The sequence below is a fragment of the Streptantibioticus parmotrematis genome, from assembly GCF_019890615.1.
Classification (GTDB): Bacteria; Actinomycetota; Actinomycetes; order Streptomycetales; family Streptomycetaceae; genus Streptantibioticus_D; species Streptantibioticus_D parmotrematis.
The window spans coordinates 393836-451506 of the sequence record NZ_JAINVZ010000001.1; the positions used below are offsets into that span (position 1 = coordinate 393836).

Here is a 57671-nt window from a genome sequence, read left to right on the forward strand (position 1 = left end):
CGTGCCGACCGCTCCGGCGCCCGCGTTGTTGACGACCGCGTCCAGGTGACCGTGCTCGGCGATCACCTCGTCCAGGCAGGCGGTGATCGCATCGCGGTCGGTCACGTCGAGTCGTTTGACGTGGACGCGCTCGGCGACGCCCGCGGCGGTCGCGGCCTCACGCAGCGCGCCGGACCGGGCCGGATCGCGCAGGGTGGCGACGACCGTCCAGCCCGCCTGCGCGGCGGCGACCGCGGCGGCCAGGCCGATGCCGGTGGAGGTGCCGGTGATCAGGACGACCTTGGGGGTGGGGGAGGCGGAGGAAGGCATGGCGTTGCTCATTTCTGGTGAGAGGCGCGAGGACGGTTTCACATCTGTGCGTGCACACACACCGTACGACTTCCGTGCGCGCACACGCAACCCGCTACAGTGGTCGGCATGGCACGCACGGACCTCACCCTGGGAGAGCTCACCGCCCGCGACCACGCCTTCTACGGGCTGGTGTGGGCCAGTACGACCCTGACCGCGCGCGTCGACCGCGCCCTGGCGCGCGCCCACGACCTGCCCCTGTCGTGGTTCGAGGTCATGCTCTGGCTCAGCGTCCAGGTCGAGCCGGTCGCCGCCTCCGACCTGGGGGAGAAGACCCTGCTCAGCCGCAGTCAGGTCTCCCGGGTCGTCGACGCCCTCCAGGCCCGCGGGCTGGTCGAGCGCATGCCGTCGCCGACTGACGCGCGCTCGGTGCGGGTCGGGCTGACCCAGGCGGGGCGTCGGGCGTTCGCCGAGGCCGACGCGACCCGGCGCGAGACGCTGGCGGAGGTCTTCGACGACCGCCTCGACGACGCGGACATCGAGGCGCTGGGAACGGTGTGGGACAAGCTCAAGGCGTCAGCACCGCCCGACGCGCCCACCTGCGGGGCTTCGCCCGCGGGCTGAGGCGCGGTCGCGCTTTCGCGAGCTTGGCGTTCGTGGGGGTTGGCGTTCGTGGCGCTTGGTGTTCGCGGCGCCTGGCGTTCGCGGCGCCTGGTGGTTCGCGCGTTCGCGACGCCCGGTAGCCTTGCCCGATTTTCCTTCCACCTCCTTCCACCTCCACGGACGTGATCCATGGCTCCCGCTTCCCCGACCTGCTGGGCCGACCTGGCCGCGCGCCGGGCCGAAGGCGTCGAATTCCGCAGGGTGTGGCGCAGCGCGCCGGGCTCCACCCTGCTCCATCTGGCGATACACGGCGGCGGTATCGAACCGGGGACCACGGAACTCGCCGACGCCGCCGCCGGTCGGGCCGACCACTTCTACTCGCTGGAGGCGTTGCGCAGCACCGGCAACGCCGCGCTGCACCTGACCTCGACGCGCTTCGACGAGCCGAAGGCGCTGGCCATGGTCCGCGAAGCCGAGCACGTCGTGTCTTGGCACGGCGCCGGTGGCGAGGCGCCCGTCACCTACCTCGGCGGCCGTGACGAGGCACTGCGCGACGCGATCGGGCAGGCCCTGTCGGCAGCGGGCTTCGCCGTCGCCCTCGCGGGGTCCGACATCGACGCGAGCAACCCCCGCAACATCTGCAACCGCAACGCGCGCGGTGGCGGCGTCCAGTTGGAGATCAGTACGGCGCAGCGCAAGGCGTTCTTCGCGCGCGGCGATCTCTCGCGCGCCAACAGGGGCAGGAGGACAGCCGAGTTCAGCGCCTACGTGACCGCTGTGACGAGTGTCCTTCCGGGCGGGGGAACGCCCGGCGGGAGGTGAGAGGGCTGCCGGACGCTCCCGCCCGCAGCCCTCTCACCCCGGCAGGCGTGCCGCAGGCTCCTCCGGCTCTCCGGGCCGCGCCGTGGACCAGGCCTCCAGATCGACCGCACCCTCCCACAGGGCCAGCCCGACGCCGAGCACACAACCCACCAGGACGCCCACGCCGTGGTTGTTGGTGATCGCGCACAGCACGATCCCGGCGAGCGGCACCAGCAGGGCCAGTTTGCGCAGCGCGGCGTCGGGGCCGCGCAGGGCATAGACGACGGCCAGGGCGCCGACCAGGCCGCAGATGGCCACCGAGTTGCCGGCGCCGTGCTTGCTCCAGCTCGCCAGGCTGACGGCCTGCGCGGCGACCCCGCTCACCAGGTAGACGAGGAGCATGCGCACCGACCCGAACAGCCGCTCGGCCACCGGGGCCACGGCGATCAGGGCGGCCAGGTTGAACAGGATCTGGATCCAGCCCGACGACTCGACCAGCAGCGCGCTCGGCGCCCGCCACCACGGCCCGTCGGGGACCCGCTCCAGGTGGTGCAGGACGGCGGGCGCGATGGTCTGCACGACGGCCATCGCCGCCATGAGGACCACCAGGACCGAGGCGACGACCGGCAGCGGGCGCTGCCAGATCCGGCGGACCAGTTGGGGGCCGGCGACCTGCTCGGTGGGCGCCGTCGCCGCCACCAGGACGCGCATGCCCGGGACGACGACGGCCGCGGCGCAGGCGTAGAGAAGCACAGTTCCCGTACTCATGCTCATGGTCCCAGCCTGCCAGAAGCGATGGCCGGACCACAGATGTCACCGAACTCGGCGCGTCCCCAGTCGTGTTGCGGGCCGAGGGCGCCCTCGGCCCGCGTCCTTGCGACGCGGTCAGAGTCCGACGTCGCGGCTGCTGAGGTCCGCCAGCGACTCGCGCCGGACCAGCAGCCGGGAACGACCGCCGTGGACGGCGACCACGGGCGGCCGGCCGACCAGGTTGTAGGCCGACGCCATCGACAGGTGGTACGCGCCCGCCGCCGGTACGGCGATCAGATCGCCGGGGCGGGTGTCGGCCGGGAGCCGGACGTCGCCCGCGATCACGTCGCCCGCCTCGCAGTGCCGGCCCACCACGGTGGCCGTCATCGTCCGGTCGCCGCAGGCGCGGCCGACGAGCCGCGGCGCGTACCTGACCCCGTACAGCGCGGGCCTGGGGTTGTCGCTCATCCCGCCGTCGACCGCGACGAAGACATGTCTGCCGTTGTGCTTGACCGCCAGTACGCGGTACAGCACCACGCCCGCGGGGCCCGCGATCGCGCGGCCGGGCTCCACCGTCAGGCGGGGCGCGGGCAGACCGGCGGCGGAGCAGCTGCGGTGCACCTCCACGCCCAGCCGGGACGCCAACACCGCGATGTCCAGCGGCCGTTCCCCCGGGCGGTAGGCGATGGAGTGCCCGCCGCCCATGTTCAGCTCGGGCAGGCTGACACCGTGCTGCTCCCTGATGCGGGCCATCAACCCCACCACCCGGCGGGCCGCCAGTGGATACGGCTTGACCGAGTCGATCTGCGAACCCAGGTGGCAGTGGAGACCGGTCAGCAGCAGCCGGGGCTGGCCCAGGATGCGTGCCGCGGCGTGCGACGCCGAGCCGTCCGCGATGGGCACGCCGAACTTCTGGTCGGCGGTGCCGGTGCGGACCGCGGCGTGGCCGCCCGCCCCGATGCCCGGTGTGACACGCAGCAGCACCTTCTGGCGGCTGCCCGACGGCACCTCGGCGGCCAGCCGGGCGATCTCGCTCGTGCTGTCCACGACGATCCGGCCCACCCCGAGCCGTAGCGCCGCACGCAGGTCACCGGGGCTCTTGGCGTTGCCGTGCATGATGACGCGCTCCGGCGGGAAGCCGCTGGTGACGGCGAGTTCGAGCTCCCCGGCCGAACACACGTCCAGCGACAGCCCCTCCTCGTCGATCCAGCGCACCATCGCCCGGCACAGGAACGCCTTTGCCGCGTAGGCGACCTCCGCGCCCCGGAACACGGCGCGGTAGCGCCGACAGCGGGCCCGCACTTCGGCCTCGTCGAGGACGTAGGAGGGCGTGCCGAACTGCTCGGCCATCTCGGCGAGTTCGACGCCGCCCACGCTGAGGCCGCCGTGCGGCGTCGGACGAGCGGAGGCGGGCCACAGGGCCGACTCCGCGTCGTTCAGCCGCCCTTCGGCGCGGGGTTCCACCAACTGCACACTCATCGCCACTTCCTCCTCAGCCGATCCACAGCGCGACGGCGTCGATCAGCGCCGCGGCCCCCGTGACGCGGATGACACCGACCATGCGGGGATCCCAGTCCCGCCAGAACGCGTGCGCGTCGCCGGTCGCCGCGGTGGTCGGCGGCGCGGAGAACCGCGGGTCGACGACGACCTCCGACACGCCGAGCGGTTCGGTCAGGGCGCGCAGCGCGGGCTCGGCGAGCGTGACGCACGCCTGCGCGGAGCCGAGGGTGTCGGCGAGCCGCTCGCGCGTCGTGAAGCCGACCGCGGTTCGGCCGCCCAGCGGCGTGCGGAACAGACGGGCGGTGCAACCGGCGGGCCCCGGCCGGACGGGCACGTACAGTCGCCCGGCCGGGACGCGTTCCGAGGGCTCCGGGTCGTCGTCGCACAGGTGCTCGGTCATGGGATTTCTCCTCGCGGAAGGTCGTCGGCGCGAGCCGTCAGGCGCGGCCCGAGCGCACTACTGACGCTATTCCCGCTGGTCCGGAGGGTGCGCCGAGCCCTGACGCGACGTTGACGCCATGAGCTGAGGCTTTGACGCGAAGGCCACGGCGCCGGGGCGCCGCCGCTGGTCAGGAATCCGGGCGCGACTCCCGGAGCAGACCGAGCGGCACCGGCCCCCGATGGAGCACTGCGGAACGTCACCCACGGCAGCAGCGGCTCGTCCGGCCCGATGTCCCGCAGCCCTGGCCCGCGCGCAGGTCCTTCACCGCATAACGTGCCGTCACCGCCGAGCGCCCGCAACGCCGTTCCGTGGGGTGTATGTCCTATTCTCGCCGATGTGTCGGTGAGCGAGGGCAATGGGCGCGGCGGGATCGGCCGGGAGGGCGGTGGCCTCGGTGGGCGGAGGACGCGCGGTCCCGGTGGCGGCGGGGCCGACCGGATCCTTCCGGCGGACCGTGGCTTCGCGGGCCACCGGGCGACCTCCATCGAGCTGCTCTTCGACCTGGTCTTCGTCTTCGCGTTCTCCCAGATCTCGTCCTTCCTGGTCCACCGCCAGAGCACGGCCCAACTGGGCCAGGGCCTGGTCATCCTCACCCTGCTGTGGTGGGTGTGGGCCGCGTACGCCGCGCTGGGCAACCAGGCGCGGGGCGACACGGCCGTGGTCAAGATGGGCTTCACCGCCGGGATGGCGGCCATGTTCATCACGGCGCTGGCGATCCGCGAGGCATGGAGCGACGCGCCGGGCGGCCTGTACGCGCCGCTGGTGTTCGTGTACGGCATCATCGCCAACCGCGTCGTCTACTGCCTCCTCGCCTTCCACATCGCCGACGACGACCCCCAACTCCTCGCCTACGTAAGGCGTTCGGCGGTGCGCATGGCGGTCACCAGTGCGGCCCTGCTGGTCGGCGCGGAGCGGGCGGGCACCTCGCAGCTCGTGCTGTGGACGCTGGCCGCGGTGGCGGACTGGCTGATGCCGCGGCTCGTTCCGGCGGATCGCGGGTGGCCGGTACCGAACGCCGCGCACTTCGCGGAACGGCACGGACTGATCCTCATCATCGCCATCGGGGAGCTGATGATCTCAGTGGGCGACGGCGTCTCGGTCAACCAGGAGGGCCGGCATGTCGCGCTGAGCCTGCCCGTGATCGAGACCGGCGTGTACTGCATCGTGCTGGCGGTGTGCCTGTGGTGGCTCTACTTCGACTTCGTCGGACCGCCGGCCGCCCGGCGGCTGAGTGTGCTGCACGGCAGCGACCGCACGCGCTTCGCCCGCAGGGCCTACGGGCTGCTCCACTTCCTCCTGATCGCCGGAGTGGTCTACATCGCCCTCGGCCTGGAGGAGGTCATCGACGTGCTCCAGCGCACCCCCGACCACCCCGACCTGCACGCCCCGCTGCCGTGGAGCGCCCTGGTCGCGCTGTACGGGGGTACGTGCGCGTACCTGGCGGCGGGGCCCGCCATCCAGCGCCTGAGCACCCGGGCCCCCTCCGTACTCCAACTGGGGGCCGCCGTGCTGTGCCTGGCGTTCCTGCCGGTGGCCCACGAGGTGAGCGCGCTCGCGGCGCTGGCCTTCGTGGCGGGCCTGCTGGTCGTCCTGGTCAGCACGGAGGGCCTGCGCCGGGCACACGCGGGTCTCGAGTGGTGGTGACGACGCGGCCGCGGCGCTCAGCCCGCCATGGCAACGGAGTTGGGCGCCTGGCCGGGCGGTCCGTGCCGACAAGACGGACCGCCCGGCCGTGCCCCCGCGGGATCCGAGCCCGGGCCCCGCGAGTCGAAGGCCGCCGGAGACACGAGGCGGCGGGGTTGCGGGACGCTCGGGACGCGAGACGGCGGGGCCGCCTCAGGACACGGTACGCGCGGCCGCCTCGTCGCGCCGCCGCAGCTCCTTCTTGTCCGGCTTGCCCGCGTCCGTGAGCGGAAGGGCGTCCACGAACGTCACCCGCTCCGGTTCGTACATCGCGCCGCGCTCGGCACGCACCCAGGCCCGCAGGCCGTCGGCGTCGAGGTCGGCGCCCGGCACACGGACCACGGCGGCGTGCACGCGTTCCATGTGGTCGGCGTCCCGGACCCCGAAGACGGCGCTCTGCCGCACCTGCGGATGGGCGTTGATCAGGTCCTCCAACTCCGTGGTGTACACGTGCCCGCCGACCACCACGATCATGTCCTTGATCCGGTCGACGATCGTCAGGTAGCCCTCGTCGTCCAGGTAGCCGACGTCCCCGGTGTGCAGCCAGCCGTCCCGCAGGACCTCGGCGGTCAGCTCGGGCTGCTTCCAGTAACCCGCCATGATCTGCGACGAACGCACGCAGATCTCACCGTGCTCGCCGGTCGGCAGGTCGCGTCCGGACGGGTCGCGGATGGCGACCTCGACGCCTTCCAGTACCCGCCCGGCCGTACGCAGCCGCTCCGGTCGGTCCGGGTCGTGCTCGTCGGCGGGCAGCACACTGATGCCACCGGCCTCGTTCTGCCCGTAGAACTGCATCAGCACCGGCCCGAACCTGCGCACCGCGTCGACGATCCGGGTGGGCGACGCCTGGCAGCCGCCGTAGACCACGCTGACGAGGCTGGAGGTGTCGGTGGCCGCCGCGTCGGGGTGGTCCATCAACTGGTAGAGCAGCGGCGGCAGAAGGAACAGGTGGGTGATGCGCTCGCGCTCGATCGTCGCCAGTGCCGAGGCGGCGTCGAAGTCCTCCAGCAACACCACGACGCCACCGGACTGGAGGGTGGTGTCGGCGAGATAGCCCGCCGCGTGCGCGAGCGTGGTGCACACCAGCTGCCGGTGCTGCCCCTCACGGTCCTCACCGAGCCGACCGCGCCAGCCGTTCATGTGCGCGAAGGTGGTGCAGATGCCCTTGGGATGGCCGGTCGTGCCGCCGGTGTGGCGGATGATGCAGATGTCGTCCTGCTCGGCGATACCGGCCAGCGGTTCGGCGGACTGCTGCGACGCCAGCTCCAGCAGGTCCGTCCCGTTCTTCGCGGTGCCCAGCACGAGCACGTCGGCGACCGGCGCCTGCTGCGTCACCTCGGCCGCGCGCTCCGCGTACCGCGGGTCGACGATCAGCGCCCGCGTCTCCACGTCACGCACGATGGCGGCCTGGACGTCCGCCGACAGCTTGTTGTAGAGGTGGTTGACCCGGCATCCCACGAGGTTCGCCGCGTAGCGGGCCGCGATGGTCTCCGGCAGGTTCCCGCACAGCAGCGTCACGGTGTCACCGCGTCCGAGGCCCCTGGCCCGCAGCGCACGGGCCATCCGGTGGACCAGATCACGGAACTCACCCGCGGTGACCCGCCGCCCCTCGTGGACCAGCGCCTCCCGCCCCGGGTCGGCCTCCAGGGCGTCGAGAGTCTCCTCCACGTAGGTGCGGAAATCGTCGGCGGCATCGGACATCGGGGGGCTCCTGCCTCGGTCGATAGATTGCCTCGGGCAATCGAACACGATGCCTGTGGCTGCTCTGTGACGACAAATGGCTTCGTCGCCACCCGACGGAAGGAAGAAAGGATCAAGCCACCCCTTACCGGCCCGCGGAAATGATGTACAGGCCATGGAAGGCGCCACTCCGCCCGCCTCGGGCTGTCCCGGACGCGGCGCAGGGCCGCACGGAAACTGTCTGGTTCCGGGTCCGAACGCAGGTCACCCGGCTGAGCGACCGGTTTTCCTTGGGTGTGACGAGGCTCGACCTGAAGCCCGTGCCGCGGCCGTCGAGGGCGGGTCGGGCCCCGGTCCAGGGCCGAGGCGGCGGGCTCCGGCGAGCCGACCGGATGCGGCTGAGGGACACGGCCGTTGCCGATACGGTGGGCGTGCGCGGGAAGCGGTGGGCCGACCCGTGGCCGACGGACCGGTACGAGAAGTGGGGGGCGGCACATGGTGGACCCTGCATCGCTGACGGCGATCACCACGGTGCTCGGGGCAGTGGGCGGTGGGCTGGCCAACGAGGCCGGGAAGGCCGCGTGGGAATCGGCGGGCGTCCTGATCCGCCGCATCGCGGGCCGGGAGGTGCAGGCACCCACCGACGCCGACCAGCGCGTGGCCGTCGCCCGCGTCGTCCACGACGGCATCCGCCGCGAGCCCGCGCTCGCCGGCGCCTGGCAGGTCTTCGCCAGCGGCGTCCCCCGCAGCGTCCCCGGCGCGGCCGCACCCCAACTGCTGCCGCTCGCCGACCGGTTCTTCACCGACCGCCGCGACCCCCTCAAGACGCTGGACCAGGAGTACGGCCGCGAGTTCGACGGCAGCCCCCGCGCGATACTGCTGCACGGGCCCTCGGGCATCGGCACCAGCGCGCTCGCCGTCCAGTGGGGATGGCGGGAGCCACGCCGCTTCCCCGACGGCAGACTGTACGCGGACCTGCGCGGCCTCTCACCGGACACCGCGTCCGACGCCGCCACCGTGCTCGCCCACTTCCTGCGCAAACTGGGTGTCGCCGACGCCGAGATCCCCCCGACGACGGCCGACCGCGCCGACCGCTTCCGCGCCGAAGTCGCCGAACGGCGGCTGCTGGTCGTCCTCGACCACGCCCACTCCGCGGCACAGGTCAAGCCGCTCCTGACCGCCGCGCCGGGAGTGTTCACCGTCGTGGTGGCCCGCAGGCCCCTCGCCGGACTGGACCTGCTCGCCGTACCGCTCGGGCCGCTGACCGAACGCGACGCGCTGCGCCTGCTGACCGGCGTCGCGGGCAAGCCCGCCGTCACGGCCGCCCGCCCGGTGCTTCCCTCGGCGCTCGCGCGCTGCGCGGGTTCGCCCTTCGCCCTCCGGGCGCTGGCACCCCGGCTGGCCGAACTGCCCCCGACAGCCCAGCAGTTCGCAACGGCGGGGGAGCCCGTCGCGGACGACGCCGACCGCGATCCGGTACGGGACGCCGTTCACGACCTCTACCGCGGCCTTCCGCCCGAGGCCGCCCGCGCCTACCGGCTGCTCGCGGTACGGCCCTGGCCGTGGATCACCGCCGGGCCGGCGGGCGCGGCGCTGAACGTTCCGGAGGCCGAGGCCGCCGACCTCCTGGCGCGACTCGCCGGACACCGGCTACTGGACACCACCGACGGCGTTCGCTACGCCTACCGGCCCAGTGTGCGGCGGCACGCCGAAGGCCTCGCCCTGCGCGAGGAGGGCATCGCGGCCTGCGCCGGAGCCGTCCGCAGGATGACGGCGTGGCTGCTGGGGTTCGCCGTCACCGCGGACCGCTCGGCCCACCCCGACCGCTGGTGGCTCGGACCGCTCTACACCTCCCTGCCACCGGGGCCGTACGGCGACGACCAGAGCGCCGCGCTCACCGCTCTGGTCGACGAGCTCGACGTCCTGGTCGAAGCGGTGCGCGCGGCGGACGAGTTGGAGGACCCGGCCACCGCCTGGCAGCTGTGCGAAGCCATGTGGGCCGCCCAGTTGCGGGCCGGTCGCCACGACCAGGTCATGCCCGCGCTCCGCGTCGGGGCCCGGGCCGCCGACCGCCTCGACCCGGACTCGCGCGTCGCCGGGCGCCTGCACACCCAGCTCGCTCTGGCCCTGATGGAGCGTCGGGAGTACGGCGACGCGTCCGCTGAACTGCGCACCGCGGCCCGGGCGGAGCGCGTCGCGGGCCATCTGCGCGGACAGGCGACGGCGTTGGAGACCCTCGGCCTGCTGCGGTTACGGCAGTGGCGCCACGAACAGGCCCTCGGCCTCTTCGAGGAAGCGGCCGACACCCTCGACGGCGTCGGCCCGGACGACGAGGGCCACGCGGACCTGCCCCGGGCCAGGGCCCTGCTGCGACGCCACCGCGGCCGCGCCCTGCGCGGTCTCGGCCGCCGCCGGGAAGCGCGTGACCTGGGCCGGGAAGCGCTGGAGTACTTCCGCGGCGACGGCCACGACCCGTACAACGCCGGACGGACGCTGACCGATCTCGCCGAGATCGAACTCGACGCCCAGGACTACGCGGCGGCCGTCCCCCTCCTCGACGAGGCGATCGCCACCCTCGCCGCCCAACGCGCCGGCTACCACGTCGCCCGCCTCAAGGCTCTGCGCGCGGCTTGCGTCAGCGCCGGAGGCTGACGGTGCTGTGCGCGGCGTGCGTCAGCGCGGGGGGCTGACCGACACGGTGTGCGCGGCCGAGCCCGTCACGACGACGAGCCCGGTCGCCACCAGCTCCCGCGCCGTACGGCCTTCGGCCCGGGCGCCGTGCAGCGCGGACACCCACGCGGTGGGATCGCCGCCGCCCGGCTCCCCGGTGAGCCGGAGCGTCACGCCGTCGCGGGTACGCACCACACACTCGGTGGGACCGGTCACGTACGCCGCGACCGAGCAGTGCGGAAACCGCGCCAGCGTCCGCACCGCCCAGGCCTCCGGGCCCTCCAACCGGGGGTCGTCACCGGGGCCCTGACGGTGAATCACATCCGCGTGGGAAAGCACTCCGGGGTCGAGGGTGTCCTCGTGGACCGCCGTGTGCACGTACCCGGACGCGCCGTCGGGCTCGTGGCGCGGATCGGCGTACCGGGTCACCGAGACCCCGTTCGCCGCCACCCGCGTCACCACCCGCACCGGGGCGGTGCACACACGCGGTTCGTACGGCGGCAACGGCAGCGGGTCCAGCAGCGCGGGCCCGGTGGGTTCGTCGAGTCCGGCCAGCTCGTAGAAGGCGCGGCGCAGGAGTGCCGCCGACTCGCCCGGCGCCGACGTGGTGAACTCGGCCGGCCCACGCAACGGCCGATGGGAGGCGATCACCGTGGCCAGCTGCTTCTCCAGCGGCCCGTACGCGTCGAGCCGCGGTGCCTCACGGACGAACGCCGCCACGGGGGAGTCCTCGTCGAGCGTGTGGTGTGAAGCGGTCCCGACCAGCACCGGCGTGCCGAGCGCCGCCGCGTAGTACGAGACGCTGCCGAAGTCGCCGATCACCACGTCGGCGGCGATCACGGCCTGACGCCAGCCTTCGAGCGGGTCCACCAGCGCCAGACCGGCACGCCGCGCCCGGTCCGTCCACGCGCGGACCTGGCCCGGCCCGTGCCCCTGCCAGATGTTGGGATGCAGGACGGCGGCCAACCGGTACTCGTCCAGGGGGAGTTCGGAGACCAGGCGGGGGAGGAGCGCGGGCAGCAGGTCCTCGGCACCGCCGTCGCCGAAGAGCGAATCAGGGTTCCAGGTCGAGTTGAGCACCACCAGGCGCTGACCGTCGTGGACCCCGAGCGCCCGGCGGAAGCGGTCCCGGTGGCAACGCGCGGCGAGCATGCGGTCGAAGCACGGGTCCCCGGCGAGGACAGCGGCGGGAGCGGCCTCGGGACAGGCCGCACGCAGGCGGTCCAGCTGCTCGGGATGGGAGAGGACGAACGCGTCCGCCACCGGGTCGCCTTCGGGGGTGAGCAACCAGTCAGGCGAAAGCCCGAAGACCGGCTTCCGGCTTCCGGCTTCCGGCTTCCGGCTTCCGGCTTCCGGCTTCCGGCTTCCGGCTTCCGGCTTCCGGCTTCCGGCTTCCGGCTTCCGGCTTCCGGCTTCCGGCTTCCGGCGTTGCCAGCCTTTTATTATATCCAATTCCGTGCGAAAGCACCGCCAACTTCCCTCGTAGGGAATGGAGTTGGCCTCCGAGGCTCGCCGAGATCGCCAGGTCCACCGGTGTGTCCAGCGCCTGCTCCCACGGAAGAACCGGCACTCCGACGGCGGCGAGCAATTCCCCGACACCGCCCTGGAAGGGCGAGGACCCCGTGCACGTCGCGAGCAGCTGAACGCGGAAGTCGTCGCGGAACAACGGCAGTACGTCCAGAAGGCGCGTCGCCGACGTGACGTTGTGCACCACGAAAAGAACGCGTCGGCACAGGCCCCGCGTGGCCCACCGCACCGCCTCGTCCCCGACCGGCACCCGGAGCCACCCGAACCCGGCTCGGGTCACGGACGCCTCCTCGTGCCGGTGGACTCATCGCGCGGTGTCGGTGAGTTCATCGCGCGTTCGGCCGATCACCCTAGCGCACCGTGCCGTCACCGCCGGGGTGACCGCCTACCAGGTCACCGGCAGCCGTACCGGTCCGCGCGCCGCATGGCCCTCGCGCCACGCGATGTCGGCGTCCGGCACGGCCAGTCGCAGTCCGGGGAAGCGGCGCACCAGTCCCCACAGGGCTTCCTGCAACACCACCCGCGCGAGCGGGGCCCCGAGGCAGCGGTGCATGCCGTGGCCGAACGCCAGGTGCGAGGGCGCCGGCCGGGTCACGTCCACCGCGTCGGGCCGGTCGACGCCCGCCGCCCGGCGGTTGGGCGTCGCCAGGGCCGCCATCACGACCTCCCCGGCGCGGACCGTCACACCGCCGATCACCACGTCCTCGGTGGCGAGCCGCGGCAGCGCCCCGGGCACGGTGGGCGCGTACCGCAGCAGTTCCTCCACGGCGTCGGGCACCCGGTCGGGCTCGGCCACCAGCAGGTCCCACTGCTCGCGCTCCCGCAGCAACACCAGCAGGTTCACGCATATCTGCTGTGCGGTGGTCTCCAGGCCCGCGCCCAGCAGGAAGACCGCGAGGCCGACCAGTTCCTCCGGGGTGAGCCGTTCGCCCTCCTCGCAGACCGCGGCCAGCGCGCTCAGCAGGTCGTCGCCGGGCTCACGACGCTTGCGTTCCAGCAACGAGACGAGGTAGCCGACCATCCGCCCACGCCGCTGTGCGACCTCCTGGGCCGAGTACGCGGAGACGTTCAGCAGCGTCTCCGTTCCGCCGAAGAACTCCTGGCGGTCCGCGTACGGCACGCCGATCCACTGGCACACCGCCATCACCGGCAGCGGGGTCGCCAGCAACGGCACCAGGTCGGCGGGCGCCCCGGTCCCGGCCACCTCGTCGAGCAGCGCACCGACCCGGTCGCGCGCGAAGGGCCGCACGTCCTCGACCCGCCGGGTGGTGAACGCGGACGCCACCAGCCTGCGCAGCCTGGCGTGGTCCGCGCCGTCGGCCGCCGCCATGCCACCGGACACCTGCGGGATCTCGAAGACCTGTGCCGACGGATCCGCGACGTAGGCGGCCCGACTGAACCGGGGATCGGCCAGCATCGCGCGCACGTCCTCCGGCCGGCTGAGCAGCCAGGCGGTGACCCCGGTCGGCGTGGTGATCCGGGCGACCGGCTGCGCGCCCGCGATCCGCGCCAGGGCGGGGGCCGGGTCCGGGCCGCTCATGTCCGCGAAGGGGAAGTCGTGCACGGCCTGCGGCACCGTCTGCGTTGCGGTCATCAAGAGGCCCTCTTCGCTGCTGTCGCCGGTCTACGGGAACGGGCTGCCGCGGTCGGTCGTCACCGCGTGGCCCGGTCGGCCAGTCTCGCCCGCCCCTCTCGACTCCGGCTCACCCCACGCCTGATCGCCCCTTCCCAGGTCGCGACGGCCCTCGCCGAACCCCTCGCGCCGGGCTCCACCGCCCCTCCGACCCCGTTCCATCCCGGCCCACGAGGCTCGAACCCCTAGGCGATGCAAGAGCCGTGTCTCCAGGGGGAGTTCTCAGCATGACCGATGTCCAGGGCGCCCGTACCGACGTCCACGGCGACGGGGAGCCGTCGCGGCCGCTGACCGCGGCCCAGGCCGGGGTCTGGTTCGCCCAGCAGGTCGACCCGGCCAACCCGATCTACAACACCGCGGACTGGCTGGAGATCCACGGCCCCGTCGACCCGGTGCTCTTCGACCGCGCGGTGCGGATGACGTACGAGGAGGCCGACGCGCTGCACGTGCGCTTCGTGGAGACCGACGCGGGACCACGGCAACTCACGGCATACGACGCCGACGTCCCCCTGCCCGTGATCGACGTGAGCGGCGAGCCGGATCCCGTCGCGGCGGCCGAGGCGTGGATGCGGGCCGACATGGCGACCCCGGTCGGGCTGACCGACGGGCCGCTCTTCGCCTTCGCCCTCTTCCGGGCCGGTGACGCCCACTGGCTGTGGTACCAGCGCGGCCACCACATCGTGATGGACGGCTACGGCGGCGCCCTGTTCGTACGGCGCGCCGCCGAGGTCTACGACGCCCTGCTCGCCGGTGAGCCCTCGGCCTCCGGAGCGCTGGGCTCGTCCCGGCGACTGCTCGACGAGGACCTGGCCTACCGCGCGGACGAGGCGTTCACCGAGGACCGCGCGTACTGGACGGCCCAACTCGCCGGTCAGGAGCCGCCGGTGGGGCTCGCCAGGCGGGACGCCAGGATGTCGCACGCCTTCCTGCGGCGCACCGCGACCGTGGCACCCGAAGCGGCCGACCGCCTGCGGACCGCCGCCCGCGCCCTGAAGGTCGGACGCCCGGCGCTGATCATCGCCGCGGTCGCCGCGTACACCCACCGGCTCACCGGAGCGCCCGAGGTGACGCTCGGCCTGCCGGTCACCGCCCGCAAGACCCTGGCCGCCCGCACGACACCGGCAATGACGGCGAACGTGCTGCCGCTGCGACTGCCGACCAGCCCGGCGACCACGCTCGGCGAACTCGTCAAGGAGGTGTCGGCGACCAGCCGCCAGGCGCTGCGGCACCAGCGGTACCGCACCGAGGACATCCGCCGCGACCTGAGCCGCGCCACGGCCGACCGCCGCCTGTTCGGTCCCGTCGTCAACATCATGCCGGTCGACGAGGCCCTGGCCTTCGGGGGCCACCGCACCACCGCGCACAACCTGTCCAACGGTCCCGTCGAGGACCTTGCCATCGTCGTCTACGAGGAGCCGGACGGCGCCGGGCTGCGCATCAACTTCAACGCCAATCCCGCGCTCTACGACGAGGACGAACTCGCCGCCCACGAAAGGCGGTTCACCGCCTTCCTCGACACCGTCGCCGCGACCGCCGCCGACACGCCGCTGGGCCGTGTCGAAACGCTGGGCGAGGACGAACGACGCCTGGTGCTGGGCGAGTTCGCCGGTACGGTCCGTAGCGCGCCGCGCCTCACCTTCCCCTTGCTGTTCGGCGAGCAGAAGCGCCGTACGCCGAACGCCACCGCCGTCGTGGCGCACGACGCCGTGATGACCTACCGGCAGCTCGACGCCCGCGCGGAACGGCTGGCCAGGGCGCTGACCGCGCGCGGCGCGGGCCCGGGCCGGATCGTCGGCATCGCCCTGCCGCGGTCCGCCGAACTCGTCGTCGGCCTGCTCGCGGTCCTCAAGTCCGGAGCCGCCTACCTCCCGATCGACCTCGACTACCCCGCCGAGCGGCGCGAGTTCATGCTGTCGGACAGCGGTGCCACGTTGTTGCTCACCACCGCGAGCGTGGCGCCTCCACGCAGCGAGTCGGGTCCGCGGCACCTGGTGCTCGACGGTCACGGACGGGTGGCCGGTCCCGAACTCCCGCGCGAGGCAGACGCGTTGACGTCACCGGCCCCCGAGGACGCCGCCTACGTCGTCTACACCAGCGGCTCCACCGGCGTCCCCAAGGGTGTCGTCGTGGAGCACCGTGCCGTCGCCGACTACCTGACCTGGTGCCGCCAGGCCTACCCGGACCTGCGCGGAGCCACCCTGCTCCACACCTCGTTCTCCTTCGACCTGACCGTCACCGCGCTGCTGGGGCCCCTGGTGAGCGGCGGAGTCGTGCAGCTCGCCGCGCTGGAGGACGGCGTGGAGGGCCTGCCCGGCGCCACCCCGGTGACGTTCCTCAAGGCGACCCCGAGCCACCTCCCGCTGCTCACCGCACTGCCCGCCGACCGGTCCCCCCACGGCACGCTCGTGCTCGGCGGCGAGGAACTGCGCGGCACGGCACTGCGCGAGTGGCGCCGCGCCCACCCCGACGTCACGGTGATCAACGCCTACGGCCCCACCGAGGCGACCGTCAACTGCGCCCAGTACCGCCTCCCGCCGGACGCGCCGCTGCCCGAGGGCGCCGTTCCCATCGGCCGCCCGTTCCCCGGAACGCGGGCCTACGTCCTCGACGCGGCGCTGCGGCCGATGCCCGTCGGCACGGTCGGCGAACTGTACGTCGCGGGCGCCGGACTCGCGCGCGGCTACCTCGGACGGCCGGGCCTGACCGCCTCGCGCTTCGTGGCCGATCCGCACGGCGCCCCCGGCAGCCGCATGTACCGTACCGGCGACCTCGCGCGCTGGCGTGCCGACGGGGAGCTGGAGTTCGCCGGACGAGCCGACACCCAGGTCAAACTGCGCGGCTACCGGGTCGAGTTGGGAGAGATCGAGGCGGCCCTGACGGTGCTGCCCGGTGTTTCCCACGCCGCGGCGGCCGTACGCGACGACCGGCTCGTCGGCTACGCGGTCGCCGCCGACGGCGGCCCGGGCGTCCCGGGCGACGCGAGGCAACGTCTTGCGGCCCGGCTGCCCGCACACCTCGTCCCCGCGCGCGTCGTCACACTGGCCCGGCTGCCGCTGACCGCCAACGGCAAGTTGGATCGCACGGCGCTGCCCAGCCCGGCCGCGACCGGGCCAGGCGGCGGCGGACGGGCGCCGCGCAGCCCGCAGGAGGAGATCCTGTGCGCCCTGTTCGCCGAGGTGCTGGACCTGCCCAGGGTCGGCGTCGACGACGACTTCTTCGACCTCGGCGGCCACTCGCTGCTCGCCGCCCGCCTCATCGGCCGGATCCGCGACGCCCTCGGCGTCCAACTGGGCCTGCGCGCGCTGTTCGAGGCGCCCACCGTCGCCGCCCTCGGGTCACGCCTGAACGTCGACACCCGCGACGACGCCTTCGACGTGCTGCTCCCGCTGCGCGCGGGCGGCAGCCGGCCCCCGCTGTTCTGCATGCACCCCGCCGGGGGCCTGAGCTGGTGCTACTCCGGCCTGATGCGGCATCTCGGCCCGGACGTGCCGATCTACGGACTCCAGTCGCCGGTGCTCGGCGCGGGCGGCGACCCGGCCGAGAGCGTGGAGGATCTCGCGGAGCGGTTCCTCACCGAAGTGCGCGCCGTCCAGCCGCACGGCCCGTACCACCTGCTCGGCTGGTCGTTCGGCGGAACGGTCGCCTTCGCCATGGCGACGCGCCTTCAGGCGGAGGGCGAGGAGGTCGCGTTCCTCGCGATGCTCGACTCCTACCCCTCCGGCTTCTGGGACGACGGCTACGCGCCCGACGAACGGATGGCCCTCAACACCCTTCTGGAAGTGGCTGGTTGCGACTTCGACGACCTCGGCAACGCCCAGCTGGAGCAGGACGGCGTCCACGACGTCGTACGGCGTGAAGGCGCCACCGTCATCGAGATCCTGCGCAGGGCGGGCAGCGTCCTGGCCAACCTGGAGGAACGCCATCTCGCCTCGTTCGCCGAGATCTTCAGCAACAACGCGCGGTTGCAGCGCTCCTTCTTCCCCGCCCGCTACCACGGCGACGTGCTGTTCTTCACCGCCGACCTCGGCCGCGGCCCCGACTCGCCCACCGTCGACCTGTGGACTCCGTACGTCATCGGTGCCATCGACAACCACCACGTGGAATCCACGCACAACAACATGACCCAGCCCGGGCCGCTCGCCGCCATCGGCCGCGTCCTGGCCGACCGCCTGCCCCGGCCGACGGCACCGCAGACCGGTGCCGGTACGCAAGCGGACCGCCGGGCGGCCGGCTGACCCACCACGCCGCTGTCGGCGGGCCCCGCACGCCGAGGCCCGCCGGGACGGTGCGGCGTCCGGCCGCCTAGGGTGTGAACATGGCCGACACCCACACGTACGACATCGCGGTCGAATGGACCGGCGACCTCGGCCCGGGCACGGCCGATTACCGCGTCTACAGTCGCGACCACGAGGTCCTCGCCGCCGGAAAGCCCCCGATCGCGGCCTCCGCCGACCCCGCCTTCCGCGGCGACCCCGCGCGCTGGAACCCCGAGGAACTGCTCGTCGCCTCGGTCGCCCAGTGCCACATGCTCTGGTACCTCCACCTGTGCGCCACCGCGGGCGTGGTCGTCGTCGACTACGAGGACCACGCCCATGGTGTGATGACGATGGACGAGACCGGAGGCGGCGGCCGGATCACCGAGGTCGTCCTGCGCCCCGAGGTGACGGTGGCGGACCCGGCCATGACGGACAAGGCCCGAGCCCTGCACGGCGAGGTGCACGCCGTGTGCTTCATCGCCCGCTCGGTGGCCTTCCCCATCCGCCACGAGCCGTCCGTGCACGTCCTGGACGCGGAGGACGCCTGAGCGACGCGCCCGCGCCTCACGCGGCGTCCGGTCGCTCCAGCAGGTCGCCGACCACCGCAGCGACCTCTTCGGCCCGGCGCCGCGGGTCGTGGTCGGTACCGGCCCAGGCGATGCGGGCGTCCGGGCGGATCAGGACACTGGTGACGTCGTGCCAGCCCTCCGCCGAGGTCTCGCGCTGCACGCCGACGGCGTGGTGGGCGATGTCGTGGCGAGTCGCCATCGCCGAGGCGAGCGGCGTGTGACGGCCGTCGAGGTCCAGCAGCACCAACTCACCGCCGTGCAGCAGCTGATGGGGAGTACACACCTCGTCCGCGCCGGAGCGCAGCGCGAGCCCGGCGAGCCGTGTGCCCGCCATCGGGTGCGCCGGTGCGGCGTCGGGCCGGTCGCAGGTGGTGTAGCGCGGATCGCCGAATCCGGCCACGCGCCGGGCCCACATCAGGTTCGTCTCCGGGTGGGCCAGGGCCTCGGAGAAGGCGTCGCGCAACGCGACCTCCTCCGGCGTCTCGGCGCTGAACAGCGCGCTCTGGGCACGGGTGTTGTCCATGACCGCGGCACCCGCCGGACGCCGCTCGGCGTCGTAGGTGTCGAGCAGCGCGTCCGAGGCACGTCCCCGCACGGTCGCGGCGAGCTTCCAGCCGAGGTTGGCGGCGTCCTGGATGCCGAGGTTCATGCCCTGGCCGCCCGCGGGGAAGAACATGTGGGCCGCGTCTCCGGCGAGCAGGACCTGCCGCGAGCGGTACGTCGTGGCCTGCCGCGTGGCGTTGCCGTACTGGGAGAGCCACAGCGGTGAGTGCATGCCCATGTCGTGGCCCACCACGGCACGGGTCCGCTCCCGCGCCTCGTCCAGGGTGAGGGGCGCGCCGACGCCGTGTCCCTTGGTGGCGTTGGAGAGCCCCGCGATGCGGTACATCCCGTCACCGAGCGGCGCCGCGAGCACGACACCGGCCGGCCCGCGCACCATCAGCGGGTCGCCGGGCCCCGGAGGGTCGGCGAGGGCGACGTCGGCCAGCCAACCGGTCATCGTGGTGTCCGTGCCGGGGAAGCCGATCCCCGCGGCCTGGCGCACCGCGCTGCGGGTCCCGTCGCATCCCACCACCCAACGCGTGCGCAACGTCGTGTGACCGCCGTCGGCGCGGACGACGAGTTCGACACCGGCGTCGTCCTGGGCCAGTGAGATCACTTCCTGCCCACGTCGGACCTCCGCGCCCCTCGACGTGGCGTGTTCTTCCAGGAGTTGCTCGGTGACGTACTGGCTCAGCGCCAGCGAGAACGGGTGGACGGCTCCCACGCGGCGGAAGTCCAGCCTGGTGCCGGCGGCACCGAAGTGCCCGGTCGGCACGGGGATCCCGCGTTCTATGAAGCGGTCGGCCAGGCCACGCGTGGCGAAGGTGTCCAGCGTGCCCGCCTGCATGCCCACGGCTCGTGAACGCGCGTCGCGCGTCGTGGCCTTCTCCAGGACCAGCACCGAGACCTCGTGCAGCCGCAGCTCGGCGGCGAGCCAGAGCCCGACCGGCCCGGCGCCCACCACGACGACGTCGGCGTCCACGCGGGAGGTGGTGGGGGTTTCGTGCGTCGTCGTCATCGTCAGCCCGTCCTCGTTGTCGTTGACGTTCCTGTTGTCCGTTGGACAAGGGGAGCATGGCATGCGGTAGCAGATGTTGTCCAGTGGACAAGGGGATGGCTCGGGGTACACCCGGTCGGGAGGGGAGCGCGTGCGCGGACAGGGTGGCGCGTGCGCGCCGGAACGGTGTGCGGCGCGAGTGATCGCCGTCGAGGCAGGGGGAGTTCGGCCGGTACGCCGCGACTGTTCAGGGGGTGCCGAAGAGGGGCAGGCGGGCTGTCCGGCGGCGCCGCCGCAATCTCCGTCCCCGGTTGTTAAGGGAGTTGACGCCCCGTCAGGCAGGGGCGTTCAGGAGTGCGCGGAGGCCGAACGCGAATCGCTGGTCGAAGTCGTCCGCCGTGAGATGTGCCGAGGTCTCGGGGTCGGAGAGGTTCGGGTACGGGCCCGTGGCGACCGCCGCCCGCACGGTCTCGGCCTGCACCTGCTCATCGGTCTGCTGCTCGATGGTCAGGCCGAGGACGAAGTAGAAGACGGACCAGTGCAGCCAGACAGCCGTGCGCGGGTCCCGGCCGAGTTCCTTGAGGGCGCCGACGGACGCGTCGGCGAACGTGAGCGCGTGGGGGCCGGTGTTGGTGAGCCCGCTGAGCAGGCGGGCGCCGTCGCGGTGCGCCAGCAGTGCGCCGCGCAGCCGTTCCCACAGCAGGGTCAGCCGCTCGTGCGGTTCGGCCGGAAGGTCCGCGTCGGCGGCGGGGGCGACGATGCGCTCGGAGAGCAGTTCCAGAAGCCCCTGCTTGTTGCCGACGTGCCAGCGGACGGAGTTGTGCCGCACGCCCAGGCGGTCGGCGACGGCGCGCAGGGTCAGTGCGTCCAGCCCGTCGTCCTGGAGCACGGCCGAGGCTGCGTCGGCGATGGCTTCCGTGGTGACGGCCATGCCCTCGACTCCTCACGTCCACAACGGCTCTTGGCCACTGTACAGGGAGCAGGCGTACAGGGAGCAGGGCGGTCGCCCGCGCCGGAGTTCGGGCAGGCCGGATGCCACGGGTCGTGAGCGTGGCGAAGCAGCTCCAGGTTAGCGTGGGGCCCGTATCCGCTGCGGTAGAGGAGTCGGCGTGACCACCGGAGGCACCGTGTCAGAGGTTTCCGAGGGAATCAGCGTGCTCGCCCACTCGGTTCTCGCGAACGTCGCCAACAAGTGGGCACTTCTGGTCATCGACACTCTGGGCACCGAGACGCTGCGGTTCGGCCAGGTCAAGTCGCGGGTGACCGGCATCAGTCACAAGATGCTCGCCCAGACTCTGCGCAATCTGGAGCGGGACGGAATCGTCGACCGCACCGCGTACGCCACCGTGCCGCCCCGGGTGGAGTACCGCCTGACCGAGGCCGGACGGGAGCTTCAGCGAACCGTTCACGGGATCTGCCACTGGACCCGCAGTCACCTGGACCACATCGAGACCGCCCGACGGCGCTTCGACGCGGCAGACGCGTAACGGCGGGACACATCCCGCCCGCGTCCCGCGCGCGCCGGGGGCCCGGCCCCTCGTTCGGCAGCACCGTGCGGCGTGTGTGGTCACCTTCAGGTGCCTTGCTCACCAAAAAGTGCGTTCTTGCAGGTCAACCGCACCTTTCTTACGGTGTGCGAGAAGCCAGCACCGAGCAGGGGAGTCCGAAGTGGCCATTCTCAAGACCTACGCGCGCCTGTGGAGCGAAGACCTGGACGCGGCGTTGCCTCCGCTCGTCGAACTGGTCGGAGAGGAGCCCCACCTGCGGCTCCCCTTCGGTGAGGTCGAACTGGGCGCCATCGGCGACTTCCTGGTGATCGCGGCCACCCCGCAGGCCGCCGCGAACCTTCCCAGGGCGACCGCGACCGTCGTCGTGAGCGACCTCGGTGAGACTCAGGCGATGCTCGCCTCGCACGGCGCCGAGGTCACCTTCGGCCCCACCCAGGGGCCGACGGGCTCCTACTTCTATGCCCGGCACGCCGACGGCTCCGAAGTCGAGTACGTCCAGTGGAGGCCCGAGCTGGTGGCCCGGATCCTTACCTGAGTCCGGCCGTCCGTCGGCCCGGCCATCGACGCCGCCGTCCTCGGCATCGGTGGCGGCCGCCACCGATGCCGAGGCGGCCGTCACCGCTCTTTCACGCTGCGGACGGTGGCCGTGGAGCGGGTGGCTCAAGCGCGATGCCGGTGCGATGCGCCGACCGATGCCATACCCCGCCGCAACGAGGGAACGCTACCGCCCGCCGGTCGACGGCGCGGAAGTCGCGGGTGGGGTACGTCAGTTGCAGACGCCGCTGTTGCCGAAGGCGGGGTTGAGGATGCCGATGACGTTGACGGTGTTGCCGACCAGGTTGATCGGGACGTTGAGCGGGACCTGGATGGCGTTGCCCGAGACGACGCCCGGCGACATGGCGGCCTTGGCCGCCGCGACGCTGCTGCAGCCGTGGGCGTGGTGGTGGTCGTTCGCCGACGCCGTCGTGGCGGACGCGCCCGCGGCGACGCCCGCCGCCAGGATGACGAGGGCGGCCTTCTTGGCAGTGCGCATGGAAAGTTCTCCTCTTGTCGTTCCGCGGCCGCCGCTGCGGCCACACCGGGGCAAACGCCTCAACGGGCCCCGATGACACGCGTTCCGTCGCCGATACCACCGGACGGCGTAAGGACGTGCCCGATGCGGACGCGTGGAGCGCCCGTCCGGGCCGCGGAGACGGCATAGTCGCAGGCCAGAGACGGGGTGGCTATCTTGGGATCAGCTGATTGTCGGGCTGGCGCCCGATCGCCGGGGAGGCGTCCGACCGTGGGGAGGCGCCCGCCCCGAGGCGCATCGAGGGCGGTTCGCCGCCGGTTTCACGAGAACACGCGACGGACCGCCCTCCGGTGCCGGGTGACGAGTCTCAGACCGTGGCGGGGAAGCGGTCCCACACGCGGTGCAGTGCCAGGAGCTCCTTGACCTGACGCAGCACGGCGTCGGCGTCGTCAGCCGTGACCACGCCCGGTGCCTCGACCGGGACGCCTGCCGCCCGCAGCGTGGCCACACCGTCGTTCCACGCACCGAGCGCCTTGCCGTGACGGAAGGCCTCGGACAGCATCAGGCTGACACGGGGATCGACCCGGCCCGCGCCGGGCGCGTGACCCACCTTCGCGTCACGTGCCCCCGGCGCGTCGCTGCCCGGTGCGACCGAGCCGCTGAGCAGCAGCGCGTCGAACTCCACCGACCGGGTGGCCGCGAACGTGCGCTGCACGGTGACGGCGTCCTCGCCCTCGCCGAGCTTGCCGCCGACCGGCGCGACCACCAGCGGCACCATGTCCGCCTCCAGCACGGCGTCGCGCAGCGAGCGGACCGCCGCCAGATCACTGTCGGGACCGGCCACGATGCCGACGACGCGCCCGTCCAGCGGCCAGCTCCGGCCGATCTGGGACAGTGCGGGGCTCGGCTCGACGGCGGCGAGGGCCTCGCTCGCCGCCGGCGCCGGAAGGCCCAGCCCCGCGGCGACCTCCTCGCACAGCCGCGTGTCGATGTTGGCCAGCACCCGCAGGGCGCGTTCCTTGATCGCCTGCTCGTAGCACTTGCTCAGCTCGAAGGTGTACGCGGAGATGATGTGCTCACGCTCCGGCGGGGTCATGCTGAGCCAGAAGCGGCGCGGCTGGCTGAAGTGGTCCGCGAACGAGGCCGGTGCCTTGCGGCTCTTCGTCGCCGCGGGGATCCCGACCGCCGCCTCGATGTACGCCCCGGTGTCCGCTCCGGCCTGGAACGGGCAGCCGCCGTCGAGGGAGTTGGGCCGGTACGGGGCGACACCGCGGTGCACGGCGGTCTGGTGCATCCCGTCGCGCAGCATGTCGTTGACCGGCGCGTGGGTGCGGTTGATCGGGATCTGGGCGAAGTTCGGACCGCCCAGTCGGCTGATCTGGGTGTCGAGGTAGGAGAAGAGCCGCCCGGTCAGCAGCGGGTCGTCGGTGATGTCGATACCGGGGACGAGATGACCGGGGTGGAAGGCGACCTGCTCCGTCTCGGCGAAGTAGTTCGACGGATTGGCGTTGAGCGTCAGCAGACCGATGGGCTGCACCGGTGCCAGCTCCTCGGGCACGATGTTCGTCGGGTCGAGCAGGTCGATGCCCTCGAAGGTCTGGTCAGGGGTGTCGGGGAAGGTCTGGATCCCGAACTCCCACTGCGGGTACGCGCCGGCCTCGATCGCGTCGGCCAGGTCACGCCGGTGGAAGTCCGGGTCCATGCCGTTGATGAGCTGCGCCTCCTCCCACATCAGGGAGTGCACGCCCAGTTTCGGCTTCCAGTGGAACTTCACCAGGGTCGTCGCGCCCTCGGCGTCCACCAGCCGGAAGGTGTGGATGCCGAAGCCCTCCATCATGCGGTACGAACGCGGGATACCGCGGTCCGACATGTTCCACAAGGTGTGGTGGGTGGCCTCGGTGTGCAGGGTGACGAAGTCCCAGAACGTGTCGTGGGCGCTCTGCGCCTGGGGAATCTCACGGTCCGGGTGCGGCTTGCCGGCGTGGATCACGTCGGGGAACTTGATGGCGTCCTGGATGAAGAAAACCGGAATGTTGTTGCCCACCAGGTCGAAGACGCCCTCGCTGGTGTAGAACTTCGTGGCGAAGCCACGGGTGTCCCGCACGGTGTCGGACGAGCCACGGGATCCCAGCACGGTGGAGAACCGCACGAACACCGGTGTGCGCACGTTCTTGCCCAGGAACGCCGCCCTGGTGACGTCGGAGGCCGTTCCGTATCCCACGAAGACGCCGTGCGCGGCGGCACCGCGGGCGTGGACGACCCGCTCGGGGATGCGCTCGTGGTCGAAGTGGGTGATCTTCTCCCGCAGATGGTGATCCTGCAACAGCACAGGACCGCGTTCGCCGGCCTTCAGGGAGTGGTCGGTGTCGTACAGCCGCGCGCCCTGCGCCGTGGTGAGGTATTCGCCGCCCTGAGCCACGTCGGCCTGGTCGGCACCGGTCTCCTGCCCCGTCGGGCTCAGTGTGTCGGGGCCGCTCTGATCCGGCTTCGGCGGCAGCGGACCCGTCGGCTCGGTCGGCTCCTCCACCGTCGGCGTGCCCGGCGAGGGCCTGCCCGGCACCCCCTCGGGGGGCCCGGCGTCACCGCGCAGCTTGCCGGCGACGGCCTCCGCCGCGGCCTTGACCGGGTTGGAGTCGTTCATGGGTGGTCTCCTCCTGCGTGGACGGCAACGCCTCATGGGTCACCGGACGCGACGGGTCCAAACGGGAAGACGGCAACGTCACTCAGGCGGGCCACCACGCGTCGGGCGGTCCGCCCTCGCCGGATCGCCGCGCCCACCACCACCGCGCCCGTCACGTGGCTGGTCGGCCGTCACGCGGACTTCTGCGAGGCGGCGGCATCGGGTCGCAGGTCGTCGAGGGTGAGCCGGTGGGACGGGGGATCGGGGAGGATCACCTGACGGTCCGTGCTCAGATCGGCGCCGACGTGGAGGAGCTCACCGGGCCGCAGGAGGGACCAGTGGGGGTTGTCGTCCATGGGCTCGCTGGCGACGACGACGGAGGGCCGGTCGGCCAGGTGCGCCGAGTGGACGCGCAGGTGGCCGTGGCTTCCGCTGTGGTCCAGGTGCCGGCCGCCGTGCTGCCCGCCGGCGCGGCGCTCCAGCACGTACAGGTCGTGGGTGTCCGGGTAGCGCAGGGCCCACAGCTGGTCGACGCTGATGAGGACCAGGTTCAGGGCGTAGACGGGCACGTTCTCCGCGATCCAGCGGGCGGCCTGCCGGATGCCCGCGGAGACGTCACCGCCGTTCGCACGGATCTCCCGGGTGATCAGGGCGAAGAACCGCTCCGAATCGGTGTCGCCCCGCACCAGCGACCGGTCCTGGCCCAGGTGCCGGTCGAGCGCGTCGACGCCCTCGATGACGCCGTTGTGCGCGAAGAGCCGCCCGTCCTGCGCGAAGGGGTGGGTGTCGAGGAGGTTCAGACCGCCGGTGGAGGCGAAGCGCACATGAGCCACGAAGGTCGTCGACTCCTCCCGCCTGGCCTCCTCGGCGAAGGCCCGGTCCTCGAAGGCCGCGATGGGGGCCTTCTCGACGCGTGGGATGCCATCGGCCCCGAAGTACCCCAGCCCGGTGCCGTCCGGGTCGCGGTGGCTCTGCCGACTGAGGCTGTCCGGTGCGTCCAGCAACCAGAACGTGGCACGGGCGCGCCGCGGTGCACAGCTGAGACCGAACAGACGGCACATGGATTCCTCCTCGGGACGAAGGCCGACCGGGGGTGGCCGACCTGAGGTCGCTCAGGGAGCGGGGCGGAAGCTCCGTCGCGCACGAGCCATGCCTCCCCGCCTGCCCACACGCTCCGCGGCGACGCCTTCGACGCTTTCGACGCCTTCTACGGCTTCGACGCCTCCGACCACCCGTCGCAGCGCGCTACGACGCACTCCGTCCGCCGCGAACTCGTTCGTGCTGCTGCGGACACATGCGGCCGTCGTGGGTCCTCCCCGAGACGGGCATCCGCTCCTGACGCAACGTCATGTTCCCTGGGCAGAAGCTGAATCATGCCGGTCGACCCCGAGACGACCCGTACGCCGAAGTGACCACTCCGCCCTCCCGACGGCTACCAGAGGCTGACCCCACAACGGGCACACAGAGTGATCCGGAGGCCCTGGCCCCGCGGATACGTTCGTGACCGTTCCCCCCACGACGATCATGAGGACGGACGCATGTACGGCAAGGCATCGGCCCCGGAGTACCAGGGCGCCCTGCGGGCGCGGCTGTCGGTGAACTCCTCCTACGAGGAGGTGCTCGCGCAGGCGGCCGAGGAACAGCGGCGCTCGGTCCTGGAGTATGCGCGCGCCGGCCTCGCCATGGCCGAGGCGCACCGCCGACTGGGCCAGGCGGAGGCGGCCGAACGCGCCTGGCGGGACAGCTACCGGGCCGCCGCCCGCGCGGGAGACAGCGGGGCGATGGCCTGGGCCCTGTGGAGCGGCGGCACGCTGGCCCGCCAGCGCGGCCGGCTGGCGCTGGCCCGGCGCTGGCTGGCGGCCGCCGCGGCGTGCGCGGAGACCGGCGGGGACCGCGTGGCGCGTGGCTACGCGCTGGCCGGTCTGGCGGAGACGGGCCGCATCCAGGGCGACTACGCCGCCGTCGCCGAACTGCACGAACGTCTGCTGGCCGAGGCACGCGCACACGGCGAGCCGCGGCACGCCGTGTGGGCGCTGGAGGGCATCGCGCAGATGCGACGCAACTCGGGCGACCACGACACGGCCCTGGCGCTGTTCGAGGAGGCCGCCGACATCGCGAAGCGGGCCGACGACGCCCGCGGCCGGGCCTGGGCGTTGCGTGGCATAGCCGACGTGCTGTCGGTGCGGGGCGAGACGGACCGGGCGCTCGACCTGCTGAGCGAGGCCGAGGAGACCTGCCGTGCGATGCGGCTGGACAGCGCGCTCGCGTACAACCACAAGATGCGGGGCAACGTGCTGTTCCGGGCCGGACGGTACCAGCGGGCCCAGGAGACGTACGCCGGTGCCCTCGCCGAGTTCCGGGCGATCGACGAGCCGCGCGGTGAGGCTCTGGCACGGCTCGGCCTGGTCAAGTCCCGCGCGATGCTGGGCACTTGCTCCCCGGACCGCACCGCCGCCGAACTCGACGAACTGGACGGCACCTTCGAACGCATCGGCCTGCACCACGCCCGCGAGATGGTGGAGAGGTTCCGCACCGAACACGGCCTCACCGCCGGACCCCCGACGGCCCGGACCCACGACGGCCTCAGCGCGTAGTGCCGCGTGCGGCGAGCACCGTCACGACGGTGTGACGAGTCGCGTCTCGTAGGCGAAGACGACCGCCTGGACGCGGTCGCGGAGTTCCAGTTTGACCAGGACCCGGCCGAGGTGGGTCTTGACGGTGGCCTCGGCGAGGTGGAGGTCCGTGGCGATCTCCGCGTTGGACTTGCCCTTTCCCACCTCCGTGAGGATCTCCCGCTCGCGCGCGGTCAGCCGTCCCAGGCGATCGTCGGTCGGTTTGTCCGCGGTGGGCAGTTGGTGCGCGCAGGTCTCCAGGAGCCTGCGGGTCACCCGGGGCGAGACCACGGCGTCCCCGGAGGCGACCGTGCGGATCGCGGCGAGCAGTTCCTCGGGCCGGGCGTTCTTGATGAGGAAACCGGAGGCACCGGCCCGCAGCCCGGCGAAGGCGTACTCGTCGAGGTCGAACGTGGTGAGGATGAGGACCTTGGTCTCCGGGCGAGCGGTGATGATCCGCGTCGTGGCCTCGATGCCGTCCATGCCGGGCATGCGGACGTCCATCAGCACCACGTCGGGCCGCGACCGGCGCGCCAGGCGGACCGCCTCCGCCCCGTCGCCCGCCTCGCCGACCACCGTCAGGTCCGGTTGCGAATCCAGGACGAGGTTGAACGCCACGCGCATCAACGGCTGGTCGTCGACGAGCAGGACACCGATCGGCGGGCCCTCCTCGGGTACGTCGTCCTCGCCCGCGCTCACCCTGTTCCCCTCTGTTCCCCGTCGAACCGCTCCTCGGCCCGCGCCCCACCCGACCGCCCGACCGGCTCGCCGAGGCTCAGGCAGGTGGCGACCCGCCAGCCGCCGTGGGGGAGTGGCCCCGCCTCGACGACGGCGCCGTAGGCCGCGACCCGGTCCCGCATCCCCGCGATGCCGTGGCCGCCTTCACCGCCGACGGTCACCGGCCGCCCGTCGTCCCGTACCTCGATCCCGATCCGGTCGTCCCGGCAGCTTACGCGGACCGTCGCCCGCGCCCCGGGCGAGGCGTGCTTGAGGGTGTTCGTCAGCGCTTCCTGCACGAGGCGGTAGACGGTCAACTGCGCGGCGGCGGAGGCGTTTCGCGTGCCGCCTTCGACGGTCAGCCGCACCGGCAGCCCGGCGGCCCGCACCTGGGCGGCGAGGGCGTCGAGCTGGGCGATGCCGGGCTGCGGGTGGCGCACCGCGTCCGGTTCGTCGGGGCGCAGCTTGCCGAGGAAGCGGCGCATGTCGGTGAGGGCCTGCCGACCGGTGTCGGAGACCTGGTCCATCGCCGTGACCGCCTTGTCCGGTGAACGCGGCACGGCGAACTTCGCGCCGTCGGCGAGCGCGACCATCACCGACAGGCTGTGTGTGACGATGTCGTGCATCTCGCGGGCGATGCGGGCGCGTTCGCCCGCGACGGCGAGTTGGGCGCGCTGGTCGCGTTCGCGCTCGAGACGGGCCGCGCGGTCCTCCAGGGCGGCGAGGTACGCGCGCCGGGTGCGCAGGTTCATGCCGATGACACCGGCCGCCACGGCCATGCCGGACAGTGCGACGAACGCCTTGACGCCCGCGTGCCCCGGAGGCGCGAAACGCATCGACGCCAGCACGATGCCCGACTCCAGCACACCGGCGGCGATCCAGGTCCTGGTGCGGTCGCAGTGGGCCGCGACCGTGTAGAGGGCGACGAGCAGCGCGACGTCACCCGGGATGATCATCCCGTACAGCCACTGGCCGAAGGCGACCGCCGCGACGACGCCGAAGACGACCCAGGGCCCCTTGCGCCGCCAGGCCAACGGCACCATGATCGCCGCCTGGAACGCGAGCAGCACGGGATGGTGACCGAAGTACCACCTCGCCGGGGCGGTGGTCGCCAGCAGCAGCAGGACGGTCAACAGCGCGTCGGCCAGGAGCGGATGGCCCGCCAGCGTCCCGCGCAGGCCGGGACCCCGGTGCGGCGGACGCGCACCGGGGCCGGACGGCTGGTGTGGTGATGTCACGCGTCCCGCCGCTTGAGTACCACCGCTCCCGCCACCAGCGCGGCCACCGCGTACAGCGCGAAGACCAGGAAGCCGGTCCACGGCGTCAGTTGGTGCGCCTCGGTGTGCAGGGTCAGCAGCGACTCGCCCGCGTTGCTCGGCAGGTACTGGTTGACGTGGTCCGCCCAGGACGACGGCAGTGCCTCGGCCAGTGCGGGCAGCACCAGCAGGACGCCGAAGACACTCGCGATGCCGCCCGGCGTCGACCGGACCACGGCGCCGAGGCCCACGCCGAGCAGGCCGACGACGGTGAGGTAGAGCGCGGTGCCCAGGACGATCCGCGTCACTCCGGGCGCGGTGAGGGAGACCTGGATGTGCTGTGCGGACAGCACCGCCTGGCCCGCGGAGAAGGCGACGACGGAGGCGATCGCCATCAGCACGACGGTGACGACGGCGAAGACCGCGGCCTTCGCCCACAGCACCGGCAGACGGCGCGGCACCGCGGAGAGCGTCGCGCGGATCATGCCGGTCGAGTACTCGCCGGTCACCACCATGACGCCCAGCACACCGACCGCGAGCTGCGCGATGCGGTATCCGGCGAGGCTGCGCGAGGCCGCCTCGAAGTGCGCCTTCTCCGGCGGCGGCATGGTCGCCCAGTGGCTCTCGGTGGCCCAGCAGATCAGCATGCCGAAGCCGATCATCGCCACGATGGCGACCAGCAGGGTGATGTACGTGCTGCGCAGTGTGCGCAGTTTGATCCACTCGGAGGTGAGCACCCGGACCTGGGTGACGCGCCCGCGCGGGACGACGACTGCGGTGGTGGGCAGCGTGCTCATACGGCGGTTCCTTCGGCTACGGCGGTCTCGGCGGCCGGGACCGCCGCCTGGTACTCCACGGCATCCCTGGTCAGTTCCATGAACGCCTCCTCCAACGAGGCGTGCTGCGGGGTGAGTTCGTAGAGCACCACGCCGTGCTCGGCCGCGATCCGGCCGATCTGCTCACTGTCGAGACCGGTCACGTTCAGGACCCCGGACTCCGCACTGGTCACCGTCACGTCCGGACCGGACAGCTGCGCGCGCAGCAGTCCCGCGTCCGGTGTGCGCACCCGCACGGTGTCGCTCGACGCCTGCCGGGTGAACTCGGCGACGGAGGTGTCCGCGATGAGCCGCCCGCGCCCGACGATGATCAGGTGCTCGGCGGTGAGGGCCATCTCGCTCATCAGGTGCGAGGAGACGAAGATCGTGCGGCCTTCCGCGGCCAGGCTCTTGAGCAGGTTGCGGATCCACAGGATGCCCTCGGGGTCGAGGCCGTTGACCGGCTCGTCGAGGATCACCGTGGCCGGGTCGCCCAGCAGCGCGCTGGCGATGCCGAGCCGCTGCCCCATGCCCAGCGAGAAGCTGCCGGCACGCTTGCGCGCCACGTCACCGAGACCGACCAGCTCGATCACCTCCTCCACCCGGGAGCGGGGGATGCCGGTGGTGGCGGCGAGAGCGAGCAGGTGGTTGAAGGCGCTGCGGCCGGTGTGGATCGCGCGGGCCTCCAGCATCGCCCCGACCTCGTGCAGCGGCGCGGGGTGGTCGGCGTACGACTTGCCATTGACCAGGGCCCGTCCCGAGGTCGGCGTGTCCAGACCCAGCAGCATGCGCATGGTGGTGGACTTGCCGGCGCCGTTGGGGCCGAGGAAGCCGGTCACCACACCGGGCCGCACGGTGAAGCTGAGGTCCTCCACGGCGGTCTTGGGTCCGTAGCGCTTGGTGAGTGCGGTGGCTTCGATCATGCGGGGGTGCTTCCTCGGGTAGGCGGACTCGGCGCCACCACGCTAGGGGCCCCGCCTGTGCGCGCACGATCCTCACCGGTCGCAACCTTCACCGCCACGGGTGCGCCCGTGGTCGTACGGGGGTACGCCCGGAGGCGTACGAGCGGCACCCCCGCCGCCGGACCGCCGACGCCTCCGCCGCGCCGGGTCACTCCTCGAGCGCTCGCGTCATGCGGTCGAAATCCTCCAGGAGCGCGGCGAGCCGGCGAGGCGCGATGGCATCGGTCATGCGGGCCTCGATGGCATAGACGGCCTTCTGCGCCGCACGCAGCACACGTCGGCCCTCCGGGGTGAGGGTCGTGGGACGGGCACGGCCCGCCTCGACGGTGTCCGGACGCTCGATGAGCCCGGCGGTCTGCAAACCGCGCATCACCACGTTCATGGACTGCCGTGTGACGAACGTGGCGCGGGCCAGGTCGGCGTTGGACATGCCGGGACGCGCGGCGAGCACTTCGAGACACGCGTACTGCGGCACGGTCAGGCCGTGCTCCCGCAAGGCCTTGTCCATGGCCCCGCGTAGTGCGGCGTGGGCGCGTTTGAGCCGGTAGCCCACGTGGGAGAGCACGTCGTCGTCGGCCGGGTGCGGTGTGGCCACGGGCGGCCTGCCTTTCATGTCAGCACTTTGACATCTGAGTGGTGGTGTCCTACCGTCGATTATGTCAAAGTCCTGACATTGAATCCATCGGATCCAGGATCCAGGATCCGTCGAACCCAGGAGAGAGAAGGTCCCCCATGTCCATCACTGTCGACGGCCCCGACTTCGTGGCCCTGCAGGTGCGTGACGTGGAAGCCGCGGCGCGGTTCTGCGAGAAGCACCTCGGCCTCGTCCGCGTCCCCGCCTCGCCCCCCGGCGCGATCGTGTTCGACACCAAGCCCTGCCCGATCGCGGTGCGTGAGCTCCTGCCGGGCACCGATCTGGACGCCGGCCGTCCGGGTCTCGGGGTCGCCCTGTGGTTCTCCACCCCCGACGCCCACGCGCTGCACGACCAGCTCGTCGCGGGCGGCGTCGAGATCCTCACCCCCATCAGCGACAGCCCGTTCGGCCCGGTGTTCTCGTTCACCGGCCCCGAGGGCTACGTCCTGACCGTCCACGGAGCCTGACCGTGCCCTCGGCCTCCTTCACCCCCGAGGGACCGTACCGCCTGGCGTCGTCCATCCGGTTCCTCGAGGGGTTCACCCCCGCCTCGTACGAGCAGGTGGCCGACGGTGTGCTGCGGCTCGCGTTCCCCGCCGACGACGGGCACAGCGTGATCGGCTGCGCGATCAGCCAGAAGGAGGCGGGGGACACCCCGTCGGCGGCCGTTTCGGCGCGGTTCACCGTGCACCGCGACGGCCGCACCGTCCCGGCCGCCGCGGGCACCCCGGCGCACGCCGCGGCGCGCTCCCAGATCGCCCGGATCCTGTCCCTGGACGTCGACGGCACCGGCTTCCCCGCCCTGGGCGAGACCGACCCGGTCGTCGCCGGGCTCCAGGCCGACCACCCCGGACTGCGACCCGTCTGCTTCCACTCGCCCTACGAGGCGGCCGTGTGGGCCGTCATCGGCAACCGCCTGCGCGTGTCCCAGGCCGCCGCCGTCAAAGCCCGCCTCGCCCGTGACTACGGCCAGGCCGTCGACGTCGCCGGACAACGGCTGCACGCCTTCCCCACCCCCGAGGCCCTGCGCCGCCTCGACCGCGTCGACGGCCTGACCGGCACCAAGGTGGAGCGCCTGCACGCGATCGCCGAGGCCGCCCTCGACGGACGTCTCGACGCCGCCGCCCTGCGCGCCCAGCCCGCGGAGTTCGCGCTCACCGACCTCAGGGAACTGCCCGGCATCGGCCCGTTCTCCGCCGAACTCGTCCTCATCAGGGGCGCGGGACACCCTGACGTCTTCCCGGCAGCCGAGCCACGCATCCACCGGGCCATGGCCGTCGAGTACCGCCTCGACGCGGACACCGCCGCCGACCCCGCCCGCCTCGCGCGGATCGCCGACGCGTGGCGGCCCTACCGCAGCTGGGTCGGGTCGCTGCTGCGCGTCCGCGCTCACGAACGTGCGACGAGTGGGCCCGTCTAGCCGGGCAGCCGTGTTCCGTCCCCCCTCCCATGGCGGAAGCGGGGACGGAACACGCTTGCCGCGAGCGTCAGTTCACGTACACCGACGGGCTGCCCGACTGCGAGGTGTCGGCGACCGGACCGTAGGTGGCCGAGAAGTAGGCGTTGGAGAAGCAGAGGCTGGAACCGGACGACTTGGTGAAGTGCTGGTTGGCGAACGCGATCGTCTGCGCCGTGTTGTTCGCGGCGCCGGTGAGCGACCCTCCGCTGTAGACACACGTGGTGGTGCCGAGCAGGGTGTTGAGGACCACCGTGGTCTGGACGGAACCGGAAGCCGGCGCGACGGTCACGGGGTCACCGCTCGCGTCGCTGACGGAGGTGTTGAACGGCAGGCCGTTGACCGTGATGCTCTTGACCCCCGTGACACCGACGACGTTGGAGGTGCAGGAGGTGAAGGTCTGGCCGGTGAGCGACTCGGTGGCGGTGCCCGGCGCGGCCGGGTTGGTCGAGACGCTCGCGGTGAACTGCGAGGCGGAGCAGCTCACTCCACTGGTGCCGCTGGTGCTGGAGTAGAACGTGGCCTTGGTGCCCGACTTCAGCGGTGCGACCAGCGAGTCGCCGACGGCGACGGCGCTTCCACCGGCGCTGCCGTAGGTCAGCACGCTCGACGCGGCGGCGGGGTGCGCGGTGGCCGCGAGGGAGGGAGCGGCGCCGGCCAGAGCGAGGGAGAGTGCGGCGACGGTTGCCGCGAGGCAGGTTGAGGTGCGCATGGGGGTTCCTCGATTCATGCGTCCGCACGCAGGCGGAGCGAGAGTGGGAAAGGGAAACCGGAACCATCGCGCAGCCGACGGAAAGCACGTGCAGGGCGATGTCGACCGCGCGTCCGGGGAGGGTGCACACGTGGAGCGATGGGAATCGTGCGACGGCCCGGCGCTACGGAAGTCGGCCGGTGGGAAGGATTCCGCCGTGCCGACGGGCGGAGTGTGATCGGAACGCCGCCCTCCGGCGCGCCGGGTGACGGGTGCGCTGTGCGGAAGGAACCGTGGACGGCTCGACGAGACGTGTGGTGGCGCCGTCGCGAACCGTGACGGTCCGGCCCGGTGCCGCCGAGAGCATCGCGGGCGCGGCTTCGGCGGTGGGCGGGCCGACGTGCGGGAACTGGCTGGTGGAGCGATCGCCGTGCCCGAGCGCGGCGCCACGTGCCCGGGCACGGTGGCTCCGGGACCTTCGTGCCGACGGCTGCCACCATCGGATGTACACACGAACGCAACGGTCCCGAAACAATGGAAAACCTGCGAGAGTTGTAAACCTGACGGGTACTCAGAGTCAACCCCCTGACGGAAGGCCGCAGATGAACGAACTCGTGGGGTCTGCGCAGCCGGTGGTACTGCCCGGCACCCGTACCGGCCGGGAGCCGGACCGCTCGATCCGCCGCGGCCCCAGGAGCACGACGCCGGAGGCCGTCGCGGCCAACCAGCGCGACCGGCTCTTCGACGCCCTGGTGCGCACGGTCGCCGACAAGGGCTATCCGCACGCGCGGGTCAGCGACATCTGCCGGGCCGCCGGTGTGACCCGGCCCGTCTTCTACGACGTGTTCGCGGGCAAGGAGGACGCGTTCCTCGCCGCCTACCGGCATGGCACCGACCTGCTGCTGGCCACCATGGACACCGCCTTCGGACGCCCGACGCACTGGCCGTCCGCCGTGCGCGACGCGTTGGGGGCGATGCTCGTGCTGCTCGCCGACGCCCCCCGCTTCGCGGTCGCCGCCATCGTGGAGATCGACGCACTGGGCGCGGCGGGCCGACGGGAGCGGCAGCGGCTGGTGGCACGCCTGCACCGTTTCTTCACATCCGCCCCCGCGCTGCCCGTCGGTGTGCCGGCTGAGCAGGTCGTGACCGGTGTGATCGGCGGCGCCTACTCCGCGCTGTACCGCGAGGTGGACGAGGGGCGCGCCCAGCGGTTGCCGCACCTGCTGCCGGCCATGTGCTATCTCGTCCTCGCGCCGTTCCTCGGTCCGCGGGCTGCCGCCGAAGAGGCGAAGAAAGCGCTCTCCGCCCCTCCCGTGGCCCTGTCCTGCGCGAACCCCGCCCGGCGTGCCGAAACCGGACGGACCGTCAACATCCTTCCTTCACAAGTGGGTTGACCGCGCACTTACCTCTGGGTAACACTGCGATCGCCGCCCGCGTACGAGTGGTGCGCCTCGGTCCTCCTCTGCCAGGGACTCCAGGACCCGGCCCTCATCCGTACGCGCACGCTGTCCGCGCCAGGGCAACGCATGGAACGGCTGTCCCACGACACGCCACACCTGGAGTTCCCATGGCTTCGAACAGCGTCCCACCCACCACCGCCCGGGTCGGCAGAGTCCGCCTGCGGCGGGCAGCGATCATGGCGGGCCCCGCCGCCGCCGCGGCCGCCGTCCTGGTGGTGCTCACCGCCCAGGGCGCGATCGCCGCGCAGTTCTCGATCTCCGGCATACCGTTCACCGTCACGGCCAAGCAGCTCCAGGGCAACGGATTCGAGCAGTACGGCGGTCTCGACAACATGGCCGACGGCAGCCCGAACGCCGGGGACTCCGGTGGCCAGGAGGTCGTCGTGGTCTCCGCGATCAAGGACGCCACGCTCACCGACCTGTGCCAGAGCGTCAACCTCGGCGGCATCAACATGGTCATCCGGGCGGGCACCGGCAGCACTCCGGTCTCCGCGCACGACCTGGTCACCGACTCCTCCGTGATCAGCGGTGACGCGGGCTTCAAGAACATCGAGATCGGCGGCGACGCGAGCACCTTCACCAAGGGCGACTCCAAGGGCCCCTCCGGCGACTTCGGCCAGCAGGCCGACACCGTGACCATCGACAACCTGCGGCAGACCAACTACGCCACGACCGCCGCCACCTTCAAACTGCCCGGTCTCCACCTGAGCTTCAAGAACGACGGCTGCTGACCCATGACCGACCCGGACCAGGCCGTCACCCCTGACGCCGACGCCGACGCCCAGGCCGACGAGTCCGCCCACCCCGCGGAGCCCGGGGTGGGGAGGTGGCGGGCCTGGCGCGGCCGACGGCCGTTCGCCGGCGGTGTGCTCGTCACGCTGGCGGGAGCCGAGATCCTCGCCACGGAGAAGGCGTCCTTCGGCGTGATCGTGCACATCGGCATGCAAGGACTGAGCGGCTACCTGATTCCCGTGGTGATGGTGGTCTGCGGCCTGCTCCTGCTGTTCAACCCGGCCCAGCGGCTCTTCTACTCGATCCTCTCCGTGCTGCTGACGCTGGGCAGTTGGGTGACGTCGAACCTCGGCGGCTTCTTCATCGGCCTGCTGCTCGGCCTGGTCGGCAGCTGCCTGTCGTTCGGCTGGCTGCCGGACCAGGCCCCGCGCCGCAGAAGGTGGGGCCGCCGCGCCCCCAGCACTTCGTGAGGCCGCGCGAGGAGGCGCGTCGCCCCCAGCGGCGACGCGCCTCTTCGCGTGCCCGACGCCGTCCCGGCAGCCCGTCACCGGCGGGATCCACGTCACCCCAGGACCACCCGGTCCCGGACGCCCTGCCCCGCCCCGCCCACGCGCCGTCGCGACCGTACGCGACGTGGACGCGCGAGCGCGTCCCCGGACCGGGGACGCGCTCCCCGGCTGGTGGGCCGCGCAGGGTATCCTGCCGCGTGGCCAGTTTTGTTGTCCTATGACAACGAAAGTGGTGCGGTTGTTCCACCAACCACTGTCCGCCCTGGTCGGGCGGTCGCGACTGGGCCGGGGCCCGCGTAGCGGAAGAGACTGGGAAATGGCTGAGACGACGGTCGATGGCACGTCGAGAGCGGAGCGGGGCAGCAGACCCCGTTCCTCCGCGGGCAAGGTGGGCGAGCCGCAACTGCGGCAGCTGCTGGCCGGACTGACAGCGGTACGTGACGGCGACTTCGGCACCAGGCTCCCGGAAGGCGCGGACGGGCTGCTGGGCGAGATCGCCACCGTGTTCAACGGGATGGCCGACCAGCTGTCGCTGTTCACCTCCGAAGTGACCCGTGTCGCCCGTGAGGTGGGCAGCGAGGGGCGGCTCGGCGGTCAGGCCGAGGTGCCGGGGGTCTCCGGCACGTGGAAGGACCTGACGGACTCGGTCAACGCCATGGCCGGAAACCTGACCACCCAGGTGCGTGACATCGCCCAGGTGGCGACCGCGGTCGCGAAGGGCGACCTGTCGCAGAAGATCGACGTCGACGCCCAGGGCGAGATCCTGGAGTTGAAGAACACCGTCAACACGATGGTGGACCAGCTGTCCTCGTTCGCCGACGAAGTGACCCGCATGGCCCGCGAGGTCGGCAGCGAAGGACGACTCGGCGGTCAGGCGCAGGTCCCGGGCGTCGCCGGCGTCTGGCGCGACCTGACCGACTCCGTCAACTTCATGGCCGGGAACCTCACCGACCAGGTGCGCAACATCGCCCAGGTGACGACCGCGGTGGCGAAGGGCGACCTGTCGCAGAAGATCACGGTGAACGCCCGTGGTGAGATCCTGGAGTTGAAGAACACCATCAACACGATGGTGGACCAGCTGTCCTCGTTCGCCGACGAGGTCACGCGCATGGCCCGCGAGGTCGGCACCGAAGGAATACTGGGCGGCCAGGCCGACGTGAAGGGCGTCTCCGGCACCTGGCGGGACCTGACGGACTCGGTCAACTTCATGGCGGGCAACCTCACCGCGCAGGTACGGTCCATCGCCCAGGTCGCCACGGCGGTGGCGAAGGGCGACCTGTCGCAGAAGATCACGGTGAACGCCCGTGGTGAGATCCTGGAGTTGAAGAACACCATCAACACGATGGTGGATCAGCTCTCCTCGTTCGCCGACGAGGTGACCCGTGTCGCCCGCGAGGTCGGCACCGAGGGACGGCTCGGCGGCCAGGCCGACGTCAAGGGCATCTCCGGAACGTGGAAGAACCTCACCGAGTCGGTCAACGTCATGGCCGACAACCTCACCGACCAGGTGCGGTCCATCGCCGAGGTGACCACGGCGGTGGCCAAGGGCGACCTGTCGCAGAAGATCCGCGTCGACGCCCGCGGCGAGATCCTGGAGCTGAAGGAGACCATCAACACGATGGTGGATCAGCTGTCCTCGTTCGCCGACGAGGTCACGCGCGTCGCCCGCGAGGTCGGCACCGAGGGCAACCTCGGAGGCCAGGCCACCGTGCGCGGCGTCTCGGGAACCTGGAAGGACCTCACCGACAACGTCAACGTGATGGCCTCCAACCTCACCGGCCAGGTGCGGTCCATCGCCCAGGTGGCCACCGCGGTGGCCCGCGGCGACCTGTCGCAGAAGATCACGGTGGAGGCCAAGGGCGAGGTCGCGGCCCTGGCCGACGTCATCAACACCATGGTCGACACCCTGTCCGCGTTCGCCGACGAGGTGACCCGGGTGGCCCGCGAGGTCGGGACCGAGGGAATCCTCGGCGGCCAGGCCAGGGTCCCCAACGTCGCGGGCACGTGGAAGGACCTGACCGACAACGTCAACTCCATGGCCAACAACCTCACCGGCCAGGTGCGCAACATCGCCCAGGTGACCACCGCCGTGGCCAACGGCGACCTCACCCGCAAGATCGACGTCGACGCGCGCGGTGAGATCCTGGAGCTGAAGACCACCATCAACACCATGGTCGACCAGCTCTCGTCGTTCGCCGCCGAAGTGACCCGGGTGGCCCGCGAGGTCGGCAGCGAGGGGCGGCTCGGCGGTCAGGCCGAGGTCGAAGGCGTCTCGGGCACCTGGAAGAGGCTCACGGAGAACGTCAACGAACTGGCCGGGAACCTCACCCGCCAGGTGCGGGCCATCGCCGAGGTGACCAGCGCCGTCGCCGAGGGCGACCTGACCCGCTCCATCACGGTCGAGGCCTCCGGAGAGGTCGCCGACCTCAAGAACAACATCAACGCCATGGTGGGATCGCTGCGCGAGACTACCCGGGCCAACCAGGAGCAGGACTGGCTGAAGTCCAACCTCGCCCGCATCTCCGGCATGATGCAGGGCCACCGTGACCTGACGCTGGTGGCCGGGCTGATCATGCGGGAACTCACGCCGCTCGTCACCGCCCAGTACGGCGCGTTCTACCTCGCCGACGAGAGCTCCGACCGGCCCGAGCTGGTACAGATCGGCTCGTACGGGAGCCCGGAGCGCACCAGCGACGACCACGGCAAGCGCTTCGAGTTCGGGCAGTCCCTCGTCGGCCAGGCGGCGGTGGGCCACCAGACCATCATGGTCGACGACGTACCGTCGGGTTACGCCACGATCTCCTCCGGATTCGGCGAGAGCGACCCGGCGCACCTGGTCGTGCTGCCCATAGTGGTCGAGGAGCAGGTGCTCAGCGTCATCGAGCTGGCCTCGCTCCACCACTTCACCCCGGTCCAGCGCGACTTCCTCGAACAACTGCGGGAGACCATCGGCGTCAACCTCAACACCATCGTCGCCAACGCCCGCACGGACGAACTCCTCCAGGAGTCCCAGCGCCTCACCACCGAACTCCAGGCCCGGTCCCAGGAGTTGCAGATCCGGCAGGAGGAACTCCAGCAGTCCAACGCGGAACTGGAGGAGAAGGCAGCGCTGCTCGTCACCCAGAACCGCGACATCGAGACCAAGAACCTGGAGATCGAGCAGGCCCGCCAGGAACTGGAGACGCGGGCCCAGCAGTTGTCCCTCGCCTCCAAGTACAAGTCGGAGTTCCTGGCCAACATGAGCCACGAACTGCGCACTCCGCTCAACAGCCTGCTGATCCTCGCCCAGTTGCTGGCCCAGAACCCGACCCGCAACCTCACCCAGAAGCAGGTCGAGTACGCGGGCATCATCCACTCGGCCGGCTCCGACCTGCTCCAGCTCATCAACGACATCCTCGACCTGTCCAAGGTCGAGGCCGGCAAGATGGACATCAGCCCCGAACGCGTGCCGCTGCGGCGGCTGCTGGACTACGTCGAAGCCACGTTCCGGCCGATGACCAGCCAGAAGGGCCTCGCCTTCCAGATCAGCACCGCCCCCGGGGTGGCCCCCACCCTCCTCACCGACGACTCGCGGCTGCGCCAGGTACTGCGCAACCTGTTGTCCAACGCGGTGAAGTTCACCGAGACCGGCAGCGTGGAACTGCGCATCGAACCCGCGGAACCCGACGAACTGCCCGCCTCCGCGCACCGCTACGGCGCCGCCATCGCCCTGCGCGTCGCGGACACCGGCATCGGCATTCCCCACCAGCAACTCGAGTCGATCTTCGGGGCGTTCCAGCAGGCCGACGGGACCACGAGCCGCAAGTACGGCGGCACGGGCCTGGGACTGTCCATCAGCCGTGAGATCGCCTACCTGCTCGGCGGCTCGATCTCCGTGGAGAGCACCCCCGGCCGCGGCAGCACCTTCAGCCTCTATCTCCCGCTCACCCGGCCCGACTTCGAGGAAGTCCTCGACGGGCCGAGCGGTTCCGACGGCACCACCGACAGCGGCTCGACGGCGCCGCAGGCCATCCCGGCACCCGCCGCCGAGCCCGTGCCCCCGCAGCAGCGACGGCTCCTGGTGCTGGAGGAGCGCCCGCGCGGTCTGCTGTCGATGGTCGCCGAGAGCGCGGTCGCCGACCTCGTCGACAGCCGTGACCTGGCCGCCTCCCTCGGTGGCATCGACGTGGTGACCGCCGCCGACGCCCAGGAAGCCGCGACCGCCCTGGCCGCGCAGCCCTGCCACTGCGTGGTGCTCGACCTCGACATGGCCGACGGAGGGGCCCTGCGCTTCATCGGGGCGATCGACGCCGACCCCGCCCTGCGCGACGTGCCGGTCCTCGCCCACAACAACCGGCGCCTCGGCACGGCGCAGGAGGAACGACTGCTGGCCCGCGAATCGGGCCGGCCCCTCGAACTCCTCTCCAGCCTGGACGAGTTGCGCGAACGGATCGCCCTGCACCTGTCCGCGGACCGGCCCGGAGACGTGCTGCCGCTGGTCCTGCCGGACAACCGGCCGGCCCTGACCGACGGCGCGACCATCGACCCCATGCTGGCCGGCCGCACCGCCCTGGTGGTGGACGACGACGCCCGCAACCTCTACGCGCTGACCGGCATACTCGAACTGCACGGCATGCGTGTGCTGCATGCCGAGAACGGCCGCGCGGGAATCGACGCGCTGCTCGCCAACCCCGGCATCGACGTCGTGCTGATGGACGTGATGATGCCCGAGATGGACGGCTACGCGGCGACGGCGGCCATACGCGAGATGTCCCAGTACGCCGAACTGCCCATCATCGCGGTGACCGCCAAGGCCATGCCCGGCGACCAGGAGAAGAGCATGGCCTCCGGCGCCAGCGATCACGTCACCAAGCCTGTCGACGCCAACGATCTCGTCGGGTGTCTCAGCCGCTGGCTGAACCGGTAGGACCGGACCGCAGACCGAGACGCCCGCACGACCCGGTTCCGCTCCCCTCGAGTCCCCTCGAGCCGGAACCGGGCCTCGGACCGAGGAGCGCAGTGAGCAGCGACCAGTGGCCCGCCGTACCCGTCGACGCGACGGACGCGGCCGACACGACGGGGACGCCCCACCCGCGGGAGGCGATCGACGCATCGCCGACGGCGATCCCGGCCGTGGACGACGCGTCCGACAAGCAACTCGGCCGCCTGGCCGCCACCGTGGCGCGGCTGCGCGAGGAGGTCGAGCAGGCCCACGCCGCCGCCGACGGACGCGCGCTCGTGGAAATGGCCCGGGGCGTCCTGGTCGAGCGCCTGCGCTGCGGCCCCACGCAGGCCGCGAAGCACCTCGCCGACCTGGCCCACGCCGCCGACGTGACGGAACTCGAACTCGCCGCCGACATCGTCAGCCAGGCCGCCCAGGACCGGCTCACCGACGCCGCCCGCGACTTCCTCGACCGTGTCGCCCACGAGACCCCGGCCGACGCGACGCAACCACCACCGGCGGACGGCGCCGATCCCACGGTGCGCCTGCGCACCGCCGAAAGCGGGGTCCTCGCGGCGGGCGACACCCAGACCGTCGCCGAATCGCTCCTCGAACACGCCCTCAAGCCCCTGGACGCCACCGCGGTCGCGGTGTGGGCCGCGGGCCCGGGCACCTCCCTGCGCCTGGCAGGACACGCGGGGTTCCAGCCCGACGAGGCCGACCAGTGGCATTACGTCCCGCCCGGCGTCGCCACCCCCGCCCGCCAGGCGCTCCTCACCCGCCGCTCCCTGTGGTACCCGGCGTGGACCGCGAACGAGCTGCCGTCCATCGGCCGCCGGGGCGGACCGTACGGCAGCCGGATGGCCGTACCCGCCAGCACGGAGGGACGGATCCAAGGCGTACTGGAAGTCGCCTGGCCGAGGCGCCAACCCCCGTTGTCGCCACAGATAAGGAGGCAGATCGAAGCCCTGGCCGAACTCGTCGGCCACACCCTGGAATCGCTGCCCCACACCGCCGCGCAGTGGCCGCAGGCAGGCGCCGGCACGTCGAGCGAACTGATCGAACTGGCCGACGGACTACGCGATCCGGTCCTGCTGCTCCGTCCCCACTTCGGCCCCGACGGCACCCTCACCGACTTCCGCATCCACCACGTCAACCCGTGGTTCAAGGACCCGGCCGGCCGTTCCGCGGCGGCCGTGACGGGCGCGCTGCTCCTGGAGGCGTACCCCATGGTGGCGGGGGAGGGCGGCCTGCTGGAGATGATCGAGCACGTGCATGCCACCGGCGAGCCGTTCCGTGCCGCCGGGATGAACTTCACCGCGCTCGTCGGACAGGTCCCCGTGACCGGCCCGGCCGACATCAGCATCAGCCGCCACGGTGCGGTGGTGCTCTTCGTGTGGCGCATCGAGGACGAGGCGGCACGGCTCGCCAGGCTCCTCCAGCACGCCCAACGACTCGGCCGCATCGGCGCGTTCGAGGAGAGCTTCCTGACCAACGAGGTCACCTGGAACAGCCAGCTGTTCGACCTGTTCGGGCTGCCGGACGACGCCACGCCGACCCGCCTGGAACAGGTCGGCTCGCACGCCCACGGTGACGACGCGGCCCCCCTGGGCCGATTCCTGCGCACCGTGCTGCACCACCGCAGGCCCGCCACCGCCGCGTTCCGCCTGCTGCGGCCCGACGGCGTCATCCGCCACATGCGGATCGTCGCGGAACCGGTGCTCGACAGCGCGGGTCACCTCAACGGGGTGCGAGGCGCCTACCAGGACATCTCCGCCCAGCACTGGACCGAGGTGGCGCTGGCCGCCACCCGCGACCAACTCGCCCTGAGCGAACAGCAGACCGCCGAGAGCAACCGCCTCGCCCGCCAGCTGCAACACGCGATCATGCCTCCCACCCACGGGCCGATCGACGCCCCCGGACTCGAGATCGCCGTGCGCTACCGCCCCGCGGAGGACGACAGCCTCGTCGGCGGCGACTGGTACGACGCCATCGTGCTGCCGTCCCAGCAGGTGCTGCTGTCCGTCGGCGACGTCGCCGGACACGGCATCTCGGCCGCCACCGGCATGGTCGCCCTGCGCAACGCCCTGCGCGGCCTCGCCACCACCGGCGCGGGCCCCGCGCAACTCCTGACCTGGCTCAACCTCGTCGCCCACCATCTGACCCAGCGGGTCACCGCCACGGCCATCTGCGCCCTGTACGACCCCGAGACGCACATCCTGCGCTGGGCCCGCGCCGGGCATCTGCCACCGTTGCTGGTGCGGGCCGGTGAACCCGCCACCGTCCCGTCCCTCGACGGCCTCCTGCTCGGCGCGGTCAGCGAGGCGGTCTACGAGGAGGGCCAGGTGCGCCTGGAGTACGGAGACGTGCTGCTCATGTACACCGACGGGTTGATCGAGCGACGTGACCGTTCCCTGCAGGAGAGCCTGGACCAGCTCCTGACCACGGTACGGCGCCCGGCGGAGGCGCTGGACCAGCGCCTGGACCAGATGCTCACGCACAGCAGCGCCGACACCGACGACGACACGTGCGTCATCGGAATCCACCTGCGCGCCCCGGCGGCCTGAGCGCGTCGACTCGTTTCACCTCCCTCCGCTTCCGCCCAACGTCCCACGCGCTGAGGCGTGTTCGCCGTGAGCCGACCCCGGTGTATCCGGGCACTCGGCGCGGCAGAATGCCCGTGTGAAGCCGATCTTCGTTCTCGTGCACAGCCCCTCAGTGGGCCCCTCGACCTGGCGCCCGGTGGCCGACCACCTGACGGCGATGGGTCATCAGGTGCGGATACCGTCGCTGCTGCACGTGGGCGACGACAGCACGCCGCCCTTCTGGCCCCGGGTGGTGGACGCGGTCCGCGACGACCTCGCGCAGGTCCCCGCCGACACCCCCCTCGTCCTCGTCGTGCACAGCAACGCGGGCCTGTTCCTCCCCGCGATCCGCTCGGGCGTCGCGCACCCCGTGCTCGCCTCCGTCCTCGTGGACGCCGCGCTGCCGGCCAGGACCGGGGCGACCCCTGTCGCACCGCAGGAGCTGCTGGAGTTCCTGCGCCCGATGGCCGTGGACGGCAGGCTGCCGCGCTGGACCGACTGGTGGGACGAGGCGGACGTGGCGCCCATGTTCGACGATCCCGTGACGCGGGAGACGGTCACCACCGAGCAGCCCACGCTCCCGCTGTCCTACTACGAGCAGCTCATCCCGGTCCCCGACGGCTGGGCGGACCACCCTTGCTCGTATCTCCTGTTCGGCCCGCCGTACGACGAGTACGCGGCCGAGGCCCGCGAGCGCGGCTGGCGCGTCGCCCACCTGCCCGGTGAGCACCTGCACCAGATCGTCGACCCGGCAGGCACGGCACGGCACATCGTCGAACTCGCCACCACCCCATGACCCACCTCGGCGTACGCGGCCGAGTCACCGCTCGGCCGGGCCGGTAGAAGCGATCCACAGCGCGACATGCCCCGCAGGCGAACGCCCCCGGCGATGGCGAAGGGGCAGAGTGGTAACCGAGGGGTCCGGCGACGCGGTCGGCGCGTACGAAGCAGGTGCCGTCGCAGCAGTGGGTTCGCCGGGGCTCACCATCGCACACACCTGAACGGGACGACCGACGCGCCGGGAGCAGGACATGGGCCTCATCCACATCGAACTCTTCGCCACGCTCGACCTGGTCGGCCAGGCACCCGGCGGCCCCGACGAGGACCCGGTGGGGTTCCCGTTCGGCGGCTGGCAGGCGCCCCTGATGAACGACGTCACCGGAGCGCAGATCGGTGCCGCGTACGAGGGCACGGACGCACTCCTGCTCGGCCGGCGGACCTACGACATCTTCGCCGCCTTCTGGCCGCACCAGCAGGGCGGCGAGGACAACCCGATGGCGACGCTCTTCAACAGCGTTCCGAAGTACGTGGCCTCCCGCGGCAGGCCCGACCTGTCGTGGGCCGGTTCCACGTTGCTCGGGCCGGATCTGGGCGCCGCGGTGCGCGAGATCCGCGACCGGCACGAGCACGTGAGGGTCGTCGGGAGCCTGAACCTCGTGCAGTCCCTTCTGCGCGAGAAGCTCTTCGACCGTCTCGACCTCTGGGTGCATCCGATCGTGCTCGGGGTGGGCAAGAAGGTGTTCGACGGCGGTGAGGTGCCCACGAACGTCACACTCCTCGAGCCGCCGGTCGCCAGCCCGAAGGGCACCGTGTACCTGCGCTACGGTCTCGCCGACGGCGTTCCCGCGACGGGGGACATGACCGCACCGGATCGCGGTACCGGGCGCGAGGACTGAGGGCGGCGGCGGACGAGCGCGTGGACACCATCAGGCAGCAGGGGTCAGGTGTGGTCGAGGGTGGTGGCGACGAGCTGGTGTGTGTGGGTGGTGTCGAGTCCGTCGGGGCGGAAGAGGATGCGGTAGATCAGGGGTGCGACGAGGTGGTCGATGACGGTCTCGGTATCGGGCGTCTTCTCGCCGCGTCGGGTGGCCCGGGTGAGGATGGTGTCGATCTGTTCGGCGGCGTAGGCGGAGCACTGGCCCGCGTTGCCGCCGTCGGGGTCGCCGAGGAGGGCGTCGCGGATGTAGGCGCGACCGGTGGGGGAGGACATCTCGTCGAGGAAGTGCTCGGCCCAGGTGGTGAGGTCGTCCGCCAGGGAGCCGTGGTCGTCCGGCGTGGTGTCGGGACGCAGCCGTTCGACGGCCACGTCCGAGAGCAGCGCCTGGAGGTCTCCCCAGCGGCGGTAGATCGTGGACGGCGTCACGCCTGCGCGGCGGGCGATCTGCGGGACGGTGAGTGTCTCGCGCCCGTTCTCCGCGAGGAGTTCGTGGACAGCGGTGTGGACGGATGCCTGGACGCGGGCGCCGCGGCCGCCGGGGCGCACCATCTGCCTGCTCATGGCATCCACCTTAAAGCACATTCATTGCGTCTGGTGGAGGAGTGCTCCCGGCTGTTCATGCCGCGGGTGCGAGGCCGCGTGCCGGGTGGGTCAGTTCGTAGGCATGGCCGACCCGCAGGAGCACGTCCTCGCCGAGGGGGCGCCCCAGCAGTTGCATGCCGATGGGAAGTCCCGCCGCGTCCTGTCCGACGGGCACGGTCAGGGCGGGTACGCCGGTGATGTTGGCGGGGGAGGAGAGGCGCACGTAGGCGTCGGGGACGCTCTCGGTGGTGCCGTCGGGCCAGGTGATCGTTTCCTGGCCCGCTGTCACGGCGGTGGCCGGGACGGCGGGGGCGGCGACGAGGTCGACTTCCCGGAGCATGCGGCTCCACGCGTCCCGCATGAGGGTGCGTGAGCGCTGGGCGCGCAGGTAGTCGCCCGCGGTCATCAGCTCACCGGCTTCCAGGAGGATGCGGACGTCGTCCTGGTACAGGTGAGGGGCTGTGCGCAGGGTGCGTTCGTGGTAAGCGGTGGCCTCAGGGACCATCAGCCCCCAGTGGGTGGCCTGGACGTAGCGGGTCATGGGGATGTCCACCTCGACGAGGTGTGCGCCGAGGGCTTGGAGCTCGTCGATGGCGTGCCGGACGGCGGCTTCCACGGCGGGGTCGGTGTGGTCGAAGTAGTAGGTGCGCGGTATGCCGACGCGCAGGCCGGTGAGTTCGGTGCGGGCGGCCGGCCGGTAGTCGGCGCGGGGCGTGGCGAGGGAGGCGGGGTCGCGCGGGTCGTGTCCGGTCAGCGCGGTCAGTACCAGGGCGGCGTCCTCGACGGTGCGGGTGAGGGGGCCGACGTGGTCCAGTGACCAGGACAGGGAGGTGACGCCGTGCCGGGGAACGAGGCCGTAGGTGGGCTTGAGGCCGACGACGCCGTTGAGCGCGGCGGGCACCCGGATCGAGCCGCCGGTGTCGGTGCCGAGGGCGAAGGTCGCGGCCCCGGACGCCACGGCGACAGCGGATCCGCCGCTCGACCCACCGGCCACCCGGGCGGGGTCCCAGGCGTTGTGCGTCTGCGGGGTGGTCAGGCCGTAGGCGAACTCGTGGGTGTGCGTCTTGCCCACCAGGACCGCCCCGTCCGCTGCCAGGCGTGCGGCGACCGTGCTGTCGCTGTGCGCGTGGTGGCCGTCGCGGACGCGGGAACCGGCCGAGGTGGCCGCCCCGGCCACGTCGATCAGGTCCTTGAGGCCCATCGGGATGCCGTGCAACGGACCGCGGTGGCGGCCCGCCGTGATGTCGCGTTCGGCCAGGCGCGCGGCGTCGCGGGCGCGTTCGGCGTCGATGCTCGCGTAGGCGTGCAGGTGTGGTTCGGTGCGCCCGGCCCGTTCCAGGACGGAGTCGGTGAGTTCCACGGGGGACAGGCGGCGGGTGCGGAGGGCGTCGGAGGCCTCGGCGAGCGACATCTCATACGGCTGCATCGTGCTGGTCCTGTTCTGCCTGGTGGGTGAGTTCTGCCTGGTAGGCGAGTTCTGCCTGGTAGGTAAGGGCGGGTGGGACGTCGCCGAACTCCAGCTCCCGCAAGGTGGCGACCACGGAGTGGATGTGGCGGGCGGTGGCGGCGACCGCGGCGTGGCGGTCGGGCAGGAGCGGGAGCCCGGCGCGGGCGGCCCAGTGGGCGGCTTGCGCGGGGGAGAGGTCGCTGGTGGGCATGGATCTGTTCTTTCGTCAGAGGCCGGGAGGGTTGCCCCGGGAGCCGTTAAAAGCTAAGGCTTTGCGTTAGGTGACTGTAGGGCCTACGATGCTGTTAACGCAAACGCATGGCTTTTAGCCGCTGCTCGAAGGGACGACCATGAACATCTCCACCCCGCCCGCCACTCCGGCCCCGGCCGAGGTTCCCGGGTGGAGCGCGGGCGGCATCCGTGTCCACCGCATCGACGAAATCGTTCTGCCGCCCGCCACCGGGCAGTGGCTCCTGCCCGACGCCACTCCTGACCTCGTCACCACCCAGGACTGGCTGCACCCCCACTTCACCGACGACGAAGGTCTTCTGCGCCTCGCCAGCCACAGCTTCGCCTTCACTCTCGGCGGGCTGCGCGTCCTGGTCGACACCGGCATCGGCAATGGCAAGGAGCGCGCCAACCCCGCCTGGCACGACCTGCGCACCGACTACCTCCAGCGCCTGACGCAGGCCGGATTCCCGCCGGACGAGGTGGATTTGGTGATCCTCACGCATCTGCACGCCGATCATGTCGGCTGGAACACACGCCAGGAGAACGGGCGGTGGGTTCCCACCTTCCCCAACGCCCGTTACGTCGTGTCCCGCACCGAGCGGGAGTTCTGGGCCGGATACGACATGGAGGAGGCCCGCAGGCAGATGTTCCGCGACTCCGTCATCCCCGTGGAAGAAGCCGGACTGCTCGACCTCGTCGACGTCCCCGCCGAGGGCGCGGACCTCCTGCCCGGCCTGCGCCTGCTGCCCACCCCGGGCCACACCCCCGGCCACGTCGCCGTCGAACTCTCGGATGCCGGGCACAAGGCCCTGATCACCGGCGACTGCATTCATCACCCCTTCCAACTCGCCCACCCAGGTGTCGGAGCCTGCGTCGACATCGACCCCGAGCGGTCCGAGCACTCCCGCCGCACCCTGCTCGCGTCACTCGCCGGCACCGACACCCTCGTCCTGGGCACCCACTTCCCACCGCCGACGGCGGGTCATGTCGTTTCCCACGAGGAGACTTATCGCCTCGCACCCGTCCCGGCCGGTCACGGGCGCTGACGGGGTCCACGACGACGCGGGAGGGGCCGGGAGCGGCCACACCGTACGGATACCAGGGCGGTGGTGGCCGTGGCTCGTCGGACTGAATCCGATGCCGAAGGGCAGGCGAGGTGGCGAGCGCTCGTTGAGCGATGACACCCGGAAAGGGAGGATGGGCATGAACTCTCCACGCAGGGGCACTCGTTCCGCACTGCGACGGACGGCATTGCTGAGCAGCGGCATCCTGATGGCCGGTGGTGTGCTCACCGGCTGCGGTACGTCCCACTCCGCCGACGGTTCGACGCAGTCGTCGTCCGGGGCGGCTGATGCCAGTCTTGCGGCGTCGGTCGAGGCCGCCCGGACGGCGACGGCGAACGCGAAGTCGGCGCGGCTCGCCCTGCAGGAGACGGTGCGGGTGGACGGCAAGGCCCAGTCCGTGCACGGCAGCGGCGTCACGCGGATGGGCGACAGCGGCGCGGCCGACGGCCAGTTCACCTTGAGCGCGGCAGGACAGAACGTGCAGATGCGCGTGCTCGGCACGACTCTCTACGAGGAGCTTCCCGCCTCCGCCGCCACCCGGCAGCTCAGCGATGGCAAGCCCTGGATCAGCGTGGACACCACCAAGATCCCGCACGCGGCGGCGGACACGCAGAACCAGGCCCCCGACGCCGCCCAGCAACTCGCCTATCTGCGGAACCCACAAGGGGCGACCAAGGTCGGTACCGAAACGATCGACGGCGTGCCGACCACGCACTACCGGTTGAGTCTCTCGCCCTCCCAGATCGCCGGCGCGACCGCCAACAAGGCCCAGGTGGTCGGGAGGATTCCGGTGGACGTGTGGATCGACACCTCACACCGGGTGCGGCAGGAGACGGTCGCCATGACCGTGCGGCCGACCGCCTCCGCCTCGGCGCCTCCCGGCGGCAGCACCTCGGGCCAGAGCCAGGAGGTGCAGGTCGCGATGACGATGCGACTGAGCGACTTCGGCACGCCGGTTCACGTGACGGCGCCGCCGCAGTCGCAAGTCACCGACGCCACGGCGAAGTTGGCGCAGGCGATGGACAGCGGGCAGACAGCCTGACGCCCCACTGGACCCCGGTCGCACACGGAGACTCGCGCGCAACGGTGAGCCGGGCCGCCCGGCTCGATCGGCTCTCGGGTCGTGGCGTCCGTCGACCGAATCGCAGTCGGCGCGGCGGTCCTCGCCCGCAGGAGGATGCCTGCTGGATCTTCTGATGGGTGACGGACCCTCGTGCCCTCCATCGCCCTTCAACGGCCGTGCGCGGGCCGATTCCTCGGATCCGCATCCACCCTTGACTTTCCTGTTGGGAAAGAGGAGCGTTACTTTCCCGACGGGAAAGTGAGGTCTGTGGTGGACAACATCGCTCCGGATCAGGCGCGTACGGCTCTTGACGCGGCTGACCGTGCGCGGCGCCAGGTGGCCGAAGAGGTCGGCCTGCCCCGCGGTTACTGGTGGGCCATGGCAGCTGGCTGGGCCGTGCTGGGTGTGCTCGACGATCTGCTGCCCTCCTGGGTCGCCGTGATCGCGACCTTGTGTTTCGGCGCGGGGCACTCCTTCCTCGCCTCGCGTCTGCTGAGCGGGCGCCGGCGCACTGACCGGCTACAAGTGAGCGCGGCCGTCGCCGGTCACCGCATCCCGCTGGTGGTGGTCGGCATGCTCGTCGGGCTCGTCGCCGTCACCGTCCTCGCGGCGCTCGCGGTGGACGCCGACGGTGCCAGGCATGCCGGAATCTGGGCGGGGCTGCTGGTCGCGGCCGTCGTCGGGTTCGGCGGACCGGAGATCCTGCGCGTACTGCGCCGATGGGTGCGGGCATGACGAAGGCGCGGTTCGACGAACTGATCCATCCCAGCACCCGCTTGTCGCTGGTGGCGACCCTGGCAGCCGCCGACTGGGCCGAGTTCGCCTTCCTCAAGGAACGACTCGACCTGTCCGACTCGGCCCTGTCCAAGCAGCTGACGACACTCGAGGAAGCCGGGTACGTCACGACGGAACGCCGCCTGAGCGGCAACCGCCGCAAACTACGGGCCCGGCTCACCGACACCGGCCGTAACGCCTTCAACGGCCATATCGAGGCGCTGAAAGCAATCGTCGACGGTGCCACAGCACCAGCGGCGGAACCTCCGACGTGAAGCCCCGGCACCGGCGGCCTCGGCCCTTTCTGGGCGCCGAAGCCGCTGGTCGTGCGTAGCGGTGGGTCTGGCACACATGAGGTTCGCGCCAGGAGTTGTCCCGTGACCCCCGAGGTTGAAGATCATGCTGCCTCAGGGTCGGTGTCGATGGCACCGACTGAGCGGAGCGAGCGCCCGAGACCTCCGGTGAGGATCCTGTGGTGCCTGCGCCACCACCACAAGTCGGGGCCGGGCAGGCTGTGGAACTGGCCAAGTTCTTGGCTGCCGTTGACAGCCGCTGTTTGTGCCAATCGTCCAGAGTCTTGATCTGCGGAGGTCCAGAACCCTCTTGCGTTGCACGCGTAAACGCCAACGCCGCGTCCGAGGTCTGAACTCACTGCTGCCTGACGGCGCATCATCCCAATACCCTCGGAGATGTGCCCCTGAACAGCGGCGACGACACACTGTTACTGGACTGCTAAAGCGCGATAAATGGAAGGTTGGCGTCGCGGGAAGGGTGGATATATTCCCGGGAAGCGGTACCAGATAATCGCGACACCTGCGAGTGCCGCTGGCGAATCGGTCTCGCTGCCGAAGCCGTCCGGAAATCGCTGGCCTCATCTGTCGGCTGTCGGACATACTTTTTGTGCGGCAAAGAGCCGCGCCAAGGGAGGGGTTCATGCGTTTCAGCAAGCGTGCAGGGGTAGTTGGTGCTACCGCCGTCCTCGTCGCCGGGCTGACCGTCGTAGCGGGGGGCACCGCAAACGCTTCGTCGCCCTGCGACTACGTGGCAACAGCGAACAACTCGGACACGACTACAAAACTCATGGCGGGCAGTAACCTTTTTATAGAGCCGTCGGAGGATTGCACGGCCATCGCAAGCTACCGTCAGGGTTCCACCTTCTACGCATGGTGCGCAGTGTCCAACTACTACGGGAATCAGTGGGTTTACGGCCGCCTGGCCGGCGAGGACACCAAGGGCTGGGTCAGCATCAGTGTTCTGGGCTGGGTGAGCGGCCCTAAGAGCATCGCGCACTGCTGATCCGGTACCCGGAACACTGGCAGTATCGAAGGCGACTGAGGGGAGACAGCCAGTCGGGCTGTCTCCCCTCAGTCACAATTCGTCGGGCGTATTTGTACACCAGAACTGCCGACCAAAGGCGATGGCGTTCACCAGGCAACTCATCCGGCAGACGGGACGATGTGCAGCTGGTGCAAGATAAACGCGTCGACAACGCCCCTCCGGCCCGGCACAGTGGACACCCGTGACGAGCAGTGAGCTGTGGACCCGTGGGACTGCCGAACGCTACGACGCGGAGACGACCGAGGTGTCCTCGGACGCCGTTCTCGGACCGACTCTCGCCTTCCTCTCCGAACTGGCCGGAGACGGCCGGGCATTGGAGTTCGCCATCGGGACGGGACGAGTGGGCGTCCCGCTCCGGGAACGTGGCGTACCGGTGGCAGGCATCGAACTGTCCGAGCACATGGCAGCGGTCCTGCGGCGCAAGATCGACGAGGACACGCTCCCGGTGGTCATCGGGGACATGGCCACCACCGTCGTCCCCGGCGAGTTCACCCTGGTCTATCTCGTCTACAACACCATCACGAATCTGCTCACGCAGGACGAGCAGGTCGAGTGCTTCCGCAACGCCGCACGTCATCTGGGGCCCGGCGGCCGATTCGTCATCGAACTGGGCGTGCCGCCGCTGCGGTTGCTGCCGCCCGGCCAGGTCGCCGTGCCGTTCGACGTCTCCGAGCGGCATCTCGGTTTCGACACCTTCGACCTCGTCGACCAGATTCTCGTCTCTCATCATTTCACCCGCGACGGCGACGACGGCCGCTTCCGCCGAGGCAACTCCCGGCACCGGTACGCCTGGCCCGCGGAGCTCGACCTGATGGCACGGATCGCCGGGCTCGAGTGGGAACGTCGCGTCGCGGACTGGGACGGGACGCCGTTCACCCAGGACTCCGTGAAGCACATCTCCGTGTGGCGCAAGCCGACCTGAGAACGGCCACCGGGCCCCGCAGCTGCTGGTAGACGTGCAGCGGGCCACGCGAGCAGGCTCGCCGTCGCCCACTGCGCGGCGGCGAGCCCGTGTGGCATGCGGCGTGGGTTGCGCCGGGGCCCGACCCCTGATGACGGCAGTAAGCAACTCGGCAATGGAAAACCGTACTTGAGCGAGGGAAGAGCGCTCGGTGCGCAGCGGCGCGGTGATGGTCATGCCGCCGAAGACGAGCTCGGCCACGACGATACCGGCGTCGTCGGACAGACACCGCGGTCCGCCTACGCCGGGATGGTCGCCGAATCCTCCGGGCATCGTCACCGGACTGGGCCGCCTGGCCCCCGCGCTCGCCGATGGCGCCGAGTTCGACGGGGAACACCTCGCTGACGTCCTCCTCGCGCGCCCGGGGGCCATCACCCGCGCGCCCGGGCGCCATCAGCGGTGCCGACGGCGACATCGCCACGGGCATCGCCGCCCTTCCGCCGGAGGCTCCCCGTCGTCCCGTACAGGTCTCGGGTGAACCCGGCCCGGTGCGCGACCCGTCCTGCGTCGGTCCAGGGTCTGGCATGCGAGACATCAAAGTGATATCACTTAAATTGTGGAACGAGAGAGCGCGAATACGCGCGACCAGGCACCGCCCTCCGGGCCCGCGATCGTCGTCGAAGGACTGACCAAGCGCTTCGGCGGGCGTACCGCGTTCGCCGACGTCACCTTGTCCGTCGAGTACGGGGAGGTGTTCGGCTTCCTCGGGCCGAACGGGGCCGGGAAGAGCACCACCGTCAGGACGCTCGGCACCCTGCTCGCCCCCACCTCCGGGTCCGCGACGGTGGCCGGCCTGCCCCTGCACCCCGCCAACAGCGGCGAGATCCGCCGACGGATCGCCGTCATGCCCGAATCACCCGGCCTGTACCCGCGCCTCAGCGTCGCCGAGAACCTCGACTTCTTCGCAGGGCTCTACGAGCTCGACCATCGGCGAAGCCGCATCGAGCGCAGCCTGCGCGCCGTCAACCTGCTCGACCGCGCCGACGACCCGTGCCGCTCGCTCTCCAAGGGCCTGCGCCAGCGGGTCGGCCTTGCCCGTGCGCTGTTGAGCGACCCCCGCATCCTGTTCCTGGACGAGCCGACCTCCGGCCTGGACCCGCTGGCCGCCCACGACGTCCACGAGCTCATCGACGGCCTGCGCAAGCGTGGCGTCACCATCTTCCTCACCACGCATCGCCTCGCCGAAGCCGAGGCACTGTGCGACCGCGTCGGCATCCTGAACACCACCCTGCGCACCATCGGCCGCCCCGACGACCTGCGCGAGCGCCTGTTCGCCAAGACCCTCGAGGTCTCGACCCGAGCGCCGCTCACCGAGCCCGACAGCGTCTTCGCCGACCTGCCCGGAGTGGACGGCTGGCGCCGGGGCGACGACGCGGGGGAGCACACCACCTACGTGCTGACCATCACCGACGCGGACCTGGCGGCCCCCGCCGTCGCACGCGCCGTGGTCACCGGCGGCGCCGACCTGCTCACCCTGAACCCCTCACGCCACTCACTCCAGGAGGTCTACCTCCAACTGGTCAACGAGGACGTGGAGGCACAGGCGCGATGACGAAGATGACGAAGATGACGAACCAGGTACGGCCGCAGCAGCCCACCGAACGGGCCACGGGCCGGCTCAGCCGGACCAGGATCCTGGCCCTGGTGCGCAAGGAGCTGAACGACTTCCGGCGCAACCGCCTCATCGCCACCACGATGGCGGTGATGCCGCTGCTGTTCATGATCGAACCGGTGATCACCGTCTTCAAACTTCCCGCGAACGCCCCGGCGTCCAGGCTCGACGCCCTGGTCGGCGTCGCGACACTGGAGCTGATGCTGATCCCGGCACTCGTCCCGGCGGTCGTCGCCTCGTACGCGGTGGTCGGCGAACGGGAGCAGGGCACACTCGAGCCGGTCCTGACGACCCCGATCCGCCCGTCCGAGTTCCTGCTCGGCAAGGCCCTGGCGGTCTTCCTGCCGGCGCTGGGGGTCGCCTACACGATGTACGGGGTCTTCCTCGCCGCTGTCGGGCTCTTCGCGCACGCGAACGTGGCGCACGACATCTTCGAAGTCCCCAGGATCGTCGCCCAACTGCTGTTCACGCCCTTGCTGGCACTCTGGTCGATCTGGGCCGCCATCGCCGTGTCCACCCGTGCCGGTGACGTCCGCGTCGCCCAGCAACTCAGTTCGCTCGCCAGCCTGCCACCGCTCGCGGTGACGGCGCTGGTCGGTTTCGACGTCGTCAAACCCACCACCACCGTCGCCGTGGTCATCGGTGCCGCACTGCTGCTCGTCGACACGGTCGCCTGGCGCCTGGTGTCCGCCTTCTTCCACAGCGAACGCCTCGTCACCGGTGCCAAGCCGGCATGAGAGCGCGGGGGTTCGGTCTGCGCGAGGTGTCGACCGATTAACTGACCATACCTGGGCTGATAGGTATCGGGAGCGTTCCGGGTGAATCCCGTCAACTCTGATGGTTGATAAGGGATTTGGGGCCCCGCGTCAACCCTTTCGCGGCAAGATCATCCCATCGCGGCAATGTTGTCGGACCATCGAATCAACCTCTCCTCCGGCGGGGAACGATCGTGTGGAGCCTGAGACATCAGGTTGCCCGTCGCTCTGCCAGCCCCGCGCTCATGGACCCACCTCTACGAGGGAGAGTTCGATCGATGACTGTCGAAGCCGACCCGCAAGCGCAGCCGGAGCACCCCCAGCAGACCAGTCTCAGTACGGCTGCTGCCCGCAACCTCGCGACCACGACCAAGTCCGTTCCGCAGATGCAGGAGATCACCTCCCGGTGGCTCCTGCGGCTTCTTCCCTGGGTGGAGACCAGGGGCGGCACGTACCGGGTGAACCGTCGACTGAGCTACACCGTCGGTGACGGACGGGTGGACTTCATCCAGGACGGCGCCCAGGTCCGTGTGATCCCGCGCGAGCTGGGTGAACTGGCCTTCCTCCGTGGCTTCGACGACGAGGAGGTGCTGAAGGCGATCGCCGACCGGTGCGTGCAACGCGACTTCCAGCCCGGGGAGACGCTGGTGGAGGGCGGGACGTCCGCCGACCGGCTCCACCTGATCGCCCACGGGCGGGTACGCCAGACGTCGGTCGGCAAGTTCGGCAACAAGGTGGCCGTCGCGGTCCTCGCCGACGGCGACCGCTTCGGCGACCAGGCGTTGCTGGACGGCGAAGGACAGTGGGAACACACGGCCACCGCCGAGACGGCCGGCACCTTGCTGACCCTCTCCAAGGACGACTTCGACGCCGTGCTGTCCTCGTCACGAGGCCTGCAGGACCACATTCGCAACTTCAGCACCATTCCTCACCAACGGCAGAACCGTCACGGTGAGGCCGAGATCGCCATGTCGTCCGGCCACAGCGGTGAGCCGGAGCTGCCCGGCACGTTCGTCGACTACGACCTGAATCCGCGCGAGTACGAACTGTCGGTGGCCCAGACCGTTCTCCGGATTCACACCCGGGTCGCCGATCTCTACAACGATCCGATGGACCAGACCGAGCAGCAGTTGCGGCTCACCATCGAGGCGTTGCGCGAACGCCAGGAGTACGAGCTGCTGAACAACCGGGACTTCGGCCTGCTGCACAACGCCGACTTCAAACAGCGCATCCAGACCCACTCCGGCCCGCCCACCCCCGACGACCTCGACGAGCTGCTGTGCCGTCGCCGCGGCTCGCAGTACTTCCTCGCCCACCCCCGTGCCATCGCCGCGGTCGGCAGGGAGTTCAACGCCCGCGGTCTCTACCCGACCCACGTCGACCTCGGCGGTCAACAGGTCCCGGCGTGGCGGGGGGTGCCCATCCTGCCGTGCAACAAGATCCCCATCACCGCGGACAACACCAGCTCGATCCTGGTCATGCGTACCGGCGAGGACAACCAGGGTGTGATCGGACTCCGGCAGACCGGTCTGCCGGACGAGTACGAACCGGGCCTGTCGGTGCGCTTCATGAACATCAACGAACGGTCGATCATCTCCTACCTGGTGTCCACCTACTACTCCGCGGCCATCCTCGTCCCGGACGCACTGGGCGTGCTGGAGAATGTGCAGATCGGCCGCAAGGGCGACTGACGCG

General features: G+C 71.4%; 49 protein-coding genes and 1 pseudogene (1 of these 50 cut by a window edge). 28 read left to right on the top strand and 22 right to left on the bottom strand.

The genetic code is table 11. From position 1 onward, the window contains the following. Positions 1-309, bottom strand: the beginning of a protein-coding gene (locus K7472_RS01855) for an SDR family NAD(P)-dependent oxidoreductase (RefSeq protein ID WP_252394914.1). 552 nt of this gene lie to the left of the window's left edge; 309 of the gene's 861 nt are visible here — the first part of the coding sequence; the start codon lies at positions 307-309; the stop codon falls past the left edge of the window. Between the two features lie 108 nt (positions 310-417). On the opposite strand from K7472_RS01855, the gene K7472_RS01860 reads away from it, so the two are divergent. Both K7472_RS01860 and K7472_RS01865 read left to right on the top strand, forming a co-directional pair. Beyond that, positions 418-912, top strand: a complete 495-nt coding sequence (locus K7472_RS01860; RefSeq protein ID WP_222973257.1) for a MarR family winged helix-turn-helix transcriptional regulator — start codon at positions 418-420, stop codon at positions 910-912. A 168-nt stretch (positions 913-1080) separates the two neighbouring features. Continuing rightward, entirely contained in the window at positions 1081-1713 is a 633-nt protein-coding gene (locus K7472_RS01865; RefSeq protein ID WP_222973259.1) for a poly-gamma-glutamate hydrolase family protein, read from the top strand. Positions 1714-1746: 33 nt separating this feature from the next. On the opposite strand, the gene K7472_RS01870 is transcribed toward K7472_RS01865, so the two are convergent. The 3 genes from K7472_RS01870 to K7472_RS01880 all read right to left on the bottom strand — a co-directional run bounded on the left by K7472_RS01870 (position 1747) and on the right by K7472_RS01880 (position 4342). Next, positions 1747-2460: a rhomboid family intramembrane serine protease gene (locus K7472_RS01870; protein WP_222973261.1), complete on the bottom strand. Its 714-nt coding sequence runs from the start codon at positions 2458-2460 to the stop codon at positions 1747-1749. A gap of 117 nt (positions 2461-2577) precedes the next feature. Then, entirely contained in the window at positions 2578-3921 is a 1344-nt protein-coding gene (gene lysA / locus K7472_RS01875) for a diaminopimelate decarboxylase (protein WP_222973262.1), read from the bottom strand. A 13-nt stretch (positions 3922-3934) separates the two neighbouring features. After that, a complete protein-coding gene (locus K7472_RS01880) occupies positions 3935-4342 on the bottom strand; it encodes an SAV_915 family protein (protein WP_222973263.1) in 408 nt (135 codons plus the stop codon). A gap of 384 nt (positions 4343-4726) precedes the next feature. On the opposite strand from K7472_RS01880, the gene K7472_RS01885 reads away from it, so the two are divergent. Continuing rightward, positions 4727-6028 (top strand): low temperature requirement protein A, encoded by a 1302-nt coding sequence (locus tag K7472_RS01885; protein WP_222973264.1) that lies wholly within the window; start codon positions 4727-4729, stop codon positions 6026-6028. 192 nt (positions 6029-6220) lie between these two features. On the opposite strand, the gene K7472_RS01890 is transcribed toward K7472_RS01885, so the two are convergent. After that, positions 6221-7768 carry an AMP-binding protein gene (locus tag K7472_RS01890; RefSeq protein ID WP_222973265.1) on the bottom strand — a complete coding sequence of 516 codons (1548 nt, stop codon included), beginning with the start codon at positions 7766-7768 and terminating at the stop codon, positions 6221-6223. 474 nt (positions 7769-8242) lie between these two features. Here K7472_RS01890 and K7472_RS01895 point away from each other — a divergent pair, with 474 nt between their 5' ends. Then, positions 8243-10399 carry a P-loop NTPase family protein gene (locus tag K7472_RS01895; protein ID WP_222973267.1) on the top strand — a complete coding sequence of 719 codons (2157 nt, stop codon included), beginning with the start codon at positions 8243-8245 and terminating at the stop codon, positions 10397-10399. 21 nt (positions 10400-10420) lie between these two features. Here the strand turns inward: K7472_RS01895 and K7472_RS01900 are convergent, their stop codons facing one another. The 3 genes from K7472_RS01900 to K7472_RS01905 all read right to left on the bottom strand — a co-directional run bounded on the left by K7472_RS01900 (position 10421) and on the right by K7472_RS01905 (position 13538). Continuing rightward, entirely contained in the window at positions 10421-11704 is a 1284-nt protein-coding gene (locus K7472_RS01900; protein ID WP_252394916.1) for a CDP-glycerol glycerophosphotransferase family protein, read from the bottom strand. A gap of 4 nt (positions 11705-11708) precedes the next feature. Further along, positions 11709-12224 carry a hypothetical protein gene (locus tag K7472_RS32390; RefSeq protein ID WP_252394917.1) on the bottom strand — a complete coding sequence of 172 codons (516 nt, stop codon included), beginning with the start codon at positions 12222-12224 and terminating at the stop codon, positions 11709-11711. 105 nt (positions 12225-12329) lie between these two features. Continuing rightward, a complete protein-coding gene (locus K7472_RS01905; protein WP_222973270.1) occupies positions 12330-13538 on the bottom strand; it encodes a cytochrome P450 in 1209 nt (402 codons plus the stop codon). Between the two features lie 266 nt (positions 13539-13804). Here K7472_RS01905 and K7472_RS01910 point away from each other — a divergent pair, with 266 nt between their 5' ends. Continuing rightward, positions 13805-17812, top strand: coding sequence for a non-ribosomal peptide synthetase (locus tag K7472_RS01910; RefSeq protein ID WP_222973272.1), 4008 nt, complete (start codon positions 13805-13807; stop codon positions 17810-17812). Between the two features lie 80 nt (positions 17813-17892). Beyond that, a complete protein-coding gene (locus K7472_RS01915; protein ID WP_222973274.1) occupies positions 17893-18381 on the top strand; it encodes an OsmC family protein in 489 nt (162 codons plus the stop codon). Between the two features lie 16 nt (positions 18382-18397). Here K7472_RS01915 and K7472_RS01920 read toward each other — a convergent pair whose 3' ends face one another. Continuing rightward, a complete protein-coding gene (locus K7472_RS01920) occupies positions 18398-19963 on the bottom strand; it encodes an FAD-dependent monooxygenase (RefSeq protein WP_222973276.1) in 1566 nt (521 codons plus the stop codon). Between the two features lie 313 nt (positions 19964-20276). Beyond that, positions 20277-20873 (bottom strand): TetR/AcrR family transcriptional regulator C-terminal domain-containing protein, encoded by a 597-nt coding sequence (locus K7472_RS01925; RefSeq protein ID WP_222973278.1) that lies wholly within the window; start codon positions 20871-20873, stop codon positions 20277-20279. Positions 20874-21069: 196 nt separating this feature from the next. Between K7472_RS01925 and K7472_RS01930 the strand changes: the two genes are divergently transcribed. Then, positions 21070-21429 carry a winged helix-turn-helix transcriptional regulator gene (locus tag K7472_RS01930; protein WP_308013724.1) on the top strand — a complete coding sequence of 120 codons (360 nt, stop codon included), beginning with the start codon at positions 21070-21072 and terminating at the stop codon, positions 21427-21429. Positions 21430-21610: 181 nt separating this feature from the next. Beyond that, on the top strand, positions 21611-21985 hold the full coding sequence (locus K7472_RS01935) for a VOC family protein (RefSeq protein ID WP_222973282.1): 375 nt from the start codon (positions 21611-21613) through the stop codon (positions 21983-21985). 231 nt (positions 21986-22216) lie between these two features. Here K7472_RS01935 and K7472_RS01940 read toward each other — a convergent pair whose 3' ends face one another. The 3 genes from K7472_RS01940 to K7472_RS01950 form a co-directional block, all read right to left on the bottom strand. Next, positions 22217-22483 (bottom strand): chaplin, encoded by a 267-nt coding sequence (locus K7472_RS01940; protein ID WP_222973284.1) that lies wholly within the window; start codon positions 22481-22483, stop codon positions 22217-22219. A 346-nt stretch (positions 22484-22829) separates the two neighbouring features. Continuing rightward, positions 22830-25103 (bottom strand): catalase, encoded by a 2274-nt coding sequence (locus K7472_RS01945; protein ID WP_222973286.1) that lies wholly within the window; start codon positions 25101-25103, stop codon positions 22830-22832. 170 nt (positions 25104-25273) lie between these two features. Then, positions 25274-26143, bottom strand: a complete 870-nt coding sequence (locus K7472_RS01950) for a class II glutamine amidotransferase (RefSeq protein ID WP_222973287.1) — start codon at positions 26141-26143, stop codon at positions 25274-25276. A gap of 477 nt (positions 26144-26620) precedes the next feature. On the opposite strand from K7472_RS01950, the gene K7472_RS01955 reads away from it, so the two are divergent. Further along, positions 26621-27676, top strand: coding sequence for a tetratricopeptide repeat protein (locus K7472_RS01955; protein ID WP_222973289.1), 1056 nt, complete (start codon positions 26621-26623; stop codon positions 27674-27676). A gap of 21 nt (positions 27677-27697) precedes the next feature. Here the strand turns inward: K7472_RS01955 and K7472_RS01960 are convergent, their stop codons facing one another. The 5 genes from K7472_RS01960 to K7472_RS01980 all read right to left on the bottom strand — a co-directional run bounded on the left by K7472_RS01960 (position 27698) and on the right by K7472_RS01980 (position 32057). Beyond that, entirely contained in the window at positions 27698-28393 is a 696-nt protein-coding gene (locus tag K7472_RS01960; protein ID WP_308013725.1) for a response regulator, read from the bottom strand. Beyond that, positions 28390-29649, bottom strand: a complete 1260-nt coding sequence (locus K7472_RS01965) for a sensor histidine kinase (protein ID WP_222973290.1) — start codon at positions 29647-29649, stop codon at positions 28390-28392. Before K7472_RS01965 ends, K7472_RS01960 begins: the two co-directional genes overlap by 4 nt. Beyond that, positions 29646-30464 (bottom strand): ABC transporter permease, encoded by an 819-nt coding sequence (locus tag K7472_RS01970; RefSeq protein WP_222973291.1) that lies wholly within the window; start codon positions 30462-30464, stop codon positions 29646-29648. Before K7472_RS01970 ends, K7472_RS01965 begins: the two co-directional genes overlap by 4 nt. Continuing rightward, positions 30461-31405, bottom strand: coding sequence for an ABC transporter ATP-binding protein (locus K7472_RS01975; RefSeq protein ID WP_222973292.1), 945 nt, complete (start codon positions 31403-31405; stop codon positions 30461-30463). Before K7472_RS01975 ends, K7472_RS01970 begins: the two co-directional genes overlap by 4 nt. Before the next feature lie 187 nt (positions 31406-31592). Beyond that, positions 31593-32057: a MarR family winged helix-turn-helix transcriptional regulator gene (locus K7472_RS01980; RefSeq protein ID WP_222973293.1), complete on the bottom strand. Its 465-nt coding sequence runs from the start codon at positions 32055-32057 to the stop codon at positions 31593-31595. 119 nt (positions 32058-32176) lie between these two features. On the opposite strand from K7472_RS01980, the gene K7472_RS01985 reads away from it, so the two are divergent. Next, positions 32177-32545, top strand: a complete 369-nt coding sequence (locus K7472_RS01985; protein ID WP_222973294.1) for a VOC family protein — start codon at positions 32177-32179, stop codon at positions 32543-32545. A 2-nt stretch (positions 32546-32547) separates the two neighbouring features. Further along, entirely contained in the window at positions 32548-33498 is a 951-nt protein-coding gene (locus K7472_RS01990; RefSeq protein WP_222973296.1) for a DNA-3-methyladenine glycosylase family protein, read from the top strand. 67 nt (positions 33499-33565) lie between these two features. Here the strand turns inward: K7472_RS01990 and K7472_RS01995 are convergent, their stop codons facing one another. Beyond that, on the bottom strand, positions 33566-34246 hold the full coding sequence (locus K7472_RS01995; RefSeq protein WP_222973298.1) for a Tat pathway signal sequence domain protein: 681 nt from the start codon (positions 34244-34246) through the stop codon (positions 33566-33568). 581 nt (positions 34247-34827) lie between these two features. On the opposite strand from K7472_RS01995, the gene K7472_RS02000 reads away from it, so the two are divergent. The 8 genes and pseudogenes from K7472_RS02000 to K7472_RS02030 all read left to right on the top strand — a co-directional run bounded on the left by K7472_RS02000 (position 34828) and on the right by K7472_RS02030 (position 46108). Beyond that, on the top strand, positions 34828-35619 hold the full coding sequence (locus K7472_RS02000) for a TetR/AcrR family transcriptional regulator (protein ID WP_222973300.1): 792 nt from the start codon (positions 34828-34830) through the stop codon (positions 35617-35619). A gap of 173 nt (positions 35620-35792) precedes the next feature. Beyond that, positions 35793-36416: a DUF6230 family protein gene (locus K7472_RS02005; protein WP_222973301.1), complete on the top strand. Its 624-nt coding sequence runs from the start codon at positions 35793-35795 to the stop codon at positions 36414-36416. 3 nt (positions 36417-36419) lie between these two features. After that, a complete protein-coding gene (locus tag K7472_RS02010; protein ID WP_222973302.1) occupies positions 36420-36887 on the top strand; it encodes a DUF6114 domain-containing protein in 468 nt (155 codons plus the stop codon). 355 nt (positions 36888-37242) lie between these two features. After that, positions 37243-37443, top strand: a pseudogene (locus K7472_RS33810) (hypothetical protein); the annotation flags it as partial. 138 nt (positions 37444-37581) lie between these two features. Beyond that, on the top strand, positions 37582-41832 hold the full coding sequence (locus K7472_RS02015; RefSeq protein WP_443729191.1) for a HAMP domain-containing hybrid sensor histidine kinase/response regulator: 4251 nt from the start codon (positions 37582-37584) through the stop codon (positions 41830-41832). Between the two features lie 92 nt (positions 41833-41924). Then, complete coding sequence (locus K7472_RS02020) at positions 41925-44414, top strand: SpoIIE family protein phosphatase (protein WP_222973304.1); 2490 nt, start codon at positions 41925-41927, stop codon at positions 44412-44414. A 115-nt stretch (positions 44415-44529) separates the two neighbouring features. After that, positions 44530-45228 carry an alpha/beta hydrolase gene (locus tag K7472_RS02025; RefSeq protein WP_222973305.1) on the top strand — a complete coding sequence of 233 codons (699 nt, stop codon included), beginning with the start codon at positions 44530-44532 and terminating at the stop codon, positions 45226-45228. Between the two features lie 235 nt (positions 45229-45463). Continuing rightward, positions 45464-46108, top strand: a complete 645-nt coding sequence (locus K7472_RS02030) for a dihydrofolate reductase family protein (RefSeq protein WP_222973307.1) — start codon at positions 45464-45466, stop codon at positions 46106-46108. 44 nt (positions 46109-46152) lie between these two features. Here the strand turns inward: K7472_RS02030 and K7472_RS02035 are convergent, their stop codons facing one another. The 3 genes from K7472_RS02035 to K7472_RS02045 are packed head-to-tail and all read right to left on the bottom strand — an operon-like array spanning position 46153 to position 48389. Continuing rightward, a complete protein-coding gene (locus tag K7472_RS02035) occupies positions 46153-46710 on the bottom strand; it encodes a TetR/AcrR family transcriptional regulator (RefSeq protein WP_222973310.1) in 558 nt (185 codons plus the stop codon). A 55-nt stretch (positions 46711-46765) separates the two neighbouring features. Then, a complete protein-coding gene (locus K7472_RS02040) occupies positions 46766-48157 on the bottom strand; it encodes an amidase (protein WP_222973312.1) in 1392 nt (463 codons plus the stop codon). Further along, positions 48144-48389 carry a hypothetical protein gene (locus K7472_RS02045; protein WP_222973556.1) on the bottom strand — a complete coding sequence of 82 codons (246 nt, stop codon included), beginning with the start codon at positions 48387-48389 and terminating at the stop codon, positions 48144-48146. Before K7472_RS02045 ends, K7472_RS02040 begins: the two co-directional genes overlap by 14 nt. Positions 48390-48528: 139 nt before the next feature. On the opposite strand from K7472_RS02045, the gene K7472_RS02050 reads away from it, so the two are divergent. The 9 genes from K7472_RS02050 to K7472_RS02090 all read left to right on the top strand — a co-directional run bounded on the left by K7472_RS02050 (position 48529) and on the right by K7472_RS02090 (position 57667). Further along, a complete protein-coding gene (locus tag K7472_RS02050; RefSeq protein ID WP_222973313.1) occupies positions 48529-49455 on the top strand; it encodes an MBL fold metallo-hydrolase in 927 nt (308 codons plus the stop codon). A gap of 157 nt (positions 49456-49612) precedes the next feature. Then, positions 49613-50515 carry an SCO4651 family lipoprotein gene (locus tag K7472_RS02055; protein WP_222973314.1) on the top strand — a complete coding sequence of 301 codons (903 nt, stop codon included), beginning with the start codon at positions 49613-49615 and terminating at the stop codon, positions 50513-50515. A 288-nt stretch (positions 50516-50803) separates the two neighbouring features. Next, complete coding sequence (locus tag K7472_RS02060; RefSeq protein WP_252394918.1) at positions 50804-51271, top strand: hypothetical protein; 468 nt, start codon at positions 50804-50806, stop codon at positions 51269-51271. Beyond that, the gene (locus tag K7472_RS02065; RefSeq protein ID WP_222973315.1) at positions 51268-51585 is read left to right on the top strand and encodes a winged helix-turn-helix domain-containing protein; all 318 of its coding nucleotides are present in this window, start codon (positions 51268-51270) and stop codon (positions 51583-51585) included. The genes K7472_RS02060 and K7472_RS02065 overlap by 4 nt, the downstream gene beginning before the upstream one ends. A 658-nt stretch (positions 51586-52243) precedes the next feature. Then, positions 52244-52606, top strand: coding sequence for a hypothetical protein (locus K7472_RS02070; protein ID WP_222973316.1), 363 nt, complete (start codon positions 52244-52246; stop codon positions 52604-52606). 223 nt (positions 52607-52829) lie between these two features. Then, complete coding sequence (locus K7472_RS02075; RefSeq protein WP_222973318.1) at positions 52830-53570, top strand: class I SAM-dependent DNA methyltransferase; 741 nt, start codon at positions 52830-52832, stop codon at positions 53568-53570. Between the two features lie 595 nt (positions 53571-54165). Beyond that, positions 54166-55161, top strand: a complete 996-nt coding sequence (locus K7472_RS02080; RefSeq protein WP_222973319.1) for an ABC transporter ATP-binding protein — start codon at positions 54166-54168, stop codon at positions 55159-55161. After that, a complete protein-coding gene (locus K7472_RS02085; protein ID WP_222973320.1) occupies positions 55158-55958 on the top strand; it encodes an ABC transporter permease in 801 nt (266 codons plus the stop codon). The genes K7472_RS02080 and K7472_RS02085 overlap by 4 nt, the downstream gene beginning before the upstream one ends. A 296-nt stretch (positions 55959-56254) precedes the next feature. Beyond that, a complete protein-coding gene (locus K7472_RS02090; RefSeq protein WP_222973321.1) occupies positions 56255-57667 on the top strand; it encodes a family 2B encapsulin nanocompartment shell protein in 1413 nt (470 codons plus the stop codon). Positions 57668-57671: the final 4 nt, after the last annotated feature.

What these genes read in the sequence shown, in the direction of transcription:
- K7472_RS02090 (WP_222973321.1), top strand. Translation starts at nt 56,255, where the DNA reads ATGACTGTCGAAGCCGACCCGCAAGCGCAGCCGGAGCACCCCCAGCAG.
- K7472_RS01870 (WP_222973261.1), bottom strand. Translation starts at nt 2,460, where the DNA reads ATGAGTACGGGAACTGTGCTTCTCTACGCCTGCGCCGCGGCCGTCGTC.
- K7472_RS01910 (WP_222973272.1), top strand. Translation starts at nt 13,805, where the DNA reads ATGACCGATGTCCAGGGCGCCCGTACCGACGTCCACGGCGACGGGGAG.
- K7472_RS02065 (WP_222973315.1), top strand. Translation starts at nt 51,268, where the DNA reads ATGACGAAGGCGCGGTTCGACGAACTGATCCATCCCAGCACCCGCTTG.
- K7472_RS01905 (WP_222973270.1), bottom strand. Translation starts at nt 13,538, where the DNA reads ATGACCGCAACGCAGACGGTGCCGCAGGCCGTGCACGACTTCCCCTTC.
- K7472_RS02035 (WP_222973310.1), bottom strand. Translation starts at nt 46,710, where the DNA reads ATGAGCAGGCAGATGGTGCGCCCCGGCGGCCGCGGCGCCCGCGTCCAG.
- K7472_RS02050 (WP_222973313.1), top strand. Translation starts at nt 48,529, where the DNA reads ATGAACATCTCCACCCCGCCCGCCACTCCGGCCCCGGCCGAGGTTCCC.
- K7472_RS01970 (WP_222973291.1), bottom strand. Translation starts at nt 30,464, where the DNA reads ATGAGCACGCTGCCCACCACCGCAGTCGTCGTCCCGCGCGGGCGCGTC.
- K7472_RS01865 (WP_222973259.1), top strand. Translation starts at nt 1,081, where the DNA reads ATGGCTCCCGCTTCCCCGACCTGCTGGGCCGACCTGGCCGCGCGCCGG.
- K7472_RS02010 (WP_222973302.1), top strand. Translation starts at nt 36,420, where the DNA reads ATGACCGACCCGGACCAGGCCGTCACCCCTGACGCCGACGCCGACGCC.
- K7472_RS01975 (WP_222973292.1), bottom strand. Translation starts at nt 31,405, where the DNA reads ATGATCGAAGCCACCGCACTCACCAAGCGCTACGGACCCAAGACCGCC.
- K7472_RS01950 (WP_222973287.1), bottom strand. Translation starts at nt 26,143, where the DNA reads ATGTGCCGTCTGTTCGGTCTCAGCTGTGCACCGCGGCGCGCCCGTGCC.
- K7472_RS01915 (WP_222973274.1), top strand. Translation starts at nt 17,893, where the DNA reads ATGGCCGACACCCACACGTACGACATCGCGGTCGAATGGACCGGCGAC.
- K7472_RS02085 (WP_222973320.1), top strand. Translation starts at nt 55,158, where the DNA reads ATGACGAAGATGACGAAGATGACGAACCAGGTACGGCCGCAGCAGCCC.
- K7472_RS02005 (WP_222973301.1), top strand. Translation starts at nt 35,793, where the DNA reads ATGGCTTCGAACAGCGTCCCACCCACCACCGCCCGGGTCGGCAGAGTC.
- K7472_RS02015 (WP_443729191.1), top strand. Translation starts at nt 37,582, where the DNA reads ATGGCCGGAAACCTGACCACCCAGGTGCGTGACATCGCCCAGGTGGCG.
- K7472_RS02040 (WP_222973312.1), bottom strand. Translation starts at nt 48,157, where the DNA reads ATGCAGCCGTATGAGATGTCGCTCGCCGAGGCCTCCGACGCCCTCCGC.
- K7472_RS01920 (WP_222973276.1), bottom strand. Translation starts at nt 19,963, where the DNA reads ATGACGACGACGCACGAAACCCCCACCACCTCCCGCGTGGACGCCGAC.
- K7472_RS02000 (WP_222973300.1), top strand. Translation starts at nt 34,828, where the DNA reads ATGAACGAACTCGTGGGGTCTGCGCAGCCGGTGGTACTGCCCGGCACC.
- K7472_RS01945 (WP_222973286.1), bottom strand. Translation starts at nt 25,103, where the DNA reads ATGAACGACTCCAACCCGGTCAAGGCCGCGGCGGAGGCCGTCGCCGGC.
- K7472_RS01890 (WP_222973265.1), bottom strand. Translation starts at nt 7,768, where the DNA reads ATGTCCGATGCCGCCGACGATTTCCGCACCTACGTGGAGGAGACTCTC.
- K7472_RS01895 (WP_222973267.1), top strand. Translation starts at nt 8,243, where the DNA reads ATGGTGGACCCTGCATCGCTGACGGCGATCACCACGGTGCTCGGGGCA.
- K7472_RS02055 (WP_222973314.1), top strand. Translation starts at nt 49,613, where the DNA reads ATGAACTCTCCACGCAGGGGCACTCGTTCCGCACTGCGACGGACGGCA.
- K7472_RS01940 (WP_222973284.1), bottom strand. Translation starts at nt 22,483, where the DNA reads ATGCGCACTGCCAAGAAGGCCGCCCTCGTCATCCTGGCGGCGGGCGTC.
- K7472_RS01880 (WP_222973263.1), bottom strand. Translation starts at nt 4,342, where the DNA reads ATGACCGAGCACCTGTGCGACGACGACCCGGAGCCCTCGGAACGCGTC.
- K7472_RS01955 (WP_222973289.1), top strand. Translation starts at nt 26,621, where the DNA reads ATGTACGGCAAGGCATCGGCCCCGGAGTACCAGGGCGCCCTGCGGGCG.
- K7472_RS02045 (WP_222973556.1), bottom strand. Translation starts at nt 48,389, where the DNA reads ATGCCCACCAGCGACCTCTCCCCCGCGCAAGCCGCCCACTGGGCCGCC.
- K7472_RS01980 (WP_222973293.1), bottom strand. Translation starts at nt 32,057, where the DNA reads ATGAAAGGCAGGCCGCCCGTGGCCACACCGCACCCGGCCGACGACGAC.
- K7472_RS02070 (WP_222973316.1), top strand. Translation starts at nt 52,244, where the DNA reads ATGCGTTTCAGCAAGCGTGCAGGGGTAGTTGGTGCTACCGCCGTCCTC.
- K7472_RS01985 (WP_222973294.1), top strand. Translation starts at nt 32,177, where the DNA reads ATGTCCATCACTGTCGACGGCCCCGACTTCGTGGCCCTGCAGGTGCGT.
- lysA (WP_222973262.1), bottom strand. Translation starts at nt 3,921, where the DNA reads ATGAGTGTGCAGTTGGTGGAACCCCGCGCCGAAGGGCGGCTGAACGAC.
- K7472_RS01995 (WP_222973298.1), bottom strand. Translation starts at nt 34,246, where the DNA reads ATGCGCACCTCAACCTGCCTCGCGGCAACCGTCGCCGCACTCTCCCTC.
- K7472_RS01925 (WP_222973278.1), bottom strand. Translation starts at nt 20,873, where the DNA reads ATGGCCGTCACCACGGAAGCCATCGCCGACGCAGCCTCGGCCGTGCTC.
- K7472_RS01860 (WP_222973257.1), top strand. Translation starts at nt 418, where the DNA reads ATGGCACGCACGGACCTCACCCTGGGAGAGCTCACCGCCCGCGACCAC.
- K7472_RS02030 (WP_222973307.1), top strand. Translation starts at nt 45,464, where the DNA reads ATGGGCCTCATCCACATCGAACTCTTCGCCACGCTCGACCTGGTCGGC.